We start from the raw sequence: 56,021 nt of genomic DNA, 5'->3' as shown, positions 1-56,021 counted from the left end.
AGGCAGCTCGAGGACGCACAAACGCTTCGGGATTGAATTGACTCGGAGTCTGCGCCAAATAAAGCTAAGGAATTCAGTGGTGAGTACGATGAAAACAGCCAAATTCGCGATCGGACAGGTGGTTCGCCATCGGCTGTTTCCGTTCCGGGGAATCATTTTCGACGTCGATCCGCAATTCGCCAATACGGACGAATGGTACGAGGCCATCCCCGTCGACGTGCGCCCGCGCAAGGACCAGCCGTTCTACCATCTGCTCGCCGAGAATTCGGAAACCGAATACATTGCCTATGTGTCCGAGCAGAATTTGCTTGAGGACCAGTCGGGAGAACCGGTCCGCCATCCACAGATCAACGAGATGTTCGACAAAAAGCCGGACGGGCGCTACGAGCCGAAACGGCAGTCCAGGCATTGATCAGCGAGGTCAGGTGCAGAAAAAAAGCGGGGCATGACCCCGCTTTTTCGTGGCTTTGAGAATGCCCGAACCGATCAGTTCGCGGTCTTCGCCTTGTCCTGCTCTTCCTTGAGCTTCTTGGCGAAGTCCTGGTTGTTCTTGGCGACGAAGTCCTGGAGCTTCTTCTGCCGGTCCTCGATGTCCGACTGCTGCAGCGGCGGGCCGTCATAGGCGCCGCTGAAGCCCTGCAGCGCGACCTTGATCGGATTGGGCTGGTTCTGGAAATTGATCGAGGTCAAGGTGATCGCCTGGCCCTTCTTGAACGAGGCGACGAGCTGGTCGGTCAGCGGTACTTCCGCAACGCAGCGGTCGGGGAAGCAGACCACATATTCAAGCTTCTGCGTCTTGCCGGTATCGATCTGGAGGCCGATGCCGGCACCGACCAGACGACCGGTCGGAACCGTCACCTGGAAGACCTTGCGGTTCACCTTGCCTTTCAGCTCGATCAGGCTCACGCCGGTGACCAACTGACCGTTGCCGGCGGTGGTGATATTCTGCACGTTGCAGATGTCGACGTCTTCCTGCTTTGTGCAAGCCTTGAACCAGCCCTGCGGGATCTGTTGTTGCTGCTGTGCGGAAGCAACGGGAATTGCCGTGCCCAGAAAGCCGATCACGCCAGCGGCCATGACCGACAGGCGGTACGCATTGCTGTTCAGGCTCGTCATGTCGTGCACTTCCTCTCAAATGATCCCGGGGACCGGCTTCTTCGCGCCATGTGGTCCAGCTACCTGTTGCCGAAATGAGGCAACAGAATGACTTCGGACGGCGTGTTACACTGCAAGCGGTGCCGAATCCAGCCTGCAATCTGCGATTCTTGGCAACGAACATTGGCGGTGCCTCATGCTAGTGTGCGCACCGAATCATCAAGCCGACCCGGTAAGGAGACGGTCATGGGCCGCGTTCTCGTTTGGCTGATCACCGCGACATCATTTTTCGTCCTTTCGTCCCTGCCGGCGGCGTCGCAACCCAGATATGCAATTGCCATGCAGGGTGAGCCGGCCCTACCGCCCGACTATGCGCATTTCGACTACGTCAATCCCGACGCGCCGAAGGGCGGCAGCATCACCTATTGCGTCGTCGGCAGTTTCGACAATCTCAACCCCTTCATCCTGAAGAGCCTGCGCACCACGGCGCGCGGCATGATGGACACGATCTTCGGCAATCTGGTCTTCGAGCCGCTGATGCAGCGCAATGCCGACGAGGCCTTCACGCTCTATGGCCTGCTTGCCGAGTCGGCCGACATGGATCCCGAGCGCAAGAGCATCGAATTCCATCTCAACCCGAATGCCAAATGGTCGGACGGCCAGCCGGTGACGCCGGAGGACGTGCTGTTCACCTATGATGCCTACACGCAGAAGGGCCGTCCGCCCTACAGCGACCGCATGGCCAGGATTGCCAAGCTTGAGAAGACCAGCGACCACAGCGTGCGCTTCACCTTCAACGACAAGGCCGATCGCGAGTTTCCGCTGATCATCGCGCTGACGCCGATCATTCCCAAGCACGCCTTCGACATGGAGACTTTCGACAGGACCACGCTGAAGCCACTGATCGGCAGCGGCCCCTACAGGATCGCACAGGTGACACCCGGCCAGCGCATCGTCTTCAAGCGCAATCCGGATTATTGGGGCAAGGATGTTCCGGCCAAGCGCGGCTTCGACAATTACGACCAGATCACCATCGAATATTTCCTCAACGCCAATGCCAAGCTCGAGGCGTTCAAGAAAGGGCTTTGCGCCATCGACGACGACAGCGATCCGGTTAAGCGCGAACGCGATCTGGATTTTCCCGCCTTCCATAGAGGTGAGGTGGTTGCCGAAACCTTCGACACCGGCATTCCGCCCGTCGTGACCGGTTTTCTGTTCAACACGAGGCTGCCGAAATTCTCGAATCCCGTGGTGCGTCGCGCGCTCGGCATGCTCTACGACTTCGAATGGGCCAACAAGAACCTGTTCGGCGGCAAATACGCGCGGACCATGAGCTACTGGCAGAATTCCGAGCTTTCCGCGCTCGGCCATCCGGCCGACGACAGGGAAAAGGCGTTGCTGGCGCCCTACCCCGGACGCGTGCCGGCGGACGTCATGGACGGAACCTGGCGGCCGCCGGTGACCGATGGCTCGGGCCAGGACCGCAAGGTGCTGAAAGCGGCCTTCGATCTCCTGAAAAGCATTGGCTACCACCTGCAGGGCGGCACGATGCTCGACCCCGAAGGCAAACCCTTCGGCTTCGAGATCCTGACGGCCTCGCAGGACGAGGAGCGTCTCGCCGGCATCTACCAGCGCACGCTGAAAAAGATCGGCATCGATGTCTCCATCCGCAGCCTCGACGGCGACCAGATCCAGTCGCGCAAGCAGCGTTTCGATTTCGAGGTGCTGATCGGCTCGAGCGGCTTCAACAATTCGCTGTCGCCCGGCATCGAGCAGATCGGTCGTTGGTCATCCTCCGCCGCCAAGGCTGAAGGTTCGTTCAACCTCGCCGGCGTCGCCGATCCCGCGGTGGACGCTGCGATCGAGGCCATGTTGCGCGCCCGCACGAAAGAGGATTATGTCGCCGCCGTGCGCGTACTCGACCGGCTGCTGATCTCCGGCAACTACATGGTGCCGATGCAGCACAACACGCAGCAATGGATCGCTTACTGGAATTATCTGGACCATCCGCGAAAGACGCCCATATTCGGTTACCAGTTGCCGACCTGGTGGCGCAAGCCGAACTGAGCATGGGCCCGAGGAGTGGAAGCCCGGTTCTCGCGGAAGTGCACGGCACCCAAGACGTTCAGGAGATCGAGATGAGCCAAGCGAATGCGATCACCGTCGACGTGGTATCCGACGTCGTCTGCCCATGGTGCTTCATCGGCCAGAAGCGGCTGGACAAGGCGGTCGCCGCCGCCGGCGAGGTGGATGTGCATATACGCTGGCGGCCGTTCCAGCTCGACCCGACCATTCCGCCGGAAGGCAAGGATCGCCGCGAGTACATGCTGGCCAAGTTCGGCAGCGACGAACACATTCGCCAGATTCACGCCCGTATCGAGCCGCTCGGTGAAGCCGAAGGCATTTCCTTCGCTTTTGGCGCCATCAAGGTCGCGCCCAACACGCTTGATGCCCATCGCGTCATTCGCTGGGCCGGTGCGGCCGGCGAAGACGTGCAGAACCGGCTGGTGCGCCGCCTGTTCCAGCTGAACTTCGAAGAAGGCGCCAACATCGGCGATCAGGCCGTGCTGGTCGAGGCGGCGCGCGAGACCGGAATGGACGCATCCGTTGTCGAGACGCTCTTGCCGACCGATGCCGATGTCGAGGCGGTTCGCACCGAAATCGCCACCGCCTCGCGCATGGGCATATCAGGCGTGCCATGCTTCCTGCTGGAGGGCAAATATGCGGTGATGGGCGCGCAGGACGTCGACACGCTGGCCGACGCCATCCGCCAGGTAGCCGCCGCCAAGGCGCGTGGCGAACTGGAAAAAGTCGACTGAGCCCGATCCTCAACGCAGGATTTTCAAAGCAGCCCTGCCCGGGCGTGAGGCAACGCCTGACCCCGTGGGATCCGCGCTTGCGTTGGCTTCCCGGCGTCGCGGTCTGCGCTGATGCCGCCGGTCCGGTCGATCGATGGCTTGCCAGCGTCCAGGTCATTTCCGGACCTCCGGCGTGGACATGCCGGCGAGGAATCAGGCGTCCGGGGCGACATGTTTTCCAGAATTTTTGATTAGCCTGCGATGAAAAGCCGGCTTACCGGGCAGGCCAAGCGGGTCACAAATTCGTGCAAACGCTTTACCTAGGGGAAGGTAGAAACGCGGCGCCACGATACCGCGTAATTACCTGATATCTCTAGCTTAAACCCGATTTTTATCGGCTTTGACGCGACGCTCGGAAAGTCAGCCCTGTTGCCCTGCAGCCACGGCCAGCGCTTCAATGTCGCCTGTCCCCTATAAAAATTAATGGAAAATGATCAATTGGTGTTACCATCCGTAACAAAACAAAAAAGGTTTGGGCGGGATTGTGATTCGGGTCGGCAGACCACCGCAACAGTCAGGAACGGATGGACTACACAGCGATGCCGCAAGGCGGCCGCTTCTGACCCCGGTTTCCTCGATGCGCAGCTTCTGGGGCCTGATGCGGGCCTACTGGGTCTCGGACCGGTGGAAGGAGGCCTGGACGCTGACGCTGGTGATCGCGCTGCTCACCGCTCTGTCCAGTAAGGCCGGCGTCTGGTTCGCAGAAGCGTCCGGGGAATTGGTCAACTCGATCGCCTTCTTCCACGACGCCGCCAACACCACCCCTCTCCAGACGCTTTTGGTCAATGCCGGTATCCTGGTGTTGCTGGTCGTGCTCAAGGACGCAGGCTTCACCGGCATCCGCAATCTCGTCTCGGCAACCTTGCACCGCAAATGGCGCGGTTGGCTCGACAGCCGTTTCAACGAGGCGCTGCTGGACGGCAACCACACCCATTTCCACGCCCAGCATGCCTCGACAGGCAATGGCGCGCCGGCCCCCGACAACATCGATCAGCGCGTCCAGGAATCGATCAAGGACATGACCGGGGGCGCCATCGGACTGGCCATGGGCGTGCTGGGTGTCGCTACTTCGCTGTATTTCGTCGGCCAGAAGCTGCTCGAAACCTCGGTCGAAGTGAAGGGGCTTGAATTCCTCGGCAGCTATGGCAGCGCCATCCTCGCCCTCCTTGCGGTCGCCATCTACGTGCCGCTCAACACCTGGATCGCGATGAAGCTCGGTGGCATGCTCGAGCGTCTCAATGTCAGGATGCAGCAGGCCGAAGGCAGTTACCGTGGTGAGCTGACGACATTCCTGCGCCGCAGTTTCCATGTCGCGGCCTCGCGCGGCGAAGGCGTGCAAAGAACCATGCATGGCCGCCTCTATGGCGATATTGACGGCACGTGGACGCGGCTCAATATCGTCAACACCGTCTACATGTCGTTCGAGCTGATCTACAATTTCATCGGCGCCCGCATTGTTGCCTACGGGCCGGGCCTTGTGCCGTTCATCCACAACGGCTTCGACCTCAAGGGTTACATAACCGGCTCCGAACTGGTCAATTCGCTGATAGGCCAATGTTCGTGGTTCATCCATGTCATGCCCGCCATCGCCACCCTGCGCGCCAACAGCCAGCGCGTCACCGAGCTGGCCAATGCGATCGAGAACGTTCAGCACCCCCAGGAATTCTACAGCCAGAGCGGCCGTTCCGACTTCCGCTACGCCAGTCAGAACCCGGTTTTCGGCTTGACCATCCAGAAGCTGGAACTCGCGCATCAGGGCGAGGACGCAACGCCTTTCCTCGTTGCGGCGAACCTGCGCTTCCGGCGCGGCGAATGGACTTTCCTGAAAGGCGAATCCGGTTGCGGCAAGACCTCGCTGATCAAGGCCATCAACGGCCTGTGGCCCTACGGCCGCGGCACCATCGTCTTCCCCGAAGGGGTGAAGAGTTTCTATGCCGCCCAGGAGGTCAAGCTGCAGCAGGTGACGCTGAAGCAGCTGGTCTGCCTGCCGGGCTCCGAGCACGACCATGGCGACGCGCAAGTCGCGTCCGCGCTGCACAGAGCGGGCCTGGGCGACTTCATCGAGCATATGGCCGACGAAAGCCGCGAAGGCAAAAGCTGGGATCAGGTCCTGTCCGGCGGCCAGAAACAGAAGCTGGTGGTGGCTCGCATCGTGCTCCAGCAACCCGGGCTACTGTTCCTCGACGAGGCGACCGGCGCACTCGATCCGGAGGGCAAGGTTGCCTTCCACCAGGCGATCAAGGACAACTGCCCCGATGTCACGGTAATCAGCGTCATGCATGAAGCAGTGGCGCCGCGATCGGTCACCGGTGCCGAGTTCTACCACTCGATCGTCGCGATCGCCGATGGCGTCGCCACCAAGAAGCCGCTGGTTCCGAGCCTGCCTCCCGAGCTCACCACCATTCTCGCACAGCCAGGGCCGGTCCCAAGGCCGGTCGACGATAAATGGCTGCGTTTCCCGCGCCGGCTGAAGCAGAAGTAGCCGGACTGGCCGCGGCATAGGCCGGCCAGTCATTTCGCCATTTCTACGCGACACGCCTTAGCGATCACAGTCTCGCGAGTGGGGCATGCTGGCCGCATTTTCCTCGATCACATCGATTGACAGGGCAAGGCGAGCTCCTATGTTGCGCCCGCTCGCAGACATCAAACTCGAACCCGCGAGCGGAAAGGTCACCGCGCCATGCCTGGCGACAGTCACAGTCGAACGCAACCGCCGTCCGCCCTGACGTGACCTCGATGGTTCACGTCTTGCCGGACGGCAAGGAGTGAACCATGAACGATTTTTCCCCGGTAGCGGACGACGAGGCCGTCGCCATCGCCCGCATCCTTGCAAACGACCATGTCGCCGACGTGGTCGAAGCACTCAACCGCGAGTCGCGCGAAACGGCGACGGACCTGCTTTGCGAAGTGCCGTTCGAGCGGCTGGTCGAGATTTTCGACCAGCCGGAGCTCGAGGGCGCGCCCGAGCTGGCGCAGTCCCTGCCTCGCGCCAAGGCGGGCAAGCTGCTTACCGCCATGTCGGTCGATCGCGCCGCCGACATCCTGCGCGATCTTGACGAACCCGCCCGCTCCGAGCTGCTCGGCGTGCTGGCGCCGCCGCTACGCGCAACCCTGCTTTCGATTCTCGGTTACCCCCAAGACAGTGCCGCGTCGATCATGACGACGGAGTTCGTCAGCGTCCCCTCGGACTGGACCGTCGGCCGCACGCTCGACTACATCCGCAAGGTCGAGCGGACGCGCGAAACCGTCTACGCCATCTACATCGTCGATCCTGAGACGCATCTGCTCATGCGCTCGACCGGCCTGCGCCGACTCATCACCGGCGAGCCTGACGATTCGATCCTGTCGGTGGCGCCGGACCGTGCGCCGGTGACCGTCACGCCTTTGACCGATCGCGAAACCCTGGCGCAGACGATTTCCAAATACGATCTGCTCGCCGTTCCGGTCGTCGACCACGGCAAGATCCTCGGCATCGTCACCATCGACGACATCATCGACACGATGATCGAGGAGACGACGGAGGACGTGCACCGCTTCGGCGGCATGGAGGCTCTCGACGAGCCCTACATGAAGATGAGCTTCCTCGCCATGATCCAGAAGCGCGCCGGCTGGTTGTGCGCGCTGTTCATCAGCGAGATGCTGACGGCCAACGCGATGCAAAGCTATGAGAGCGAGCTGGAAAAAGCGATCGTGCTGACGCTCTTCATTCCGCTGATCATGAGCTCCGGCGGCAATTCCGGCTCGCAGGCGACCTCGCTGGTCATCCGCGCGCTGGCGCTGCGCGAGATCGGGCTCCGCGACTGGTGGCGGGTGGCGCTGCGCGAATTGCCCACGGGCCTCCTGCTCGGGGCGATACTCGGCGTGGTTGGCATTTGTCGCATCGCGCTGTGGCAGTATTTCGGCTTCTACGACTACGGACCGCACTGGCCGTTGATCGCCGCGACGGTCGGAGCGGCATTGGTCGGCATCGTCACCTTCGGCTCGCTGTCGGGATCGATGTTACCGTTCGCCTTGAAACGCATCGGCTTCGACCCGGCCAGCGCGTCGGCGCCGTTTGTCGCCACGCTGGTCGATGTCACCGGGCTTGTCATCTATTTCTCGGTGGCGCAGGTGATCCTGCGCGGCACGTTGCTGTAGCGGCTCTCCCAACTGCGCCGCGGCAAGCACGTTGCCGCGGCGCGTTTGTCTGTCAGCCGATGCGCTCGCCATCCTTCACGCGGTAGGTCGGCTTGTACATCGTCACAAGCTCTTCCGCGGCTGTCGGATGCACGGCCATGGTGCGGTCGAAATCATCCTTGACCAGCCCGGCCTTCAGCGGAATGGCGAGAAGCTGCGCCATTTCGCCGGCGTCCGGCCCCAATATGTGCGCGCCGAGTACCTTCTTCGACGCGCCATCGACCACCAGCTTCATCAGCATCTTTTCGTCGCGCCCGGACAAGGTGTGCCGCATCGGCCGGAATGTCGCGCGATAGATCTCGATATCGGAGAAACGCTTGATGGCCTCGTCTTCCGACAGGCCGACCGTGCCGATCTCCGGTTGCGAGAACACGGCGGTCGCGATCGTGTCGTGGTCGGGCGCGGTCGGGTTGCCTTTGAAGGCGGTCTCGACGAAGCACATCGCCTCGTGGATCGCCACCGGCGTCAGTTGCACGCGGTTGGTGACGTCGCCGATCGCCCAGATGTTTTCGACGTTGGTGCGGGAGTACGCGTCGACCTGGATCGCGCCGGTCGCGGTCATCTCGATGCCGATGCCTTCCAGCCCCATATTCTCGGTGTTGGGGATGCGGCCGATGGCGAGCATCACCTGGTCGACCGTCAAGGTCTGGCCGCCGGTGAGCAACGCGTCGAGCCGGCCATCAGGCCGTTTGCGGATCCACTCCGACACGGCGTGGCAAAGAATTTTGATCCCCTTCTTCTCCATCGTTTCGTGCAGCATGCGCCGCAGGTCCATGTCGAAGCGGCTGAGGATCTCCTTGCCGCGATAGACCAGCGTGGTATCGACGCCCAGGCCATGGAAGATGTTGGCGAATTCGACCGCGATATAGCCGCCGCCTTCGATCATGATCGACTTGGGCAACTGCTCGAGGTCGAAGGCCTCGTTGGAGAAGATGCAGTATTCGTGGCCGGGCAATGCCGGGTGCGGCGCCGGACGGCCGCCGGTGGCGATCAGGATCTGGTCGGCGGTGACGGTACGGTCCCCGTCCAGAAGATGCACCACATGCGGATCGACGATCATGGCGCGCGTATGAAAGGCCTCGCCGCCGGCGCCCTCGACGTTCCTCTCGTAGATCGCCTCCAGACGGCTGATCTCGCGGTCCTTGTTGGCGACCAGCGTGGGCCAGTCGAAACTGGCTTCCGGCACCGTCCAGCCATAGCCGGCGGCATCGGCGAAATGCTCGGGAAATTGCGAGGCATAGACGTAGAGCTTCTTCGGCACGCAGCCTCTGATGACGCAGGTGCCGCCGAAGCGGTATTCCTCGGCGATGCCGACCCGCTTGCCGAGCGCGGCGGCGACGCGCGCCGCCCTCACCCCGCCCGAACCGCCGCCGATGACGAAAAGATCGTAGTCGTAACCGGCCATTGCGCGGCTCCTTGGGCTTCGGAAAATGTGAGTGACAGGTAGGCCGCAAACCATCAAAAGAAAAGCCCGGGCAAGCCGGGCTTCACAGATGGCCGCAAGGGCCTTTGGAATGCAGGATCAGTTCTGCGTGTCGTCGGCAGGCGCCGACCCGTCGGCGGGGGCGGCGCCATTCGCGGGCGCGGCCGCATCGGCAGGCGCTGCCGGCGCCTTGGCCTTGGCCGCCGCCGCCAGCGTTTCGCCGACTTGCTGGGCGAGGTCGCGAGCGAGGCCGTTCTGCCAGATATCGGCGGCCTTCACCAGGTCGCGCGTAACGGCAGGGCCGCTCTCGAGGAGCTTCTTGCCGGAGTCTGAACTGTAGAAGGTCGCGATGTCGTTGAGTTCCTTCTCGGAAAACACCTTCGCATAGGCAAGCGCTGCTTCCTTTTCCAGGTCGGCCCGGCGCGAGGCAAGCGCCAGCGCCTTCTCGCTGATCGTCTTGGCGATCAGTTCCTGCATGTCGGGGTTCTTCTGGATGAGCTGCGATTCGAGAGCGGCGGCGGCCTGCGGCAGGATGTTGTCGAACGGGTCGGTCGCATGGATCGCGGTGACCGCGGCGCGCGCCGCCTTCAGGTGCGCTTCCGTGACGTCCTGCGAGAACGCCGGCGAAGAGAAGGCGAAAACGGCCGATGCCGCCAGAAGGACGGAAAGGCGGCGAACCCGGTTATGCAACGTCATGGTCGATAGAACTCCCTGTTTTTCAGGCGGCATGGACGGTTTGGATGCCATCGCCCCCGGCGATGATGGCCGCTGACGCCAGCCCGATGAAAAGACCGTGCTCGACCACGCCGGGAATGGCGTGGAGAGCATTCGATAGCGCTCTTGTATCCGGAATGCGGCCAAAAGATGCATCGAGGATAAAGTGGCCGCCGTCTGTAACAAAAGCCTGGCCGCCCGTCATCCTCAATGTAACCGGACCGGAAAGGCCGAGCCTTGCAGCCGCCTTGCCGACCGCGATTTCGGTTGCGCGCAGGCCGAACGGGTTGACCTCGATGGGCAGAGGAAAACGGCCGAGTGTCTCGACCATCTTGGACCGGTCGGCAATGACGATCATGCGAGCGGAAGCCGCCGCGACGATCTTCTCGCGCAGCAATGCGCCGCCGCCGCCCTTGATCAAGGTCAGCGCCGGGTCGACTTCGTCGGCGCCGTCCACGGTGAGATCGAGCTCAGGCGTCTCCTCCAGTGTCGACAGCGGCACGCCGAGCTCGCGGCACAGCGAGGCGGTGCGCTCGGAAGTGGGCACGCCGATGATGGTCAGGCCGGTGGCCACCTTGTCGGCAAGCAGCCGCACGAACTCGTCGGCGGTAGTGCCGGTGCCGATGCCGAGCCGCATGCCGTCGGTGACATGGGTAAGGGCCGCCCGCGCGGCTTCGACCTTCAACTGTCTTGCATCCATGCCGCTTTTGCCGCCCCGGAACCTGGTGTTTGGGGCTCCTACCATTTTTGCCGATCCGGTCAAAGCTTTTGACCGTGGTCAAAGCTTTTGACCGTGGTCAAAGCCCTTGGCGGCGGCGTAGGTTGATGACGCCCGGTACCCCGCCAATGGTATGCCCGTGCGGTCGGCGAGCGATGCGCGGCAACGTTCGTAGGAATTTTTTCTTAGGGGCTATTGACTGGGTGAAGGCAGTTATGCTACATATTTGCCTATGGTGCAGATTTGCGCCGGGACCCGCCGCTCTGGCGGGTTTTTCATGCCTGGCGGCTCGTCGCGAATGCCCAGTCCGGGGAGCTTGCTTGCCTGAACGAGCTTGCCCGGCGCTTGCCTTGACGCGCCGCAGCCTTTATCGCCTGCCCATTGCATAAACTGCCCAGGATGGATCATGACCCGCCCGATCATCGTGTTCGACCTCGACGGTACGCTGATCGACACAGCGCCGGACCTGCTCGACAGCCTCAACCACAGCCTTGCCGCCAGCGCGCTCACGGCCGTCGACGAAGCTGGCTTCAAGCGTTTCGTCGGTCATGGCGGCCGCGTCATGATCGAACGGGCGCACGCCGCCCAGCAACGGTCGCTCGATGTCGCGGAACACGACCGGCTGCTGAAACTGTTTCTCGATCACTATACCGACAACATCCCCGGCAAGTCCCGTCCCTACCCCGGCGTCCTCGAGGCGATCGCCCGCTTCGAGAAGGCGGGCTATCTCCTGGCCGTCTGCACCAACAAATACGAGGCCAACTCGCTGGCGCTGATCGAGGCGCTCGGCCTGACCAGACATTTCGCGGCGATTGCCGGACAGGACACGTTCGCCTTCCGCAAACCCGATCCGCGCCACCTGACCGAGACCATCAAGCGGGCGGGCGGCGACCCGCACCGCGCTTTGATGGTCGGCGATTCGCAGACGGACATCGACACAGCCAAGGCCGCCGGTATTCCGGTGGTGGCGGTCGATTTCGGCTATACCGACCGCCACGTGCGAGAGTTCGAGCCTTCGGCGGTTATTTCTCACTTTGACGCGCTGACGCTGGACCTGGTGCAACGGCTAATGACCGCCGCCGCACACTGACGGACCACCCGGCACGGGTGCCGCAGGTCAAGAAATCCGATCCTTGCAAGAACGCCGGACACCGCCTTGACTTCCCGAGCCTGCCTCCCTTATATCGCGGCTCGCTTGGCCTTCGGGCAACGAGCGGGCGATTAGCTCAGCGGGAGAGCACACCCTTCACACGGGTGGGGTCGCAGGTTCAATCCCTGCATCGCCCACCATATTTCTTACGAAAAATCAAAGCGTTAAGCCGTATCGCGGCCAAACAGGGACGTTGTCGCGCCGTTGGGGTCGCCACGGGGTCGCCACTGCGAGCAAAGCTCGGCCCACGATCCGCGACAGCCTGCCGCACCCTGTCGCGAGTCGTTGCGGCGGTCTTGCTGATGGAAGGATGAGCTACGGTTTCGATGCCGGCCCCATCCGCCCGCCTCCCCTCCCCAATCGGTCCGCTTGACGGCTGATTGCCTTGGGCGCAACTTCGCAACTAACAGTTGGCATCAGGAGGAGGAACCATGCCGACGAGCAAGGCCTTGAACAAAGCCAAATTGAATCGCGGTTCGTTTTCGCGACTGGCGTTGCGACAAATGTCCCCGACAAGAGCCTTCCTTCTCGCTGCCAGCCTCTCGTCCCTAGCTACAGGGGCCTCGGGTGCAGAGTTGCAGAGAAGCTGCATAGAGCCGCCTGCAACAGTTATCGAGATTACCGGCGTTAACACCAAACATGCACGTGCCGTGGCCAAATTCACGGAGCCCGATATCACCAAGGCATGCTATGAAGGCTATGTAAACCAAGGCGGCTATGCATCGCCCGAAGAGTGCATTCGCGAGACAAAAGCGACCTTGCTGGGCGATGCTATTGGTGCGGAAGCAAATTGCGGCAAGGGCACCATCAAGTTGGGGCAAATGTCTTTCAAAATGCCCGTCGAAAATAACTGCGCCTCCGGCGGCATATTTGCCGCGCCAGCTTTCAGAATGCTCTGCCCTGGATATCGGGGCAAGGTTGTGAATGAATGAAGTCGGTGCCCGTCAACCCTACTTCGCCGGAACCATCACTTCACGCAGCAGCGTTTCCGCCTGCGCCAGCACCGTCTGCACGGCCTCCTGTTCGAGGTCTGGCGGGTATCCATATTTCTTCAGGATGCGCTTGACCAGCACGCGCATACGGGCCCGAGCTGTCGCCTTGTGCTGCCAGTCGACGGTCGCTGACCCTCGCATCTGCTCGACAAGTTCATGGGCGATCACGCGCAATTGCGCGCTGCCCATTGCCTCGACGGCACTCTCATTCTCGGCAAGGGCGTCATAGAAAGCCACCTCTTCCGGCGATAGGCCCTGCTCGTCGCCACGTGCGGCGGACGCCTTGATGTCCTTCGCCAACGCAATCAGCTCTTGGATCATTTCGACAGTCGAGATGGCGTTGGCATGGTAACGGGACACAGCTTCCTCCAGCCGCTGTGAAAATGACCTCGCCTCGACCACATTGGAGCGCGACCGGCTCTTGATTTCGCCGTTGAGAAGCTTCTTCAGCGCCTCCAGCGCGAGGTTCTTCTTCTCCAGCTTCTGGATGTCCGCCAAAAACTCGTCCGACAGGATCGAGATGTCTGGCGACTGGATGCCCGCCGCCTTCAGTATGTCCACTATTTCGGCATTGGCGACGGCTTGGTTGAGCAACTGCTCGACGGCGAAGCTCTTGGCTCGGTCCGACATTTTCCCAGTGGCCGTGGTCTTGACCAGCGCCGCCCGAACCGCCTGAAAGAAGCCGACTTCGTCACGGATGGCCCGTGCCTTGTCGCTGGCCGACGCCAGCGCATAGGCTTTGCTCAGTTCCAGCACGGCATCAGAAAAGCGGCGGTGAGCCTTCTTCTTGTCGTCCGCACTCGTGAGTTTGGCGGCTGCCTGCTGCTGCCATTTCAAAATCCAGTCGATGGCGTCGGCCAGCGCGACGAGCCGCTGCTGCGGCTGGCCGTTGATGCCAAGGCTGTAGTCGTGGCCATGGAACATGCCGCGCACGACCTCGAATTTTTCCATCAGGACGGCGACGGCTTCCTCTTCGTCGATGCCTGTCTTCTCCTGGTCGGACTTGGTGTATTGACCGAGGGCGTTCTTCAGGTTCTGGGCAATACCGATGTAATCCACGATCAGGCCGCCCGGCTTGTCCTTGAACACCCGGTTGACGCGGGCGATGGCCTGCATCAGGCCATGGCCGCGCATCGGCTTGTCGATGTACATGGTGTGCATGCAAGGCGCGTCGAAGCCGGTCAGCCACATATCGCGCACGATCACCAGCTTGAGCGGATCGTCAGGGTCGCGCGCCCGCTTGGCCAGGTCGTCGCGGCGCTTCTTGTTGCCGATATGCGGCTGCCAGTCGACCGGATCGGATGCCGAGCCGGTCATGACGATCTTCACCGCGCCCTTGTCGTCATCGTCGGAGTGCCACTCGGGCCGCAGCTTGATGATCTGCTTGTAGAGATCAACGCAGATTCGGCGGCTCATGCAGACCGCCATCGCCTTGCCGTTCATGCCGGCAAGGCGCGCTTCGAGGTGTGCGACCAGATCGGCGGCTATCTGCGACAGTCGTTTCTCGGACCCGACAAGCCGCTCGACGGTCGTCCATTTGGCCTTCTGCTTCTCCTGTTCCGACAACTCGTCGTCTTCCAGGATGGCCTCGATCTCAGCGTCGATGCGCGGCTTCTCGTCCTCGTCCAGCTCGATGCGCGTGAGACGGCTCTCATAGAAGATCGGAACGGTCGCCCCGTCCTCCACCGCCCGGCTGATGTCGTAGACATCGATGTACTCGCCGAAGATCGCCGGCGTGTTCACATCATCGGCCTCGATAGGCGTGCCGGTGAAGCCAATGAAGGAGGCGTTGGGCATCGCCTGTCGGATGTAGTGCGCATAGCCATAGCGGCGCTTGCCGGTTGCCTTGTCGAGCTTGGCGTCGAAACCATACTGGCTGCGATGCGCCTCATCCGCGATGACGATGACGTTGCGACGGTCAGTCAACAGCGGGAAGCTTTCCTCGCCGGCCTCGGGCGAGAACTTCTGCACCGTGGTGAAGATCACGCCGCCAGACGAGCGGTTCAAAAGGCGACGCAGTTCGTCCCGGCTGTCGGCCTGCTCCGGCTTCTGGCGGATCAGGTCGCGGCACAGGCTGAAGGTGGAGAACAACTGATCATCGAGGTCGTTGCGGTCGGTCAGCACCACCAATGTCGGGTTCTGCAACTCCTTCGACCGCACAATGAGGCCGCCGAAGAACGCCATCAGCAGGCTCTTGCCCGAGCCCTGCGTATGCCAGATCACGCCGATCTTGCGGTCGCCGCCAGGGCGGGCAGCTTCAATGGCGCTGGCGAGGGCCTTGCTTGCGCCGTGGAACTGATGATAGCCGGCGATGATCTTGAATGGGCCTTCGCCCCTATCCCCGAACACGATGAAATCGCGCAGCACGGAGAGGAAGCGCTTGCGGTAGAACACGCCGCGCAGCAGCGTCGCCATCTCGCGGGGGCCATGCGGCGTGAAATCGCCGTCCGCTCCCGTGACGGTGCGCCAAGGCATGAATCGCTCTTCGTCGGCGGTCAGCGAGCCGACGCGCGCCAGCATGCCGTCAGAGGCGATCAGGACGGCGTTCGTCCGGAACAGCGACGACACCTGCTGCTTGTAGGTCTGAAGCTGGTTGAAGGCCGCGCCGATGTCGGCGGTCTCCGATGCAGCGTTCTTCAACTCGATGATGGCGATCGGCAGGCCGTTGACGAACACGACGATGTCCGCGCGCCGCTTGTGGCGGCCGTCGACCACGGTGAACTGATTGGTCACCAGCCAGTCGTTGCTATCGACATTGTCGAAGTCGATCAGCCAGACCTTGTCGCCCTTGATCTCCCCATCGGCGACGACGAACTCGACATCGACGCCCTCAGTGAGCAGCCGATGGATGCGCCGGTTCTCTTCGACCAGCGACGGCGTCTCGGTCACAAAAAGCTGCTTGATCGCCGATGCGCGGGCCTCGGCCGGGATTGCCGGATTGAGCCGCGCGACGGCAGCCATCAGCCGCGATGTCAGGATCGTGTCGACGTAAGCCTCACGCTCTGGCGCGGAGCCGTCGGGCGCAATCTGGCTAGCAGGCGCATAGACGTAGCCCAGTTCCTCGAAAATGCCGATGGCAGCTTCCTCGACGATATCCTCGCGGAAGCCGGACCGCGAGTAGTCGGCTTCGACCTGCTTGTAGACAATCTCTCCCATCGCGCCCCCCCTTACGCGCGTCAGACGAACCGCTCTCTGATGTACAAGAGCGCCTGTTCCCCAGCCATTTCGCGGGACGAGTTGCCGTTTCTGACGTAGAAGCGATCCATTGCCGCACCGCCCTTGTCTGCAACTTTGATGTAGACTGGCTTGTTGGTCGGCGCGATTTCAACTCGACAAATCTCCTTATCGTCAATTTGCGGGAAGGAAACCTTGAGCTTGGTCGCCGAAAAGGCCTCCCCAAAGGTGTTGATGACCAGCGTCTTGAGGTGCAGCTCGAATTTGTCACGATCACCTCCATTCAGGCTCTTGTAGTCGTTATCAAGCCCGGAAACGCTACCGTCGTCAGCCACGCCGATCATCAGTGTGCCGCCCTGCAGATTGGCAAAGGCCGCGATGGTTTTCATGATGACGGCTTCGAGGTCCTTGTTGACAGTTCCCTGACGAACGTCCCAGCGCAGCGTTTCCTTGAACTCGACATCTTCATTCTCACCCTCGGCAATCATATCCTCAACGCTGATGCGTTCGGCCACAGCATGCATCTCGGCCAATCCGTCAAGCCAGGCGTTGATACTGTCAGCCAGCATCTTGCGGCGCGTTTTGAGAAAGAGCTCGTAGTTCTCAATTTGCCAGAGTTCACGGTCCTCTGGGATCAGTTGCAGAGAAAGCGCCGTCGGCTGGTTGTTCACCACCGAGGACAAGTACGCCTCGGCCTCCTTCTTGCCCTTCGACCGATTGGCAATTTGTGTAAGGAGCGCCCGGTTCGTCAGTTCTTGAGCCAGTTGATACTTCAGCCGGTTCTCTACGCCATACCCTTCGGCCTTGAGGTTGGCGAAGGCGAAGATATGGTCGTATTCCAGTTTGTATTTCTCACCCATCGGATGATGAATGGAAACGCCGGTGGTGAGGCACCTTGCTCCTCGGCTTTTGAGGTGCCACCGTACGAGGCCGAAAAGCGGATGCTGTATGGCGCTGCCCACAAACTCGTCCGGCGTTATCGCTATCGCTCCGCCGCGCTCTTCGCGGATTACGTCGAGCAGCCGGTCAAACGGCACGTCAGAGGTAGCGACGATTTTCAGGTCATGGTCGAGCTTCTGCGGAAGCTGGCTCACGTAGCGCCGACGAACCTGCGAATAGTAGAACCATTTGACCACTTTCTGGATTTGACCGTGGTTCAGCTTGCAGTCCATCCGGTGGCAATAGGCGACGATGGGGATAAGGGCGTAGATCGAATTGATTTCATCAGTGTGGTCGACGAACGCATGGTCTCGGAGCAGGTTCGAGATGTAGTCCAGCACCTTCGTATCGAGCGCATTCCAGGCCGCACGGATCGGATCGTTGTTGTCGGCGGAGTGCAGCTTGCGCATATCTGAGCCGCCCTGATGCAAAATTGCCAGCAGCGCGTAGACCACGAAATCCAACTTGAAGACGAAGCCATTCTTTTTCAGTGCTTCGAGCTTCGCCTTGAAAGCCTCGCGAGCTTGCGGCCAGTACCCCGAAATTTGCGCCAGGGCGAGTTCTGCGTCCGTTAGCGCCACGCCACCAGCGTTGACGATGTAGAATATATCAATCGCCTCTCGCAGCGATGCCCTCACAGGGATATTCTGCTCTGGGAAATCGCGATCAAGGATATTTTGCACAGCGGCAAAATTGTCGTCGATCCGATCTTCCTCCTCCTTCGTCAGCTCTCGCCCTTTCTCCAAGGCTCGCACCACGTCTTTGGTGCGAACGTTTCGCTTGAAGATATCGGTCACGTTCAGCCATCGCGGATCGGCATCCATCCGCTTCTGAAAATACTCAAGCTCCAACGTTTCCACGTTGACATGCAGTCCCCGTGTATCGTCGGTAATTTCGTCGAGCGTGTAGTAAGGCGGAAGCTCACCCCGGATCAGCATATAAAGCGTGGTGACGCGCTGCTGACCATCCAATAGGATTTTGATGGCCCCCTGCCTCGGATCATAGGCGTGATCGCCTTTCAGCTCCGGTGGATGATTGGTGTCCCAAGTCAGGATCGTCCCGGTCGGATAACCCTTGATCATCGAACTTACTAAGAGCTTAGCGTCCTTCTTCTTCCAAACATACTCGCGCTGAAACGCCGGAATAAACAGCTGATTTTCGTCGATCTTTTCGAGAATGCTGCTGATCTTCATTTGAGAATACTTTCACTTATGAATGTCGTAAACCTAACTAACGGCAGGTTTGGGTGGGCGTTGTCACTGCGCCGCTTCAAGCTGTTGTACGGCTTCGCGGAGGCCGATCTCGCCTGACATCAGTTTTGGCAACAGCAGGTCGCGAGTGGCGGCAAGGGTGTGGTTCTGGTCGCCGTTCGTCGACGATAGCTGTCGCAACGGCACAACGGCGCTCTCAAACGAGCGTTGTACCTCCCCCGAGGCGACCGCAAGAGCAAGGCCACCAAGAGATGACGGACTTAATTCTGTCTGCCCCGTCGATCCCTGTCCCATTCCTGCAATCTGGCCCTCGCTTGTCTCCAGAAACAGCGAGAGAATGAGAGGTGAGATTTTGGAGCTATCGGCACGGCAAATGGTAACGTGGCTGTCGACAGTGGCCGGGCCTGCCAATCGTCGTACAGTGGCAACTCGACCAAGCGTGCCGACCCCAGTAGAGTTTACTAATACGTCGCCCATTTGAAGCAGCCGCTCTTTAGGCGCTCGCCTCTCAACATCATGCTCGCGGGCGAAGCTGAAATCGATGCTCCTGCCTCGTATGCAGCGTTGATTGATGACTGGGATGCCTTCCTCTATGTATGCCGGTGTCAACCCGCGTTTCAACATTTTCGTCACCGACGATACGGTGGCCAATTTCCACCCATCAGGCAGGCCATCGTCGCTCATGCTGGCGGGGAAAAGCTTGGCCAGTCGCCGTGCGCGGTCGGGATCGGTGACAAGCCCGCCCATAGTCTCGATGGGATCGGTCGCGCCCTCAATCTTGCGGCGGGTCGGACCGAAATCGACAAACCAGTCGCGGAAGATCGCCTGCGCCATCGCGTCCAGTGTCTCGTTCATCTGCTGGTTCAGCTGGATTTTGTCGTCAAGAGCACCGAGCAGTTCAACTATCCAACGCTGCCACTCGATAGGCGGAACGACGATAGGCAATTTCTTTTGGCCTGTAATTCCGAGATATGCTCTTGTCGAGCCTGCGTCAGACCATTGATTGAGCAAGCTCAGAAAGCCTGCAGAATTGAAGTAATAATAAAGATATCGACTGCACAGAACCGATGGATTCTTTATCCGATAGTAAGTTACCTGCGGCGTCAACATAATGAAAGGACAGTTAAGGTCTTCGACTACAGCTCTGCGGCCAATAGTTGCCTTATGAGTTAAGAGAACGTCTCCTGCAATGCTGAAGCCCTTTCTAAGGCGATTAGCTTGTTCGAGCGATATGAACGAGCAATTCTTCGTATCCACCCTTCCGTTGCTTAGGTCGGATGCCATGATGAATGGGATGCCCGTTGGCACATAGTCCGAGGATTTTGGATGTATCTCCCCGTGATTGCCATCCATCGGAGGAAAGAGAACGCCGTCGGCACATAGCTCCTCAACAGTCTTCACGGCGAACTTATTCATGGCCTACTACACCCGCCAAAGTCCGCTCAATCTGCTCCTCTAGTAGTCGCCCCTCAATAAATTGCGCCTGCAATTGCTCCCGCAGCGCCTCAAATTGCTCCGCAAACGACACGCCATCATCCTCGATATCCGCCGCGCCAACATAGCGTCCAGGCGTCAGCATATGACCGTGTTCGCTAACCTCGGCCAGGGTGGCCGATTTGCAGAAGCCGGGCTCGTTGGCATAGGCAGTGCCTTGATCCTTGTTGCGCCAACGGTGATAGGCTTCGGAGATTTTTTCGATGTCTTCGGCGCTGAACTCGCGGCGTACGCGGTCGACCATGAAACCGAGCCTGCGGGCGTCGATGAACAGGATTTCTCCGCGCCGGTCACGATGGCCATTGGCGCTCTTGTCGCGTGCCAAAATCCACAGGCAGGCAGGAATCTGGGTAGAGAAGAACAACTGTCCCGGCAGGGCAACCATACAATCCACAACGTCGGCTTCAATCATCGCCTTGCGGATATCGCCTTCGCCGGATTGATTGGAGGACATTGAGCCGTTGGCCAGCACCACGCCCCCCGTGCCGCGCGGGGCGAGATGGTGCAGGATGTGCTGCAGCCAGGCGAAATTGGCGTTGCCCTTAGGCGGCGTGCCATGCTTCCAGCGCGCATCGTCCGCCAGCCGTTCACCACCCCAGTCCGAAATATTGAAGGGCGGATTGGCGAGGATGAAATCCGCTTTCAAATCGGGCAGTTCGTCCCGATGGAAGCTACCTTCGTTGTTCCAGCGGATATCGGCGTCGATCCCCTGCACCGCGAGGTTCATCTTAGCCAGCCGCCATGTCGTGTAGTTGATCTCCTGCCCATAGACGGCGATGTCATGTCGGCGACCGCCATGCTCCTCGATGAACTTTTCCGACTGCACGAACATTCCGCCCGAGCCGCAAAGGGGTCGTAGACCCGGCCTTTGTAGGGCTCCAGCATCTCGACCAGCGTGCGCACGACGGAACGCGGGGTGAAGAACTCGCCGCCGCGCTTGCCTTCTGAACTGGCGAAGCCCGACAGGAAATACTCGTAGACCCTGCCAAGCAGGTCCTTCGCCTTGTCGGTGCCGTCATGCATGCCGATGTTGGAGAATAGGTCGATCAGCTCGCCCAGCATGGTCTTGTTCAGCGTCGGGCGAGCATAGTTCTTCGGCAGAACGCCCTTCAGCCCCTCGTTTGAGGGGGCCTTTTCGATGGCCACCATCGCCTCGTCGATCAGTTTGCCAATTTCGGGCCGTTTGGCACTGCCTTGCAGGAACGACCAGCGGGCTTCCTTCGGCACCCAGAACACGCCTTCAGCCAGGTACTCCTCGGGGTCTTCGGGGTCCGCATACTGATCCGCTGACAGCTCCGCCCGCTGCGCCTCGAAAGCGTCGGAAATGTATTTGAGGAAGATCAGACCAAGCGCGACATGCTTGTATTCCGACGGCTCCAGGTTGCCGCGCAGCTTGTCAGCAGCCTTGAATAGCTCCGCCGTAAACGCCAGATCGCCGTTGCCGTTGCTTCCAGCCATCTAACCCCTCCCCGAAGCATTTATCCGCGATAACTACCGGCGGACCGACCCGCTGGCAATGAGTTCAAAGCATTTGCCCAGCAGCGTCGCCCGCTCGTGACCCGCGCTCGGTCTGGAAGGCCTTTGGTATTAGTCGGCACTGCCTACCGATTGGCCAAGCTCATGAGGGGCTTATTGTACGAAGCGATGAGGCTTTGCATTGGGTCTAAGCCTTTGAAGAAAGCAGCCGAATCGACCCCATCTCGTGCACTGAGATTTGTCGCTTCGCGAACCGTTTTCAGAGCAGACCTGCCGACCTCTGCCGTCCAGCGAGGGAAACCAATCTGGCACACCCGCGTCTCAAACTCCTCAAGCGCACCCAAGCCAAAAAAACGTCGTCGTTTTTCCAACCGAACCACGTTTATGTGGTTTCCGCTTGGGTGCCTTAAATCGAAGCCGTACCTATTAAGAATGACTTTTAGCTCTCTGAATGTTACGGAATATTGCGACTTGTCTACTTGCCTCGTATTCCTTCTGAGGTACCAGGATATAAAACGCACTTCAGGATCAGGGTCACCATTTTTAACTAAATCCTTGTATCGTGCATACTTTGATAAAAGATTATCCGATATTTCTACTGTAAAATCTTCAAATTCCGTCTCAGGTACAGACGGGCACCATCCAAAGCGGTACAAAAGAAACAAAACTGAAAGGAAGGCAGTCCTCTTATTTGCGTCATGAAAGGCATGGTTTTTAATGAGGCCAAAGAACAGCGTTGCGCAAATATCAAAGCGATCTGTCCATTTTGGAGTTCCGCCATATCCTACAAATTGACGATCCACTGCTGAAAGAAGCAACGGAATGCTCTTAGGGCCGATGCCTCCAAGGCCTTCACCTTCAAGATAAAAGTGGTTTGCTATCAGGAAATGAGCCCGAAGAACGTCTTTGGCTAAAAGACCTCCTCCAATCTCTCCCATGTGATCAGCAGGAATTTCGCTAAGTGCTTTGTCATAAGCCTTCCTGATCGGCTCTTCCAATTCGTCCATTTTCTACTTCGGATACCAAATGGCCAACTAATCTATGTGATGGCCATTCGTCCCACAGTTCAGCTAGACGAATCACCCAACACCCTGAAACCCCAGTACATCCTGTAGAACAAACGGCAACTTCACCAAAGCAGATTCGGCAATCCAGCTTGGCCCCAGCTCGTACCAGCTAGGATGCCTTGACCTCGCCGCGTTCGTGCATTCGACGCCGCAGCTTCAAATGGTTGAGTGCAGGATCGCCTGTATATGATCTGGCAAATCGAGTTCGCCCCGAGCCTCGACATCGAGCAAATAATTCGCCTTGGCGCGGCGATCATCTCGGTTGACGGCAGGAAAAGAGCAAACGGCCAACAGCGCCTCCTGCTCGACCTTGTCGACCCGCGACCGCCTGGATGAGGCCGGTACTCCACCTGCCAGCGCTTCGTGCCGTCCGGAGACACCTGGACTGCAAAGCCGGGCAGTTCGGTATCGAAGACGCGGTACCGCTTGTCGGCCGCCTTGAGGGCATCGACACTGATCTTGGTAAGCTTCAGTTTCACGGGGTGCCTTTCGTTTTCCGGGTCGCCACCGGGTCGCCACTAACGAGAAATCTTCGGGTACCTTCCTAATACCCGCGAGCGACACAAAACACAATGAAAAGCGACACTTAGACAGCGTCAAAGTTACTTCCAGAAATCCGCAGAAACGCACGATTCCAGCATTCACACGGGTGGGGTCGCAGGTTCAATCCCTGCATCGCCCACCATCTCCCCAAATCCGAGCCCGGATATTCCGCCTCCCACAACTACGCGAACGGCTTTGGACGACTTTCGACACGCCATGTGCTTTGATGCCTCCGCAATGACGCATCACGGCCGGAAAGCTCCGATCGACCAATGGCTTCCGTTCGGAACAAACGATCATCATCGGGAGTTTCTATCTGTCAAAGTGAGGGAAAATCATGTCCAGACTTCTTCTGGCGACCAGCATCGCCATTCTTCTCGTCGCCGGGCCGGCTTTCGCCGCGGACGATAAGCCTTTGCCGCCTCCCAATGCCAAGAAATTGTCCGACATCATCGCCAAGGTCGAACAGCGCGACGGCTTCCGCTATGTCAAAGAGGTCGACTGGGATGATGGCGCCTATACGGTCACCTATTACACCGCCGACAAGGCAAAGGTCGAAATCACCTACGATCCCGTGACCGCAGAGCCCAGATAGCTTCGTCAGGAGACACCTGTGAGGGGCGAGTACCGGTTTCCGCGATCGCTCCCCGCAGTGATCACCGGTTCCCTTTGAAAATGCCCGGCCTTGTGGCGTGATACGCGCGCGGCCCGCCACCATTGCGTCAATGCACCTTTGATGGCTGATTACATCGGAGCGTCACGGGGGTGGGCATGGCGAAGCATGTGTTGAAACGCATCCTGATGATGCTTACCGGCTATCTCGTCGCCGTGCTGATCGGCCTCATCGCCGTGGCGGCCATCTATGCCGTGCTCAGTTCCCTGCCCGACGCGCCGGGCTATTTCGACTTCATGGGTGTCACGCCGATCGCGGCACTGGCGGTGCCGCCGCTCGGCATGTTCATCTATTTCCTGACGATCGTGTTGACCGGGCTGCAGACCCTGGTCTTCGCGTTGATCGCCGAATTCTTCTCGTTGCGCAACGCCCTGCTGCACATGCTCTTCGGCGGGGCGGCGGCGGTCGGCGGCTTTGCCCTGATCTGGCCGAGCGCGCTGGAGGACATGGCTCCGGAGCGCTGGGCCGACATCGGCATCATCGCCGCCGCCGGCCTGGTCGCCGGGCTTGTCTACTGGCTGATCGCCGGGCGCGACGCCGGTTTCCGGCGGCCGCTCACGGCCCGCTGAATTCTCAGCTCGACGGCGAGCGCGCCGCTTCGGTAGCGTCCAAGGCCTGCTTCAGACGCGTGTCCCGGTCGTAGACGTCGTTGAAGTATTCGACCTTGCCCGACATGTCGGGCCATGCGGTGAAATAGGCGACATAGACCGGGATCGTGCGTGTCACATTCTCGGTCGAATGGCCGTGTTTCAGCTTCTCGGCGATATCGTCGACCGATGTGCCCAGCACCGCGGCCGCCATGCCGCGCGGATCCTGCAGGCGCACGCAGCCATGGCTGAGCGCGCGCATGTCACGCTGGAAGAACGATTTCTGCGGCGTGTCGTGCATGTAGATGGCGTGCTTGTTGGGGAACAGGATCTTCAATTCGCCCAGCGCATTGGCCTCGCTCGGCAGTTGGCGCACGCTGTAGGGGATGTTCGCGCCATAGCCGCCCCAGTTGACCGCCGATGACGGGATGCGCTTGCCGCGCGAATCGGTCACCTCATAGCCGGCCCGGTCGAGATAACCCGGATCGCTGCGCAATCTCGGCAGCATCTCGTTGACGATGATCGACTGCGGCACCCCCCAATAGGGATGGAAGTCGACCTGCTTGATCTGGTCGTAGAAGAAGGCGGTCTGGTTGGTGGTCCTGCCGATGACCGCGCGGGTTTTCAGCTTTTCCTCGCCATTGTCGATGTAGCTTGCCGTAAAGGCCGGCTGGTTGATGAAGACACGCGGACTGCCGAGGTCGGACGGCAGCCAGCGAAGTTCTTCCAGCGCCACCTGCACCTTGAGCAGCCGGTCGGCCTTGGACGTTCCGGCCAGCGACGCGACGGTGCGCGGTCCGATGACGCCGTCGCCCTTCATGCCCGCCTTTTGCTGCACCGCCTTGATGACCGGGACCAGCTCCGGCAGGTAGACCTCGCTGGTGACGAGCCGCGACAGCACTTCGCCATAGGCGCCGCCCATCTCGTCGTCGAGATTGCGCGCGATCAGGGTCAGCAGCTTGGGAAGCTCGGGACTGGTTTCGCCCGGCTTCAGCAACAGCTTGGGATCGACGACGATCTCGTTCTCGGCGCTCGCTTGCAGCGCCTCCAGTTCGACGCGCAGCGCCTGGTACTCCGCGTTCTGCGGATGCCGCGATTCGAGATAGGTGCGCACTTCCTGGGTGTGCGCCAGCGTCTTCAAGACGCCTTCCATGTCGAGCGGTTTGGCGGGGAAATCATAGTAGCCGGTCATGCGATTGGGTTCGACACGACCGCTTTGGGCGTCATGGACATAGCGGAGCACGCGCGCCGACAGCGCCATTTCGAAGCGCACGAACTCCTTCAGGCGTGCATCGGCATCGCCTGTCGACGCGGCGGCGGGCGGCACGTCGACCGTGTAGTCGGACGGTGTCAGGCCGTAGCTCGCCGCCTCGCCGAGCACCCGCACCGCATCCTGCGCGCGGCTGTTGGCGCCGGCTCCGGTCACCCAGATGAAATCCGGATTGGCTGAATAATAGGCGATCAGCGCCTTGGCGATAGCGGGCTCCGCATAGAGCTCGTAGTCGCTCAGTCCGGCGATTGCCTCGCGGAAGGCGTTGCCGGTGGCGGACGGCACGAAGGCGGCGTCCTGCGGCGTTGCCGGCTGCGGCGCTGCCATAAGCGCCGAGAAGTCGACGCGAACAAGCTTGTCGGCTTTGTAGGTGTAGTAGGAAGGGCTGCTGATCTTTACGCTGCCGCCGCCACCGCCGGCAGATACGTTGGGTTTCGGCTTGTACCTTGGCGGCGGAGGGGGAAACTCACCTCGCGGCTCGTGCCTCACGCCGCCCCCGAAAAGCATGTCGAAAAGCCCCTGCGCGCCTGCTTGCGGCGTGCCCAGGGCCAGCGTCGCCGCGAGCGCTGCAAGCGGCAACGCGGTAGCTCTGTTTCCCGGCAATTTCATGGATCACCCGCTCCGGCTGCAACCGGCTCCCGTTCAGCACGCTCGACCGTCTTGCCCACCGCATGGCGGATGTAAGACGCAACTATACCGATTCATACCGATTTCGTTAAGCTTTCATAAATTTTGGAGCGGCTGTTGCAGAACAGTTTCACAACAACGTGACGGCCGGAGCGAACACAATCCCTCTGGCCGTCACGGTCATCGGGCGAGGTCAGGCGTTGGCGCCGCCGTCGATGGTCAGCGCGGCGCCCGTTACAAAGCGCCCTTCGGGACCGGCGAGCCAGGCGACCATCCCGGCGACCTCATCGGCCTCGCCGAAACGCGGAGTGGCCATTTTTTGCCGTTGGTGATCCGCATGCGGACCGCCTGCCGGATTCATGTCGGTGTCCGTCGAGCCGGGATGAACGATGTTGGCGGTAATGCCGCGCGCGCCGAGGTCGCGCGCCAGGGCCTTTGTCAGCCCGACAAGCGCGGCCTTGCTCGCGGAATAGGCGCTGAGGCTGGTGTCGGTCACGCGCTCCGCCAAATTGCTGCCGATGGAGATGATCCTGCCGCCCTCGCCCATGTGTGCCACCGCGGCCTTGGAGGCTACGAACGGCGCTCTCAGATTGACCTCCATGGTTTCGTCGAAGTCGGCAAGCGACAGGGTGTCGACGGGCGCGGCGCGCCAGATGCCCGCGCTGTTGACCAGTATGTCGAGCCGTCCGAAGGCCGAGGCGGCATCGTCGACCGCCCTGGCAACTGCCGCAGCGTCGCGGTTATCGGCCTTGATGGCGATGGCGCGTCCCCCCTTGGCCTCGATTTCGCCGACCACCGCGCGGGCCTGTTCCTCGCCATTGACATAGGTCAGCGCCACGCTGGCGCCGTCTGCCGCCAGCCTGCGCGCGATCGCCGCGCCGATGCCGCGGCTGCCGCCGGTGACGAGCGCGGCCTTGCCGCTCAAACGGTTCGATGACATTGAGCTCTCCTTTATGTAACGAGCGATACATAAATAACTGTCAGGCTTGTCCGGCCCCGTCAACTGAATTATGTATCGATGAGCACAGAAAGAGCATCATGTCGGAACGAGGCCGCCCCCGCACCTTCGACAGAACCGCCGCCTTGCGGCGCGCGATGGAGGTGTTTTGGGCCAAGGGCTATGAAGGCACGTCGATTAGCGACTTGACTCGGGCCATGGGCATCAACTCGCCGAGCCTCTACGCCGCTTTCGGCAGCAAGGAGGCGCTCTTCCTCGAAGCGACCGAATTCTACACGCAGGCGGAAGGCACCGACATCTGGACCGCACTGGACGAGGCGCCGACGGCACGCAAGGCGATAGAGGATTTCCTGCGCCAGACCGCCAGGGCCTATTCGCAGACCGATCGCCCGCAAGGGTGCCTGATCACGCTCGGCGCGTTGCATCAGGACAGCTCGCGCGGCGCCATCTGCGACGACCTGCGCCGTCGTCGCGCCGAAAACCATGCAGCCTTGCAGAGGAGGCTGGAGCGTGGCGTGGCCGAAGGCGAATTGCCGGGGAGTTTCGACTGCGGGGCCGCCGCGACCTTCTTCGCGACCGTTCAGCACGGCATGTCGATCCAGGCGCGCGACGGTGCTTCGCTTGGCGCCCTGATGGCGACCGTGAACGGGGCGATGGCGGCCTGGAAGACGATGGCGGGTCCCGACGCGGGATGACAAACGCCGGGCGTTGTGCTCGAAATCCTAACGGACGGAGCGCCAGTCTAAACGGCCGGGAGGATCGGACTGTGAAAAAGGGTTATCGCGAACTGCTGGACGAGGCGAATGCCGAGATCGAAGTGCTTTCGCCCGAGGAAGCGGCAGCCCTGATCGAGGACGAAGGCACCATCTTTGTCGACCTGCGAGATCCTCGCGAGATTGAACGCGACGGCAGGATTCCCGGCGCCAAACATGTCACCCGTGGCATGCTGGAATTCTGGATCGATCCCGAGAGCCCTTACCACAAGCCGTTCTTCGCTTCGGGAAAGAGTTTCGTCTTCTTCTGCGCCGGCGGCTGGCGTTCGGCGCTCGCCACCAAGACCGCGCAGGACATGGGGCTGTCGCCGGTCAAGCATATCCTTGGCGGCTACACCGCCTGGAAGGCTGCTGGACTGCCGGTGGAACCCGGCGAGAAGAAGAAACAGCCCTGATTGCGGCTCAATGGAGCAGCGACGGCTCCCGGTGCGCGGCCACGAAGCTGACGGCGCGTTCCACCACGCCCTTGTCCGCCAGGATGCGGCGATGGCCGAGCCCTTCGGCCCAGTGGAGCAACACATGGTCACCGGCGCCGGCATAACGCCAGGCATGATCGGCCGAGACTTCGCGATCGTCGGGTGCGTGAATGACCAGCGTCGGCACCCGCGCCTGGGCAAGCTGGCGATCGCCGGTGAATTCGCTAAGCGGCCGGCCGGAAAGGTGTTCGACACGGTCCGCCATGGCGGCCTGCGAGCGCGGACCGACATTGAGCATGCGGCTGAAGTCGGCGAAGATGGCCGGCAATGAACTCGGCGCGGCGATCAGCACCAGGCGCCCGGCCGCTAGCGGCGCAATGTTCCTGATCGATCCCGCGATTGCATTGGCGGCGACGGCGCCGCCGAAGGAATGACCGACCACCGCCGCGAATGGGCCGAACCATTCGCCTGCCATTCGCACCGCATCCACGGCGTTGACCATGTTCAATCGCCGGCCATGCGATTGGCCGTGGCCGGGAAGGTCGAGCGAGACGACCCTGTAGCCGGCGGCGCGGTAGCCCTCGATCAGCATGCGCATATATTCGGTGCGCGAGCGCCAGCCATGGACGACGAGAACCGTTCCGGCGGACGCCCTGCCCGGCTCCGGACGGAATTCATGCGCCATGATGCAGCCGGATCCGGCCTTCAGCCGGTGATGCCGCGCTTCGGCCATGAAATCTGCCGCGCGGTCCACGGCGCGACGTTCTCCCTCGCTCAGCGCCCTGGCGTTCGGCGTGCGGCAGAACAGCTCGAATGCGGCGCGCCCCGTAAGGCGCGGGGCGACATGTTCGGCGGCCCCGAATACACCCCGGATGACCTTCAGTCCGAATGATGCCATAGTGGGAATCCATCCATACGTTCAAGCATGAACATAATAGTTCAAAGATGAACAATAAACAAGAGCTGCCCTGGGACAACCCGCGGTTTCGCAACTGGGTCGCCGTCGCGCGCGCCTGCCATGTGCTGGAGCGCACGCTTGCCGTGAAGCTCGCGCCGCTCGATCTGAAGCCCGCGCAACTCGATGTTTTGATGAATCTCTACCGCCATCCCGGCATGTCGCAGCACGATCTCGCCCGCAAGCTGCTCGTCGGCCGCTCCAACATCACCATGCTGTTGCCGCAGCTGGAGGCGCGCGGCCTCCTGCGTCGCGAAGGCGACGAGAAGGACAAGCGCATCCTGCGGCTGGCCCTCACCGAAGCCGGCGAGGCACTGCTGATGCAGGCGCTGAAGGTGCACATGGCGCTGATCGAGAAAGCGATGAGCCAGTCGACGCCGGAGCAGTGCGACATGATCGGCGAGCAGATGCGCAAGATCTACGAGGTGTTGAAGGACGCCTGACCGCCATTGCGGTCCGCCCGCTCACCACATCGTCTTTTTCGCCCGCTCCGGCCATTCCTTGTCATAGGCGGCGCCGTCGATGTTCCTGCGGCTCGTGATCTCCAGGATCTTTCCTGGCGTCGGCAGGGACTTCGGATCGACATGCCTTGCCGGGTTCCACAGCTCCGAGCGCACGATGGCGCGGGCGCATTGGAAATAGACCGTATCGACATCGATGACGGTCACCGAGCGTGCCGGCCTGCCGTCGACCGTGAACGACGCGCAAAGCGCGGCATCCGTGGTGATGTGCGCGCGGCCGTTGATGCGCAGCGTCGTGCCGGAGCCCGGCACCAGGAACAGCAGCCCGACGCGGGGATCGCGAATGATGTTCTTCAGCGAATCGGCGCGGTTGTTGCCGCGCCGGTCCGGCATCATCAGGGTTTTCGGATCGACGATGCGCACGAAGCCGGCGAGATCGCCGCGCGGCGAGCAATCCAGCCCTTCCGGCCCGCTGGTCGCCAGCGCGACGAAGGGCGAGGCCTCGATGAAGGCGGCGTATTCGGGAATGACGTGGTCGAGTTCCTTGACCACCGAGGCTTCGCCGGGCAGGCCATAGAGCGCTTCAAGCTGTTCGACGGTGGTTATGATGGACATTGTCTCGTCTCCCGATCCGCCGCCCCTACTCCGGCTCCATGACATCTTGACGACGCCCGCCGGCTAACGGTCGCGGCTGAGACCCTTTTGAGCGAGTTCGGCAAGGTAGGCATTCCAGCGCGCATCCTTCTCGTGGCCGAGCGTGTGCAGGTAATTCCAGGTGAAGATGCCGGTGTCATGGAAATCATCGAAGGTTATGCGCACTGCGTAGTTGCCGACCGGTTCAATTTTGAGGATGGCGACATCGCGCTTGCCGGGAACGGTCACCCGCTGGTCGGGCGAATGGCCCTGCACCTCGGCCGACGGCGAGGCGACGCGCAGCAACTCGGCCGGCAGCTCAAATGGCTGGTGGCCGGGAAAGGTCACGGAGAGCAGTTTGCGGTCTTTGGAGACCCGCAGTTCCTTCGGCGCCGTCATAGTGTTTTTTCCGTTTCGAACCGCCCTTCCCTACGCCGCTTCGCCGGATTGGAAAAGCCCGTACCAGGCAGCCGACATCCGGTGTCGGCCGGGGAATGTTACCAAAGATCGAGAGCGGCTATCTTGAACGACAGGCCGGATCGTATCACATAGCGATATATAACGCCGTCGTTCACAGCACGGGAAACCCTTCACGCATGGACATGATCGATCCTTTCGGCCGCACGATCAGCTACCTGCGCGTGTCGGTCACCGATCGCTGCGATTTTCGCTGCACCTATTGCATGGCCGAGGACATGGCTTTCCTGCCCAAGAAGGACCTGCTGTCGCTCGAGGAACTCGACCGGCTGTGCAGCGTCTTCATCGCAAAAGGCGTGCGCAAATTGCGCCTCACCGGCGGCGAACCGCTGGTGCGCAAGAACATCATGCACTTGGTCCGCCAGCTGTCGCGTCATCTCGAAAGCGGCGCGCTGGAAGAACTGACGCTGACCACCAACGGTTCGCAGCTTTCACGTTTTGCCGCCGAGCTCGCCGATTGCGGCGTCAAGCGCATCAATGTTTCGCTCGACACGCTCGATGCCGATAAGTTCCACGCCATCACCCGCTGGGGCCATCTCGGCAAGGTCATGGCCGGCATCGATGCGGCGCAGGCGGCGGGACTGAAGATAAAGCTCAATGCCGTGGCGCTGAAGGATTTCAACGACGCCGAATTGCCTGAGATGATGCGCTGGGCGCATGGCCGGGGGATGGACCTGACCGTCATCGAAACCATGCCGATGGGCGAGATCGATGCCGACCGCACCGACCAGTACCTGCCGCTGTCGCTGCTGCGCGCCTCGCTGGAGCGCCAGTTCACGTTGACAGACATCCCGTTCAAGACCGGCGGTCCGGCCCGCTATGTCCATGTCGCGGAAACCGGTGGCCGGCTCGGCTTCATCACGCCGATGACCCATAATTTCTGCGAGAGCTGCAACCGCGTCCGGCTTACCTGCACCGGCACGCTCTTTATGTGCCTGGGCCAGGAGGATGCCGCCGATCTCAGGGAACCGTTGCGCGCGTCCGAAGGCAACGAGCTGGTCGGTGCGGCGATCGACGAGGCGATCGGGCGCAAGCCGAAAGGGCATGATTTCATCATCGACCGCCGCACCAGCCGCCCCTCCGTGTCGCGACATATGAGCGTCACCGGCGGCTGATCTTCCCACTGGACGATCCTGGGCAAGGACGGCAACGAGGTGTCGGCGCCGCAGACGTACGGTCGACCATCCGCGGTTGAATTCCGGGCCGCGATCAAGGCCGTGGCCTAGCCCTTTGTCATTGCTGTTTCGTTCCCGGCTGCTACAGGCTTTTTTCAAAGCAGAACCGGTAGAGATCTTGCCCCTTTCTCCCAATCTTCGCGGTGCGTTGTTCATGGTGGTGGCGATGGCCGGCTTCACCCTCAATGACGCCATCACCAAATACTCGTCGCAGTCGATGAACATGGCGCAGGTCATGTTGATCAGAGGCGCATTTGCCTCGCTCTTCGTCGGCCTGCTCGCCTGGCAGCGCGGCGCGCTGGTCCGGCCGCGCTCGATGCTGCAGCCGCTGGTGGCACTGCGCGTCCTTGCCGAGGCCGGCGCGACGGTGACCTTCCTGGTCGCGCTTGCCCATTTGCCGATCGCCAGCGTCTCGGCCGTCCTGCAGGCACTGCCGCTGGCCGTGACAATGGGTGCGGCCCTTGTCTTCGGCGAGGCGGTCGGCTGGCGCCGCTGGCTGGCGATCGCTGTCGGATTTGCCGGCGTGCTGGTCGTGGTGCGCCCGGGCTTCGACGGGTTCAGCATGTTTTCCCTGGTGGCGCTGGCCAGCGTCGCCTGCTGCGCGGTGCGCGACCTCGCCACCAAGCGGATTCCGCAGGCTATCCCGACGCTGCTCGTCTCCACCGCAACGGCATTGGCCATGACCGTGGTCGGCGCGCTGCTGCTGTCGCCGATGGGCGGCTGGACACCGATGACGGGAAAAGCCACTGCGCTGCTGGCGCTCGCGGCAGTGCTGGTGCTCATCGGCTATCAATTCATCATCATGGCGATGCGCTCGGGCGAGATTTCCTTCATAGCGCCGTTCCGTTATACGGCGCTGCTCTGGTCCATTGTGCTCGGTCTGCTGGTCTTCGGCGATGTCCCCGATATGACGATGATCATCGGTGCCAGCACAATCGTGGGCTCCGGCCTTTACGCGCTTTATCGTGAGCGGGTCGTCGGCCGGCGCAGGATCGTCGCGGAAAGCATTGGTCCTGCCATGGCCCCGGACGGCATATGAGGGGCTCGCGGAGAACCCCGTGATTTTCCGCGACGGCGCAAGGGCTCGATGGTGAGAGACATTGCGGGATTTTGAATTTCCACTGCTGGAAACCGAGGGCCAGGCTATCGATCCTTTCTTCGACGTCAACATGCCCGACGATCTTGCCAAGGCGGCGCGGTTGCTGCAGAGCATCTGAGATGAACAAGCGCCTCTTCGGCATCACCGGCTGGAAGAACTCCGGCAAGACGACCCTGACTGAGAAACTGGTCGCGGAACTCGTTGGGCGCGGCTGGACGGTTTCGACCGTAAAGCACGCCCATCATGATTTCGACATCGACAAGCCGGGCGCGGACAGCTTTCGCCATCGGCAGGCAGGAGCCGTGGAAGTCGCCGTCGTCTCCGCCAATCGCTGGGCGTTGATGCACGAACTGCGCGGAGAGGATGAGCCGGCGCTGGAAGCGATCCTGTCGCGGCTTGCGCCGTCCGACATCGTGCTGGTCGAAGGCTACAAGCGCGAAGCCCATCTCAAGATCGAAACCCGGCGCCTGGAGGCGAAGGACCGGACGCCGCTTTCGGCGGGTGATCCCGGAATCGTCGCCATCGCGGCCGACTTCGTCATCGAGGACAACAGCCTGCCGGTGTTCGATCTCGACGACGTGAAATCGATAGCCGACTTCATCGAGCGCGCGACCGGCCTCGTTGCTTGAAGAAGTAACGTAACGGCAGAAGGACATTGCCGATTTTCGTGGTTTTGCAGTTGCTTTTTTCTTGGAAAGAGTGGGAGTATCGGGCCAGCGGGCGGTCAAAAGCACCGCCCCACAGAGCCGTTTCGGAACGACGGCCGGGACCATAAAGAGAGGACCATCATGCGTATTGCACTGCGTATCGCGCTCGCCGCCTCGGCCGCGCTGCTGACGCTCGGCGTAGCCCAGGCCCAGGAAAAAACCCTGAGGATCGGCACCGAAGGCGCCTACCCGCCCTTCAACAACCTGACCTCGGACGGCAAGCTCGTCGGCTTCGACATCGACATCGCACAGGCGCTCTGCGACGAGATGAAGGTCAAATGCACCTTCGTCGCCCAGGATTGGGACGGCATCATCCCGGCGCTGCAGGCGGGCAAGTTCGACGCCATCGTAGCCTCGATGTCGATCACGCCGGAGCGTGCCGAGAAGGTCGACTTCACTCACAAATACTACAACACGCCCTCGGCGCTGGCCGTGCCGAAGGATTCGACGCTGAAGGGCGTGACCAAGGAGGACCTCGCCGGCAAGAGTATCGGCGTGGCCACCACGACGACCCATTTCAACTATGCCTCGAAGACCTACACCGACAGCACGATCAAGGGTTATCCGAGCAGCCCCGAGGAACAGGCGGATCTGGCCAACGGCCGCCTCGACGCCATCGAGGATGATATCGTGGTGCTGCAGCAGTGGCTGGATTCGCCTGACGGTGCCTGCTGCAAGATCCTCGGCCAGCCCTCGCCGCAGCCGGTCGAGATTTTCGGACCTGGTGCCGGCATTGCCGTGCGTAAGGGCGAGACCGATCTGGTCAACAAGCTGAATTCCGCGATCGACGCCATCAGGGCCAACGGAAAATACAAGGAAATCAACGACAAGTACTTCAAGTTCGACGTCTACGGCGCCGAGTCCTGATAATCACTCCAAGGGCGGCAGGGTCCCCCTGCCGCCTTACCCGATCTGGGAGCTCTGGAGATAACACCACTCGATGCCAGCCCAAAGCATATGGACACTTCTCAGTTGGGGACCCAATGGCTGGCTTGACGATATCGCCTATGGCGCGGTGGTCACCATCGCGCTGGCGCTCGCCACGCTTCCGATCGGCCTGACGATCGGCTTTTTCATTGCCTGGGCAAAGCAATCCGAAGAGCCTTCGCTGCGGCTGGCCGCGAACATTTACACCACCATGTTTCGCGGCCTTCCGGAGCTGGTGACGCTCTTCCTGTTCTTCTTCGGCATGCCCATCCTGCTGCAATACATCATCCGCTTCTTCAGGCCCGAGGCGACGATCGATGTCGACAGCTTCATCGCCGGTATGATCGTTCTCTCGCTGATCTTCTCTTCCTATGCCAGCGAGGTGTTCCTTTCGGCCTTTCGCGCCATTCCGAAGGGCCAGTATGAGGGCGGCTATGCGATCGGTCTGTCGAAGTGGCTGACCATGCGCAAGGTGATCCTGCCTCAATTGCTGCGCATCGCCTTCCCCGGTCTTGAGAATTGCTGGCTCAGCCTGCTCAAGGACACAGCCCTGGTCTCGGTCGTCAACCTCGCCGAGACCTTGCGCAATGCGGGCGTCGCGGCGCGCGTCACCAAACATTCGTTCCTGTTCTACAGCGTCGCGGCGCTGGTCTTTCTCATCCTGGCCATCCTGTCTTCGATCGCCACCGGCTTCATCTTGCGGTCGCTCGGACAGAAGGAAGCGCGATGAGCGTCACCGACACCATTGCCGTCGATCGGCCGCCGCCGCCGGCGCGCGGGTGGCCGCGTGCCCGTATCGTGGGATACGCATTCGTCGGCCTCTGGATCCTCTTCGGCTTCGGTATACTGGCCTATCTGGTCTCCGCCTGGAACGGCGAGTTCTTCGCACGATATGCTCCGGCCTATCTGCAGGGACTTGGAACCACCCTGTCGCTGGTGGCGGTGTCGATGGTGGCCGGCGCCATCCTGTCGCTGCCCGTCACCTATGGCCGCATGTCGAACAACCGGTTGCTGTCGTGGCCTGCCTATTGCTACGTCTATTTCTTCCGCGGCACACCGCTGCTCGTCCAGGTCTACCTGGTCTATTACGGGGTCGGTTCTTTCCGCGTGCAGCTCGAATCGGTCGGGCTATGGTGGTTCTTCCGCGACGCGTTCAACTGCGGCGTGTTCGCCTTTGCGCTCAACACGGCCGCCTATCAGGCGGAAATCCTGCGCGGCGCCATCGAGAGCGTTCCAAGGGGCCAGTGGGAAGGCGCCGCTTCGCTCGGCCTGCACAAGCTGCAGACGCTGCGCAAGGTCATTCTGCCCCAGGCGATCATCGTGGCCTTGCGACCCTACGGCAATGAACTCGTTCTGATGATCAAGGCTTCCGCCATCGTCGCCATCATCACCGTCTACGACCTGATGGGCAATGCGAAACTCGCCTACGCCAAATCCTTCGACTTCCAGGCCTATGTCTGGGTGGCAATCGTCTATCTGGTGATGGTCGAGATCCTGCGCCACGGCGTCGAATGGATCGAGCGCCGGATCACCATTCACCTGAAACGGTAAGCCTACCCGATCTGTGCCAGTCGATGGTGCGGCACGCGCCTTGACGAATCCGCCGCATGGCCTAGACCTTCCGCAACTGCAATCTCTGCTCCCGTCGGAAGGAACAAGCCATGGCATCGGTGGCATTTCTCGGTCTTGGCGTCATGGGCTACCCCATGGCCGCGCATCTGAAGAATAAGGGCGGCCACGACGTCACCGTCTACAACCGCACCAGGGCAAAGGCCGAGCAATGGGTCGCCCAGCATGGCGGCGCTCTCGCCCTGACGCCGGCGCAGGCTGCCGAAGGCAAGGACTTTGTTTTCTCGTGCGTGGGCAATGACGACGATCTGCGTTCGGTGACGACGGCAAAGGACGGTGCCTTTCAGGCCATGAAAAAGGGCTCCGTGTATATCGACAACACCACGGCATCGGCCGAGGTCGCGCGCGAGTTGGCCGAGGCCGCACAGGAGCGCGGCTTCTCGTCCCTCGATGCGCCCGTCTCCGGCGGCCAGGCCGGCGCCGAAAACGGCGTTCTGACCGTCATGGTCGGCGGCGATCAGGCCGCCTTCGACAAAGCCAGGCCCGTCATCGACGCCTATGCCCGGATGGTCGGGCTTATGGGACCGGCGGGCGCCGGCCAGCTCACCAAGATGATCAACCAGATCTGCATCGCCGGGCTGGTGCAAGGACTGTCCGAAGGCATCCATTTCGGCAAGAAGGCCGGGCTCGACATCGAGAAGGTCATCGATGTGATCTCCAAGGGCGCGGCGGGCTCGTGGCAGATGGAGAACCGGCACAAGACGATGAATGCAGGCAAATACGACTTCGGCTTCGCGGTCGACTGGATGCGCAAGGATTTGGGCATCTGCCTTGATGAAGCCGACCGCAACGGCGCCACGCTGCCCGTGACGGCGCTCGTCGACCAGTTCTACAAGGACGTCCAGGCGATGGGCGGCAGGCGCTGGGACACGTCCTCGCTGCTGGCGCGGCTGGAAAAGTAGAACGCAGATGTCCCTGCCCGGCCCGAGCTGGAGCGCGGACGAGATCGTCGCTCACCTGCGCTCGATCGGCACGCAGGAAAACCGCGCCGGCATGGCCCGGTTCGGCATAAACATCGCGACGGCGCTTGGTGTAGGCAATTCGGATTTGCGGCCGCTGGCGCGCAAGCTGAAGCGCAATCACGAGCGGGCGCTTGCCCTGTGGGACAGCGGTGTTCGCGAGGCGCGGCTGATGGCGGCGTTCACCGGCGAGCCGAAAAGGATCACGGCCGAGCAGTGCCGCCGCTGGGCCAGCGATTTCGATTCCTGGGAGATCGTCGACAGCGTCTCGGATCTCTTTGCCGAAACGCCGTTCCGGCGTGAGTTGATCGAGGAGTTTGTTGCCGACGAACGCGAGTTCGTGCGCCGCGCCGGCTTTGCCATGGTGGCCTGGAGCGCAGTGCATCTGAAGCAGGAGCCGGACGCGACCTTTCTCGTCTATCTGCGGTTGATCGAGGCGCATGCCGGCGATCCGCGCAATTTCGTCAGGAAGGCGGTCAACTGGGCGCTTCGGCAGATTGGCAAACGCTCGGCGGCACTGCATGCTCCTGCCCTTGCGCTTGCGCAAAAGCTGGCCGGATCATCCGACAAGACAGCGCGCTGGATCGGCCGGGACGCCGTGAAGGAGTTAACGGGTCCAAAGACGCTGGACCGGCTTGCCGAGAGAGTGCCTGAGATCGTCCGTATGCGGGTTCTCGCCGACATGTGATGCGGGCCGAACGTTGACGTTGCTGATGGCAGCGGCTTAATTCGGGTGAAAGGGAGCGGCCCAATGAGCAACCATCTCAAAACCGCCGCGCTGGCAGTCGCGATGTTCGGGTCCATCGCCGTCGGCGCCTCGGCCGAGACCGCCCATATACTCTGGAAGGATCTGCGGCCCGCCAGCCAGGTCGCCGCCGAGGATGCCGGCTTGCCGATGATCGCGGCCAAGATTCCGGACCATGGCGAGACGTTGTCCTTGAATCTGCAGGACAAGACCATCGAGTTGGCCGGCTACGCCCTGCCTGTCGATCGCGACGGCGACCTTGTCTATCAGTTCCTGCTGGTGCCGTGGACCGGCGCCTGCAGCCACATGCCGACACCGCCACCCAACCAGATCGTCCTGGTCACACCGGCTCATCCCTACAGGATGTCGCAGGCCTACCAGCCGGTTTCCGTAACCGGCGCGCTGAAACCAGGCATGGAGAAGAGCCAGCTCTTCATCCTGGACGGCGTCTCGGTCATCCAGTCGGGCTACACCGTGCGCAGGGCAAGCGTGACCGGCGTCGACACCGTGCCGGACACAGTCATCCTACCGGTCAACTCGCCTTGGACTTTCCTCAACAAAAAGAAGAACTAAGCAAGGCGAGCTTTGCACGCATAAGCCACGCAAGCTCAGGCCGCGTTCGCACCAGATTCCTTGTCCAGCACCATGTAGTCGAGCGGGATCTCGGTCGTGTACTTGATCTGCTCCATAGCGAAGGAGGACGAGACGTCTCGAATCTCGATCTTAGCGATCAGCCGCTTATAGAAGGCATCATAGGCTGCAATGTCGGGCACCACGACACGCAGGAGATAGTCGACATCGCCGCTCATGCGGTAGAACTCGACCACCTCGGGGAATTCCTGGATGACTTCGGAAAAGCGCCGCAGCCATTCATGGCTGTGCGAATTGGTGCGGATCGAGACGAAGACGGTGACCCGCACATTGACCTTTTCATGATCGAGAATGGCGACACGCCGCTTGATGACGCCCTCTTCCTCGAGCTTCTGGATGCGCCGCCAGCAAGGGGTCGTCGACAGTCCCACTTTCTTGGCGACATCTGCGACCGCGAGCGTCGCGTCCTCCTGCAGGAGGCGGAGAATTTTTCGGTCAAGGCGGTCCATCGAATGCTCCTGAAGGAATGGATTGGCCATAATCGGCGTTATTATAGCCTTTCACAAGAAAAAAATTCTGCTGATTGGCGGAAAAGCCGGTGGTTTCTTGCTGAATGTCTAACCGAGGCGATAGCGGATTTCCGACCTGAGGAAAGGCAGCAAATCCATTTCAAACCAGGGATTTCGCTTCAGCCAGCCGGTGTTGCGCCAGGACGGATGCGGCAGCGGCAGCACCTTCTGGCCAGCGGATTTCTCCCAGATGGAGCGCCAGTCCCTCACCGTTTCCGTCAGGGACGGGCGCCGCGCGGCACCCATGTGCCAGGACTGCGCGTAGATGCCGATCGTCAGCACCAGGTCGATCTGTGACATGAGCCCCATCAACGGCGCGCGCCAAGCCGGCGCGCATTCCCGCCTTGGCGGCAAGTCGCTGCCCTTGGCGTCCTGGCCGGGGAAACAGAAGCCCATCGGCACGATGGCGAACTTCTCGGTGTCGTAGAACTCCTCGCTGGTGACGCCGAGCCAGTCTCTGAGCCGGTCGCCCGAAGCATCGGTGAACGGCATGCCCGACAGATGCACCTTGGTTCCCGGCGCCTGGCTGGCAATCAGGATGCGGGCTTTCGACGAGGGCCGCAGCACCGGGCGCGGTTCGTGCGGCAGTGGCCGGCCGATCGGATTGTCGACGCAGATGCGGCAGGAGCGAACCGTCGCGGCAAGGCTTTCGAGTTCTGCAGTCATCCTCAGGCCGCGGCACTCGGCCGGCTCGAAATCATCCGATACCAGCGCAACACATTGCTGCACTCGTCCGGCACCTTGATGCGAGCCGGTTTCATGAAATCGATGGCGATCATCCCGGTGATATCGGCGATCGAATAGGCGTCGCCGGCGGCGAATTCGCGGGTTCCCAGCTCGCCGTCGAGAAGTCTCAGGAATTCGATTGCCTTCGGCTTGTTGGCCTCGCCCCATTCGGGAATTTGCGGGATTTCCCATTCCTTCATGGCCGGATGGATATGGCGGAAGGCCTGCGCGACGCAGGTCAGCAGGTTGAATTCCATCCGCCTTTGCCACATTTCTACCTGCGCCTTGCCGAGCGCCCCGCGCCCGAACAGTGCGGGTTCGGGATTGAGTTCCTCGAAATAGCGGCAGATCGCGACGGACTCGGTGATGACGGTGCCATCGTCAAGCTCCAGCACCGGCAGTCGCCGCAGTGGATTGCGCGAGCTGACCGCCTGTTGCCTGTGTTCCAGCGCGCCCATGTCGACGGACACCAGCGGAACCGCGATTCCCTTCTCGGCCAGGAAAACGCGAACCCGTCTTGGGTTGGGCGCTTGGCCGCCGTCGAAGAGCTTCATTCGATCCTCCAGTTCTTGCCGGTGATGGCAGGGTTCAGCTTCCGCCGGCTTACCAGAAGCGGAAAATCTCTCGCACGGCATCGCCGATGGAGGCGAGCGTGCCATGTTTTCTCTCGACGGACTCGCCATGGTGGCTGTCGCGCCAATCTTGCGGCTGGTCGAACGTACCTGCCCAGATGCCGGCCTTTGCCGCGCGCGCGATCGCTTCCTCGCTCTCGTAATCGCCGAAAGCGACCGCCCAGCCTGCCTCCACCTGTGCGCGGTTGAGATCGGTGTCCCCGGCCTTGCAATCGCCGAGCAGCCGGCCGTACCGGTCGCGCTGCCAGCCGCTGCAGATGACGGGCCTGCCGGCGATCAGGCGCACCAGAGATTGGCGCGCAAGCGTGCCACAGGAATAGTCGGCGCCTTTCTTGCGGCAGATCTGGGTGTATTCCGGCGCGTCGATGCCGCGCATGCGGATGCGTTCGGCGCCGAGCGTGATCGAGTCGCCATCATTGATGATGGCGACGCCCTGTGTCTTTCGCGTCTCCACGCGATCGAGGCGCGCCGCAAGCACGATCAGCAGCCCCAGAACGATGACCGTCAGCCCATAGTCCAGCAACTTGCGCCATGGGCTTCGCGGGCGCGGCGCAGCGTACCGCCGGCGCGGTCCTTGCGACCAGGAACGGCTCATATGGCAAACGGTTGGTTAATCATTCGAACGTAGCTTAACACCTTGAAATGCCGCCCGCATAATTGAAGTCTTCATGCCTTTGCAACGCTCGAACACAGCGGACAAATTCATTGTGGACCGCAGGAAACGCCATCGCAACAGCGATGTCGCGCGCGCGGTGCGCAAGACGCGCGACCGTCTTTCGCAACAGGCCGGCAATCCGGATTTCGATCGCGAATTGCTGAAACTCCATGCGCGCGCGATGACCAGCGGAGCCATTGCCATTCCGCTGCTCGTCCTGGCGATCGCCGCGCTTGGCCGGCTGGCCGGCATCGGCAATGAGATCATTCTCTGGGCGCTGTTCACCCTGACCTGCTACACGATCGTGGCTTTCATGGCGCGCCGCGTCGAACGCGCGGAAGCGTCCGAGCTTAACCCGTTGCAAACACAAAGGGAATTCCTGTTCGGACATTTCCTGTGCGGCCTCGGCTGGGGCTGGTTCGTGTGGCTCGGCTGCGACGTGTGCCAGGTCGACCAGTTCCAGGTGGTCAAGGCGGTGGTGCTGCTGTTCGCGATGGCGGCGACCGCCGTCATGGCGTCGTCGCTGAGCGGCGCCCTTTTGGCGACCTTCGCCATTCCGGTGGCGATTTACGCCTATACCGGAATCCGCCTGTGGATGCCGGTCGAGGCGGTCATGGCCGGGCTGCTTGTCGTGTCGATACCCTTCTTCGTTTATGTGGCGCGACACCTCAACCGCTCGTCGCTGATGCTCCTGTCGTTCCGGTCCGAAACCGACGCGTTGGTCGCGGAGGTTGAGACGGCGAAGGCGATGTCGGATGAGGCGCGGCGGCGCGCGGAAGATGCCAATCTGGCGAAATCGCGCTTTCTTGCCTCGATGAGCCATGAATTGCGCACGCCGCTCAATGCCATTCTCGGTTTTTCCGAAGTGATGTCGAACGAAGTGCTGGGGCCGATGAGCAACCCCACCTATCGCGACTATGCCCATGACGTGCACGAATCCGGCCAGCATCTTCTCGACCTCATCAACGAGATCCTCGACCTGTCGCGCATCGAGGCTGGCCGCTACCAGCTCAATGAAGAGCCGGTGATGCTGCTCGGCATTGTCGAGGATTGCTGCCACATGATGGAGTTGAAGGCGCGCAACAAGGATATCCGCGTCATTCAGGATTTCGAACATGCCTTGCCGCGCCTGTTCGCCGACGAGCGCGCGGTGCGCCAGATCACCCTCAACCTGCTGTCCAACGCGATCAAGTTCACCGCTACCGGCGGCGAAATCCGCGTGCGCGTCGGCTGGACGGCCGGTGGCGGACAATACATCTCGGTCAAGGACAATGGCCCCGGCATACCGGAAGACGAGATCCCGGTAGTGCTTTCGGCCTTCGGCCAGGGTTCGATCGCCATCAAGAGCGCCGAACAGGGCACGGGGCTTGGGCTGCCGATCGTGCAGGGCCTGCTCGCCATGCATGGCGGCGAATTCCAACTTCATTCCAAGCTGCGCGAAGGCACAGAGGCCATCGCCATCTTCCCGCTGAGCCGGGTGATGGAGGAACTGCCGGCCCTGCCGACCGCTGCGGTCGCGGCGCGTCGGCGATAGACCCTGCCCGACATGTCAGGAACAGGTGACGGCAATGGCGGTGGATGACTGGGACGCCAGCAATGTCGAGATCAGATCACAGCGCCTCCGCCTGAAGCTGTTTACGGCCGAGGATGCCGAAGAAGTCTTCGCAGCCATCACGCCTGCGATCACTCGCTTCATGCAATGGGAATCGCCGCAATCACCGACGGCCTTTGCCGAGGTATGGCGATCCTGGTTGGAGCCGATCCTTAACGGATCGGACTTGCATTTCGTTGTGCGCGCGTTGGCGGACAATCGTTGTCTGGGGCTAGTCGGTCTTCATGCGGCGAAGACGATCTGTCCCGAGATCGGAATTTGGATAAGGGAGGACGTACATGGAAACGGCACTGGTCTGGAAGCCGTTGCGGCCGTCGCGGCGTGGGCGTCCGAGGAACTCAATCCGGATTGTTTCGCGTATCCTGTCGCAGAAGAGAATGTGGCAAGCAGAAGAATTGCGGAACGCCTCGGCGGCTTGATAGTGGAGACGCGCTCCAATTCGAAATATGCTTCGGTCGTCTATCGTATCCCCAATCTCAGGCGGTGATATGCCAAGGGTCGGAAGGCTCTAGCCGCGAATGGCCGCCGCCATACCGGAACTGGTCAGCGCCGCGGCCTTGACCAGACCTGCGCCAAGCGCGGCCCCTACCCCTTCACCATGGCTCATGCCCCAATCGAGCAGCGGGCGCAGAGCGAGTAGTTCTGCGGCCTGCGCATGCGCGGGCTCCGGCGACAGGCCGGCGAGCAGGCAATGATCCAGCGCCGCAGGGTTTGCGGCATGCAGCACTGCCGCCGCGGCCGTTGCCGCAACTCCGTCGAGCAGCACAGGGATCCTCTGCGTCCTTGCCGCAAGGATGGCGCCGGCTATCGCCGCGAACTCGCGGCCGCCGAGCCGGCGCAGCACCTCCAACGGCTCATCGAGATGGCCGGCGTGGAAAGCCAGCGCCGCATCGACCACCTCCGCCTTGCGCGCCTGCATCGCCGCATCGGCGCCGGAGCCCGCGCCGACCCAATCGGCTCCCTTGCCGCCCAAGAGGGCCGCGAACAGGGCCGCGGCGACGGTGGAATTGCCGACGCCCAGATCGCCGAGGCAAAGCAGGTCGGCACCGCCGGCGATCGCCTCCATGCCGAAGGCCATGGTCGCGGCACAGCCCCGCTCGTCGAGTGCGGCATCCTGCGTGATGTCGGCTGTCGGAATATGCAAGGCCAGATCGAAGACCTTCAACCCGAGGTCGTTGGCGACGCAGACCTGGTTGATCGCCGCACCGCCGGCCGCACACAGTTCGACGGCGTTGGCGGTCGCCGCCACGGCTCTCGGCGAGACGCCGTGCCTGACAACACCATGGTTGCCGGCAAAGACGGCGACCAGAGGCCGCGTCACCGCCGGCGGCGCACGGCCGCTCCATGCCGCCAGCCAGGCAGCGATATCCTCGATGCGACCAAGCGAGTTCCTTGGCTTGTCCGCCTTGGCGAACAGCGTTCGCACACGGGCCTCCGCTGCCGTGTCGGCCGCCGGCAGATTGGCCAGCAGATCACGGAAATCATCGAAAGGCTGTGCTCTGGTCATGTCGTGGAAATCGTCCTTGCAGATCGCAGCGGCATAGCCGCCCTCGTGCGCCGGCACAACCTCCCACTCTTGATGTAAAAGCGGCCGCGGGCGACGCATTCCCGAGGGCTTGCAAAGGCCATGTCGTTGCACCATGTGGAAGTCAGCCAAGGAAACATCCATGACGGCCATCGAATCCCCATGCATTCTGGTCTGTTCGATCGATATGAAGACCGGTTTCTGTTTTGGGTGCGGCCGCACCCGGGACGAGATCGGCGCCTGGATCGACATGACGGCGCAGGCGCGCCGCGACGTCATGGCCCAACTGCCGGCGAGGCTGGAGACGATCGAGCGCCGGCCGCGCCGCGAAACCCGCCGCACCCGCATGGCGCGCGAACGCGACGCGCTCTCGTGAACGGATCGCCGACATGAACCGCCTGTTCTGGATCCTGATGCTCCTCATCGGCGTCGGCGCGGTGCTGCTGATGTTCAACGATTCCACCGGCAATACGCTCGGCGTCGAAAACGATGATTTCGGCCGGTTGATCTGGCTGGGCGCCTTCGGCGCGCTCATCGGCGCCGGCCTTCTAAGATCGGGCCGCCCGCTCAGCGCCATGGCGCGCAATCTCGGCGCATGGGCGGCCATCGCGCTCGCGCTGATCGCCGGCTATCAATATCGCTACGAATTGCAGGACTTCGCCAGCCGGGTAACCGCCGGGCTCGTTCCCGGCAGCCCGCTGGCGCTGGGCTTTGAGAACGGCCATGCCACCGTGACGCTCGACAAGGCCGACAATGGCCATTTCGAGGCGCGCATCCTGATCAACGGCGCGCCGGTGCGCACGGTTGTCGATACCGGGGCGACCAGCACCGTGTTGACCTCGCAGGACGCCCAGGCAGCCGGTATCAATCCCGCCGCTCTCGATTTCACCATACCGGTCTCGACCGCCAACGGCACGGCGCGCGCCGCCGCGGTGAAAACCAACGAACTGGCGATCGGCGGCATCGTGCGCAAGAACATGCCGGTGATGGTCGCGGCGCCCGGTATGCTTGGCCAGAGCCTGCTCGGCATGAACTTTATCAGTTCGCTGTCCGGCTTCGACGTGCGCGGCGACCGGATGACCCTCCGGGATTGACGTTCGGCAAAAGCGGTTCAGGCGGCCTTGTCGACCGCCGCGCTGAGGTCGACCGCAGCGAACGCCGTCTTCAGCACCTGCGGCCCAGCGCCGGGGCGCGTTGCATCCGTGGAGAGGATCTGGCGGTAGCGGCGCGCACCGGGCAATCCATGGAACAACCCGACCATATGGCGGGTAACGTGGCCGAGCCGCCCGCCCTGTTCGATATGGCGTGCGGCGTAGCCGGCCATGACATCGATCAGCGCGGCGAAATCGAAGGGACCGGTCCGCTCTCCATAAAACATCGAATCGATGCCGGTCAGAATACCTGGAGTATGATAAGCGGCGCGGCCGAGCATGGCGCCGTCGAGGTAATGGAGATGCGTCCGCGCCTCTTCAAGCGATTGAACACCGCCGTTGATGCCGATGAATTCGCTCGATTTTCTCGCCTTCAGCCGATAGACGCGGCCATAGTCGAGCGGCGGGATGTCGCGGTTTTCCTTGGGGCTCAGCCCTTCCAGCCATGCCTTGCGCGCATGCACCCAAAGGGCGTCGGCGCCGGCCGCAAAAACGCCGTCTGCTAGCGCATCCAGCGCCGGCTCGGGATCCTGCTCGTCGACGCCGATGCGGCATTTGACGGTTACGGGAATGGCCACGGCCGCCTTCATCGCCGCGACGCAGTCCGCGACGAGGTCAGGCGCCTTCATCAGGCAGGCGCCGAACGTACCGGACTGGACGCGGTCCGACGGGCAGCCGACATTGAGGTTGATCTCGTCATAGCCGAAAGCCTCGCCAATGCGCGCCGCCTCGGCCAGCTTCCCCGGATCGGAGCCGCCGAGCTGCAGCGCGACGGGATGTTCCGCATCATCAAAACCAAGCAGGCGTTCGCGCGCGCCCTGGATGACCGCGTCCGCCACCACCATCTCGGTGTAGAGCAACGCACGGCGCGTCAGCTGGCGATGGAAGAACCGGCAATGGCGGTCCGTCCAGTCCATCATGGGTGCCACGGCCACTCTATGATCTTGATTTTTCAGCATATTTTCTTTAACATCAAATTCTTAGCTCCCAGCGAGCCAATCCGAATTTACGCCAGAATACGACCCTTTTCGCCACGTTTCGATCTCTCACTGCACGGAGCGCCCACGAAAATGGCCACCTACACGAAGCTCTCATCCGGTTCCTGGCGCGTCCAAGTCCGTCGCAAAGGTCGCTACGTCAGCGCGAGACCTTCCTGCGTCGAGACGACGCACGACGCTGGGCAACCGACGCCGAGCGCCAGGTCGATCGAGGTGAGACGCCGATCAAGTCCCGCATAGCGCCTGAAAAGCTTCGGCGAACTCATCGACCTCCATATCGACGACATGTGCGATGTAGGCAAGTCCCCTCGCCGCTCCAAGGCGGCTGCCCTCGATATGCTCCAACGGCATCTGGGGAATTGCAACCTAGCAGCGCTCGATCGCGAACGGCTCATTCGTTTTGGTCGTGACCGCGCCGCGCAAGGTGCCGGACCGATGACCCTCGGCATCGATATCGGCTTTATAAAACTTGTTCTGACTCACGCCGCTGCGGTCCACGGCCTGCCCGTCAAGGTCGAAGCGGTTGATCTCGCGCGTATCGCCCTAAAAAGGCTTGGCCTTGGTCTGGAGGACAACCCGCTGAATGAAATCGGCCTCTATTTCGAAGGCCAGGATCTGGCGACGTCTTGCTCGGAAATTTGAAGCTGAAAGCCAATAGCGCGATTGGCGGCTGTCGGTCACGTCAGCGTGAACGTGTGATCGCAATCTGGATACTGGTTACATCCGAAGAACGGCGCTATTGCTACGAGCTTACCGCTAGATCACGCAGCAGGATGGCAAGTGCCGAGTGGGGCTTCATGCGACGTCCTCGTGATAGGCAGTGCTCTTGTGCAGCACGTCCAGTACCTCGTCGCGGGTCACCAAGCCCACCTCTACAGCCAGATCGATAAACGGCCGCTGCTCCATCACCGACGCGTGCACAAGCTTCGAAGCCGTTGTGTAGCCGAGCTTCGGAACGAAAACGGTCGCAATGGCCGCCGAGCACATCAGGTTCTTCAGTGATTGGTCGCGGTCGACTTCGATACGGGCGATACAGCGATCCGCGAAGATACGGGTCGATTTCGCGAGAAGTTCGATGGAGTCGAATAGGCGCGAAGCAATGACAGGCTCAAAATGATTGATCTCGAGTTGCCCCTGGAGCGACGCCAGCGACACCGCCGCGTCGTTGCCCACCACGGCGAACGCGACCTGCTGCATCATCATGGGAAGGACCGGATTGATCTTGCCGGGCATGATGGAGGAGCCGGGCTGCACTGAAGGCAGCCGCAACTCCGCCACGCCGCTGTTAAGGCCGGACGACAGGATGATTAGATCCGAGGCGATTTTCCCGATGACCTCGGCGCAGATCCTCATCTCCGATGAGACGCGCGCGAAGCCGTCGGCGTTCTGCATGGCGTCGAACATGTTCTCGCCCGGGCGCACGTCGGCCCCGACGAGTTCGCGCAAGTGGCGGTAGACCGCTCTGCGGTAGCCGGGCGCCGAGCCGAGGCCGGTGCCGATCGCTGTTCCGCCGAGCGGCAGGGTCAGCATCTCGTCCCGCGCCGCCGTGATTTTGGCCATGAGCCTTCGGATCGCAGCCGCGTAGCCACCGAACGCCTGGCCCAGGCGCATGGGTTGGGCCGGCTGCATGCAAGTCCTGCCGAGTCTCAGCACGTCCTCAAAAGCTCTGGCGCGATCCTCCAGCGCCTCTGCAAGACGCGTCAAGGCGTCTATCAGCGTCTGGGACTTTTCATAAACTGCGAGCTTCACGGCCGCCGGCACAACGTCATTGGTCGATTGACCGATGTTGACGTGATCGTTCGGATGCACTCGGTCGTATTGGCCGGGTTGATCGCCCAACAGTTGCAGCGCCCGGTTTGCGATCACTTCGTTGACGTTCATGTTAATGGATGTGCCGCCCGATCCCTCAAGCAAGTCGACGATGAATTGATCGGCGTGCTGGCCGCTCTCGACTTCGATCGACGCTGCGATGATCGCATCAGCGACATCAGGCCGCAGCACGCCGATGTCGCGGTTGGCAGCCGCCGCGGCGTGCTTGATGCGTGCGAGCGCGTTTAGCAACTCGGGGGCGTCGCCGAGCTTACGGAAGGAGATGTCGAAATTGTCCTGCGCGCGCAGGGTGGCCACGCCGTAAAGCGCCCCGGCAGGCAGCTGTCGGGGACCAAGGCTATCGGTGTCGATGCGGGTGGCAGGCATTCTGCGTCCAGTTGAACAATGCAAGCTCTCCGCCGGTTTGACGGAAGTCCGAGGATCAAAGGGTTTCACTAATTTGCCTATTCCGGTCTGCTGTCATGCTTGCTCGTTGCAAGCCGTTGGTCGAGCTTGTCCTCAAGGATTTCCGATCTCTTCAAAGATCCGTACCCAGCTGCGAATTCCTTTGAGAAGACGTCGCGTATCGTAGCGTTCGTCCGGCGCATGGATTGCATCGCCCGGTAAGATGAAACCGATGACGACGCATTCGGCGCCAAGGACCTCGCTGAGTTGTTGCACGAGCGGTATCGCGCCGCCTGTTCCTCTCAGAATGGTAGGGCTTTCCCACTCCTGTTCCAGTCCGCGCGCGGCAGCCGCGAGAAACGGACTGTCCTGCGAAAGCACCACCGCCGAGCTGCCGCCGGCGCCGACGAATTCCACCGTGCATCCCTTCGGAAGTTTTGATTTGACATAAGCCCTGAATCCAGCGCGGACCTTGTCCGGCTCTTGTCCTCGGACAAGCCGGAAAGAAAGACGGGCCGTAGCGCTCCCTGGCAAAACTGACCGTTCGCCCGGCCCCTGATTTCCACCTGTGATCCCATTGATATCGACGGTCGGGCGCCCCCACATCGCTTCCAGCGCGGAATATCCTTCCTCTGTTACGCCACCGCTCAGGTTGACCTCTTCGAAGTGAGCTGTGTCCCGCTCCAACTCCCGCCATCGCAGGCGCAGCCTATTCGGGATCTCGGACACGTCGTCATAGAAACCGTCGATGTTCACTCGCCCGGCTTCGTCATGAATGCCTGCCAGAATGTCGCTCAGTATGCGGATGGGATTTGCGGCTACCGCACCGTAGTGCCCTGAATGGAGATCGGGATTGGGAGCAAAGATCGTCACTCGTTCATGGACAAGCCCCTTGAGTTGGGTCGTGATTGCCGGCTGTGTTGGTGACCACATCTCGGCATCGCAAATGAACGCAACGTCGCATCGAAGGTCATTTCGATGGGCGTCGATGAATTCGGGCAGGCTCGGCGAGCCTGACTCCTCCTCTCCTTCCAGCATCACGACGATATCAGCTGGAAAATCGCCTTTGGCAGTCTTCCATGCGCGCAGCGCCTCTATAAAGGTCCAAAGCTGGCTTTTGCTGTCGGACGCACCACGACCGTAGAAGCGATGGACACCGCTCTCCTCGATCACGCGCGGCTCGAAGGGAGGATGCTTCCACTGATTTACGTCGCCAGTCGGCTGCACGTCGTAGTGTCCATAGAACAGCAGCCGCGGACGCTTGAAGTGCGAGGTCTGGGGAGATTGGGCGAGAACGACTGGGTGCCCCTTCGTTTCGATGATCTCCGCAGACAGCCCGACGGACGACAGCTCCGCCTGGAGCCACTCGGCCGCCCGGGCAATGCCCGGTCCCCCCGAAGCTTCGCCTGAAATCGATGGGATGGCGACCAATTCCAGAAGCTTGCGCACCGAAAAGTCGAAATTGTCGTCGATGGCACGGAGCGCGCTATCCAAATTCGGCATTCTGGTCCTCTTGATGATTGGTTGGCAGGGGCTGTCCTAAACCGTCAGCCACTGCGAGCGGTCTTGAAGGGTGCCTCGGACCTTTTGTTTTCCTGGGCCTCGATGCTTGTCAGAAGACGCTCGATATCGGCCCATAGTTCGTGCTCGTCCTCGAGCCCGATGCTCAGACGGAGAATGACATCCGGACCCGGCCAGCGGGTCGCAGTTCGAAAGGCATCGATGGACATGGGCGCGGCAAGGCTCCGGGTTCCGCCCCAGGATGCGCCGATGGCGAAGATCTTCAGGGTGTCGAGCGCGGCGGCCAGATGCTGCGACGCGCTGTTCTTGAAGAGGATACTGAAGACCCCGCTCGAACCGAGGAAGTCGCGTTTCCAGATCGCGTGCCCGGAAAAGGTTTCGAGCGCCGGATGCAACACGCGCTCCACAAGCGGATGGTCCGCAAGCTTGCGGGCGAAGTCGAGAGCAACCCTTTCGGAGTGACGCAAACGCACACCGAGGGTTTCGAAGCCGCGCAGCACAAGCGAGGCATCATCCGGCGAGACGCCGATGCCCATCCGCCCGATCAGGGAGCGGATAGGTTTGATGAGTGCGCCATCCCCGACCGTGATGGAGCCCATCAGCACATCGGAATGGCCCGAAACGAATTTGGTGAGTGCCTCCGTGACAATATCCGCGCCGTGTTCGAGCGGCTTGAAGTTAAGCGGCGTCGCCCATGTGTTGTCGAAGCCGACCAGCGCTTCCCCTTGGTGAGCGATCGCCGCCAGCTTCGGCAGGTCGAGGATTTCCATCGTCGTAGAGCCAGGGCTTTCACACCAGACGATCCGCGTCATGGTCCGCATCTTCGATGCAACGTCCTCCGGTGAAAGCGGATCGAAGAATTCCACATCCACGCCCAAACGGCGCAGGTCGGATTCCGCGAGATCCCGCATCGGCGGATAGGCCGTGTCGGCGATCAGGATATGGTCACCCGCGTCCAGGAAAGGCATGACGGCAAGCGCATTCGCCGCCTGTCCGGACGGGGTGAGAAAGGTCCACACGCCGGATTCGAGGCTGGTTATCTTGGCTTCCAGAGTGCGTGTCGTCGGGGTGCCGTAAAGGCCGTAGGAATAGCCTTCGTGACCGCGTTCGCCGCGCGAGGCATAAGCAGCGGCATCCTTGAACACGATCGTCGAAGCCCTGTGAACGCCAACACCGAGAGGTGCAAATCCCTCGGTCGGTACTTCAGGCGTGAGAACGCATTGGGTGAGATCATTCATCACACGGCCTTTCCAAGCAACAGCGACCGCCTTGGCGATTTCAATCGAAAAACATGTACTATTGCGGTATTTCTATTCCGCAAAGTTATTGATTTTGAGGGAGAGCCGGCATGAACCTTCGGCAGGTCGAAGTTTTCCGGATCGTTATGACCAACGGCACCACGGCGCGCGCGGCTGAGGTTTTGCATGTATCCCAGCCCGCGGTCAGCAAAATGATACAGGAACTTGAACGCTCGCTTGGTTTCGCTCTTTTTCAGCGGATCAAAGGCAGACTCCACCCTACGCCCGAGGGACAGCTTTTCTTCCGCGAAGTCGAACAGGCCTTTATCGGCTTGAGCCATCTCAGGGGGGCGGCTGCCCGCATTCGAGATTATGGTTCTGGTGAACTGAGGATCGCCTGTCTTTCGGCCCTGTCGACCAATGTCCTCCCCCGCGCCCTTCATGCGTTTATGGCTCGCAATCCGAATATCGCTGTGACTTTTCAGGCGCGCATGTCGTCCAACGTGCGCGATCTGGTAGCTTCCGGTCAGTTCGATCTCGGGATCGTCGCCGACGAGATCGATCGTACGGGCGTTGAGACGAATGAGTTTGCGCAGTTTCGCGTCACTGTGGCGGTGCCCCAAGGACATCCGCTCGAGGCCTTGGATGTCATTCGCCCAATGGATCTTGCGGGGTATCCCTTTATTGCTCTCGCTCGGGAAGATACGACGCGACGCGACGCCGAGCACGTTTTCAATGAAGCTGGCGTCGCGATCCGAACGGTAATGGAAACGCCTTATTCGACAACGATCTGCGCGATGGTGGCCGCCGGCATCGGGGTTGGCCTTGTCGATCCTTTGACGGCCGAACCTTACGAGGGGCGCGGGCTGACGTTGCGGCCGTTCGAGCCTCCACTTTACTTCCGGACCCTCCTGATCAGGCCGCCAAATCGCCTTCCCTCTCGAATCCTTGCGGAGTTCCTCGACGATCTGCGGGCGGCGATCTGAGATAGCCGAATGCACCTGTGTATCAGGTTGCTTCCGGATCAGTTGAGAAGCGGCATGAAGCCCCATCTCGTCAGCATTTCTGGTTTCAGTGATAGCTACGCCCATCTCATAGCACCTTCGACAGGAAGGCGATCGTCCGCGGGTTTTTCGGATTGGCGAGCAACGTCTTTGGGTGACCTTCCTCGACGATCTGTCCCTGGTCCATGAAGACCAGGTGATTGCCAACCTCGCGTGCAAATCCGATCTCGTGCGTCACCACGACCATGGTGATGCCGCTTCGCGCCAGATCCTTTATGACGTCGAGGACCTCGCCGACGAGCTCGGGATCGAGCGCCGAGGTTGGCTCATCGAAGAGCATCACCTCCGGCTCCATTGCCAAAGCGCGCGCTATCGCGACCCGCTGCTGCTGCCCGCCGGACAGGTGGGCGGGATATCGGCTTCCGAGCCCATCCAGCCCGACCCGTTTTAGGAGTTCAATCGCCTTGGCTTTCGCGCGCGCTCGCGCCCAACCTTTTACGTGAAGAGGTCCCTCCATCACGTTTCCCAGAGCGGTCATGTGCGGAAACAGGTTGAAGCGTTGGAACACCATGCCGGTCGAGCGCCGCTGTGCAGCGACCCGGCCCGGCGACAAGGGGTGGAAGTGGCCTTCCCGCTCCACGAATCCCTGTAACTCACCCTTCACGAACACGCGTCCCGTTGAGATGCCCTCCAATTGGTTGATGCAGCGGAGAAGCGTCGATTTGCCGGAACCTGAGGGGCCGATGGCAACGCAGACCTCGCCGCGCCTCACCTGCAGATCGACGCCTTTGAGGGCGTGGACGGCGCCGTAGAATTTGTGGATGTTCCGCATTTCCACGCAGAAATCGGAGATGCTTGCCTCCATGGTTCACTCCACTCGCGCCGGGTGGGCCGATACGCCCTTACCGAAGTGCCGTTCGAGGAAATACTGGCCGACCATCAGCAGGCTTGTGATAACGAGGTACCAGGTGCCGGCGACCATCAGCAGCGGAATCGGCAGATAAAGCCGGTTGGCGATCGCGTTGGTCGCAAACGTAAGGTCCAGCGTAAACGGTACCGCGAGAACCAGGGACGTCATCTTCAGCATGCCGATCGTTTCATTGCCGGTCGGAGGAATGATCACTCGCATTGCCTGCGGCATGAGTATCCGCCACCAAATCTTTGCTGGCCGCATGCCAAGCGCCTGCGCTGCCTCGGCTTGCCCGCGGTCGATCGAGTTGAAACCGGCTCGGAATATCTCTGTCAGGTAAGCGGATTCATTGAATCCGAGCCCGCATATCGCAGCGAGAGCGGGCGTCACGATATATTTCGTCTCCACGCTCACGATCTCGGGACCGAAAGGGAGCGCGATGCTTAGGCTGGGAAACAATACGGCGAAAAGGCCCCAGAAAAGCAACTGCGTGTAGACGGGCGTTCCGCGGAAGAACCATATCCACGCATAGGCCAGTCCGCGGAGGATTGGATTGTCGCCGTCACGCATGATCACGAGAAGCGCCGCGATGACGATCGCCGTCGCCATCGCGACCACAGTGAGGAGCAGGGTCCAGCCGACGCCCCTCACCACCTGCGGATGAAGCAGATAGGTCAGATAGATATCCCAGTGAAAATTGGTGTTTCCTGCGACTGCGATCGCAATCTGAACAGAGATTATCGAGATGATCGCAACCGCGACCCAGCGCCCTGGATGCCGACGCGGAACCACGAGGTTTCGCGCGATCTCCGATGGATTTTGTATGGGAGCCGGCCGCGGGCCGGCTCTGATATCTGGTTCGAAATCCATGATTTCAGTCGTTAACCTGGGGATTTACCACGGCTTTGTCGATAATAGCGGAACCGATACCCCAAGTATCCAGAATAGCCTTGTACGTACCATCGTTGATGAGAGAATTGATGGTATCCGCGATGAGCTCCGTCAATTTCTCATCGGATTTGGCTACTGCGATGCCGTTGTTCCCGATCTGAGCCATTGCGGGGGTTGCTTCCATAGTCTCCAACTGGCCGTTGGAGTTCTTCGCCGCATAGCCAATTGTAGCCGGTCCGGAAAACGTTGCATCCGCACCACCGGCCGCAACACGGGTCAACGCCTCGGTCTGGACCTTGAAAGGAACGAGTTCTATCTCTTTCTTTCCAGACGAAGTGCACTTCTGACTTTCTTCCACGACCTCTTTTTCGTGGGACGTGCCGGACATGATCGCAATCTTGGTCCCACATAGATTGGCCGGATCAAAGTTCGTGGGATTACCTGCCTTTACGGCCCATAGATTGCCCGATTGAGTGTAGCTGACGAAGTTAACCGCCTTCATGCGCTCCTTGGTGATAGAGAGTGCGGAAATGCCGAGGTCGAACTTCGTTCCGAGCGCGGGCAGGATGGCGTCGAAAGCCGAGGTCTGGAAATCGATCTTGACCCCGAGTTTCTTACCGATCGCATCGGCGATGTCGACGTCGATGCCGACTGGCGTCTGGCCATCAGTCTCGCTCAAAAATTCCCATGGCGCATAGGCCGTGTCGGACCCGATCGTCAGCACGCCTGCTGACTTGATCTTTGCCGGGAGGCGATCCGCAAGAGCTTGATCGACCTTGACGCCCGAGGTGTCGAAGCTCTGCGCGTATGCTGAGCAGGTTACCATTGTTGCGATGGAGGCTGCGGCGGCTAGCATCCGCAGCTTGGTGCTCATATCAGACATGATGTTCCCCATTTTGTATTTGCTGTTGACAGATCGCGTAAGCTTGAAAGGGTTCTGGCAACTCGTCCGTCGAATGCATCATGGGAACGTCACACAAGTACGTCCAATAGTAAGATTGAGGCGTTCTATTCGCTGCGGTTATCGACTGCCGTTTCAAACGGTCCAAGAATGTGCGCCCCTATCGCAACCCAACCGCGAACTCCAGGAAACCGCGAGCGGGTTGAGAAAGCGTAGCCTCGCCGAGATGGGCGACTACAACCTCCTGCATGGGCTCGGTGCTCGATAGTGGCAGCCACATCAACGGTGCGCCGTCGCAAGTCACATTTGGCTTAGTCTGGTGCCGCGAGCCGTCCGGAAGCCGGAAGTCCACATGGTAAGGTGTCAGCACCTTCGCGGCGATCTGCGCCTGGCCAAAGGCCACCGTGTTCTTTGAATCGGCGAAGTAGGCCTGGCAGAAGGCCATCGCCGATTGTGCGGTCGCAGTCGGACCACCGGCCTCGTCGAACAGTCGCTCCTCGTCGCGCTAGTTCGCGGCCGATGGGACGAAGCGATCCGATGCGCGATCGATGCCGACATCTCGGTGCCGATGAAGGGATCGCGGCGCACATAGGCCGGGATGTAGGTGTTCTCGCGCCACGAGCCATCGCGCTCGATGAACAGATTGAGCTCCCGCTTTATCGCGACGAGTGCGATCGGCGAGGCGTTGTCGTCGACGGCGAAGACGATCGGGTAGTGCCGCATGGCATGGCGAATTCGCCGATGCAGAGCGGAATGGCGACCGCCTCGCGCGCAAACCCGAA

The 56,021-nt window shown here is 61.2% G+C and carries 53 protein-coding genes, 1 tRNA gene and 2 pseudogenes; 29 read left to right on the top strand and 27 right to left on the bottom strand.

The genetic code is table 11. The annotated features are described in order from the left end of the window. The first annotated feature begins 88 nt into the window (after window positions 1-88). Window positions 89-412 carry a heat shock protein HspQ gene (hspQ, locus tag FJ964_RS01325; protein WP_181169261.1) on the top strand — a complete coding sequence of 108 codons (324 nt, stop codon included), beginning with the start codon at window positions 89-91 and terminating at the stop codon, window positions 410-412. Between the two features lie 74 nt (window positions 413-486). On the opposite strand, the gene FJ964_RS01320 is transcribed toward hspQ, so the two are convergent. Then, entirely contained in the window at window positions 487-1,116 is a 630-nt protein-coding gene (locus FJ964_RS01320; protein ID WP_140548510.1) for an invasion associated locus B family protein, read from the bottom strand. Window positions 1,117-1,341: 225 nt separating this feature from the next. Between FJ964_RS01320 and FJ964_RS01315 the strand changes: the two genes are divergently transcribed. The 4 genes from FJ964_RS01315 to mgtE all read left to right on the top strand — a co-directional run bounded on the left by FJ964_RS01315 (window position 1,342) and on the right by mgtE (window position 8,090). Continuing rightward, window positions 1,342-3,162 carry an extracellular solute-binding protein gene (locus FJ964_RS01315; RefSeq protein ID WP_140548508.1) on the top strand — a complete coding sequence of 607 codons (1,821 nt, stop codon included), beginning with the start codon at window positions 1,342-1,344 and terminating at the stop codon, window positions 3,160-3,162. A 71-nt stretch (window positions 3,163-3,233) separates the two neighbouring features. Next, the gene (locus tag FJ964_RS01310) at window positions 3,234-3,914 is read left to right on the top strand and encodes a DsbA family protein (RefSeq protein WP_140548506.1); all 681 of its coding nucleotides are present in this window, start codon (window positions 3,234-3,236) and stop codon (window positions 3,912-3,914) included. A 616-nt stretch (window positions 3,915-4,530) separates the two neighbouring features. Beyond that, window positions 4,531-6,435 carry an ABC transporter ATP-binding protein/permease gene (locus FJ964_RS01305; RefSeq protein ID WP_181172328.1) on the top strand — a complete coding sequence of 635 codons (1,905 nt, stop codon included), beginning with the start codon at window positions 4,531-4,533 and terminating at the stop codon, window positions 6,433-6,435. Window positions 6,436-6,725: 290 nt separating this feature from the next. Continuing rightward, window positions 6,726-8,090, top strand: coding sequence for a magnesium transporter (gene mgtE / locus FJ964_RS01300; protein ID WP_140548502.1), 1,365 nt, complete (start codon window positions 6,726-6,728; stop codon window positions 8,088-8,090). A 52-nt stretch (window positions 8,091-8,142) separates the two neighbouring features. On the opposite strand, the gene gor is transcribed toward mgtE, so the two are convergent. The 3 genes from gor to rpiA all read right to left on the bottom strand — a co-directional run bounded on the left by gor (window position 8,143) and on the right by rpiA (window position 10,966). Continuing rightward, window positions 8,143-9,534: a glutathione-disulfide reductase gene (gor, locus tag FJ964_RS01295; RefSeq protein WP_140548500.1), complete on the bottom strand. Its 1,392-nt coding sequence runs from the start codon at window positions 9,532-9,534 to the stop codon at window positions 8,143-8,145. A gap of 117 nt (window positions 9,535-9,651) precedes the next feature. Next, window positions 9,652-10,248 (bottom strand): DUF2059 domain-containing protein, encoded by a 597-nt coding sequence (locus FJ964_RS01290; RefSeq protein WP_140548498.1) that lies wholly within the window; start codon window positions 10,246-10,248, stop codon window positions 9,652-9,654. Window positions 10,249-10,270: 22 nt separating this feature from the next. Further along, on the bottom strand, window positions 10,271-10,966 hold the full coding sequence (gene rpiA, locus FJ964_RS01285; protein WP_140548496.1) for a ribose-5-phosphate isomerase RpiA: 696 nt from the start codon (window positions 10,964-10,966) through the stop codon (window positions 10,271-10,273). A 424-nt stretch (window positions 10,967-11,390) separates the two neighbouring features. On the opposite strand from rpiA, the gene FJ964_RS01280 reads away from it, so the two are divergent. The 3 genes from FJ964_RS01280 (at window position 11,391) to FJ964_RS01270 (ending at window position 13,066) form a co-directional block, all read left to right on the top strand. Beyond that, window positions 11,391-12,074 (top strand): phosphoglycolate phosphatase, encoded by a 684-nt coding sequence (locus FJ964_RS01280; protein WP_140548494.1) that lies wholly within the window; start codon window positions 11,391-11,393, stop codon window positions 12,072-12,074. Between the two features lie 125 nt (window positions 12,075-12,199). Then, window positions 12,200-12,274 (top strand) — tRNA-Val (locus FJ964_RS01275). A gap of 291 nt (window positions 12,275-12,565) precedes the next feature. Then, on the top strand, window positions 12,566-13,066 hold the full coding sequence (locus tag FJ964_RS01270) for a hypothetical protein (protein ID WP_140548492.1): 501 nt from the start codon (window positions 12,566-12,568) through the stop codon (window positions 13,064-13,066). An 18-nt stretch (window positions 13,067-13,084) separates the two neighbouring features. Here the strand turns inward: FJ964_RS01270 and FJ964_RS01265 are convergent, their stop codons facing one another. The 5 genes and pseudogenes from FJ964_RS01265 to FJ964_RS01245 all read right to left on the bottom strand — a co-directional run bounded on the left by FJ964_RS01265 (window position 13,085) and on the right by FJ964_RS01245 (window position 22,427). Continuing rightward, window positions 13,085-16,282, bottom strand: a complete 3,198-nt coding sequence (locus FJ964_RS01265; protein ID WP_140548490.1) for a type I restriction endonuclease subunit R — start codon at window positions 16,280-16,282, stop codon at window positions 13,085-13,087. A gap of 20 nt (window positions 16,283-16,302) precedes the next feature. Continuing rightward, window positions 16,303-18,432, bottom strand: a complete 2,130-nt coding sequence (locus tag FJ964_RS01260; protein WP_140548488.1) for a DUF262 domain-containing protein — start codon at window positions 18,430-18,432, stop codon at window positions 16,303-16,305. Window positions 18,433-18,495: 63 nt separating this feature from the next. Further along, entirely contained in the window at window positions 18,496-19,866 is a 1,371-nt protein-coding gene (locus tag FJ964_RS01255; protein WP_140548486.1) for a restriction endonuclease subunit S, read from the bottom strand. Next, a pseudogene (locus FJ964_RS01250) lies at window positions 19,859-21,402 on the bottom strand (class I SAM-dependent DNA methyltransferase). Before FJ964_RS01250 ends, FJ964_RS01255 begins: the two are co-directional and overlap by 8 nt. 143 nt (window positions 21,403-21,545) lie before the next feature. After that, window positions 21,546-22,427 carry a type II toxin-antitoxin system death-on-curing family toxin gene (locus tag FJ964_RS01245; protein ID WP_140548484.1) on the bottom strand — a complete coding sequence of 294 codons (882 nt, stop codon included), beginning with the start codon at window positions 22,425-22,427 and terminating at the stop codon, window positions 21,546-21,548. 940 nt (window positions 22,428-23,367) lie between these two features. Between FJ964_RS01245 and FJ964_RS01235 the strand changes: the two genes are divergently transcribed. Then, window positions 23,368-23,625, top strand: coding sequence for a PepSY domain-containing protein (locus FJ964_RS01235; RefSeq protein ID WP_140548480.1), 258 nt, complete (start codon window positions 23,368-23,370; stop codon window positions 23,623-23,625). Between the two features lie 176 nt (window positions 23,626-23,801). Then, window positions 23,802-24,272 (top strand): hypothetical protein, encoded by a 471-nt coding sequence (locus FJ964_RS01230; protein WP_181172327.1) that lies wholly within the window; start codon window positions 23,802-23,804, stop codon window positions 24,270-24,272. Window positions 24,273-24,276: 4 nt separating this feature from the next. Here FJ964_RS01230 and FJ964_RS01225 read toward each other — a convergent pair whose 3' ends face one another. Together FJ964_RS01225 and FJ964_RS01220 are read right to left on the bottom strand one after the other, a co-directional pair. Then, window positions 24,277-26,169, bottom strand: coding sequence for a murein L,D-transpeptidase (locus FJ964_RS01225; RefSeq protein WP_140548476.1), 1,893 nt, complete (start codon window positions 26,167-26,169; stop codon window positions 24,277-24,279). Window positions 26,170-26,380: 211 nt separating this feature from the next. Next, window positions 26,381-27,127: an SDR family oxidoreductase gene (locus FJ964_RS01220; protein WP_140548474.1), complete on the bottom strand. Its 747-nt coding sequence runs from the start codon at window positions 27,125-27,127 to the stop codon at window positions 26,381-26,383. Between the two features lie 98 nt (window positions 27,128-27,225). Here FJ964_RS01220 and FJ964_RS01215 point away from each other — a divergent pair, with 98 nt between their 5' ends. Next, a complete protein-coding gene (locus FJ964_RS01215; protein ID WP_140548472.1) occupies window positions 27,226-27,840 on the top strand; it encodes a TetR/AcrR family transcriptional regulator in 615 nt (204 codons plus the stop codon). A 71-nt stretch (window positions 27,841-27,911) separates the two neighbouring features. Further along, the gene (locus FJ964_RS01210; protein ID WP_140548470.1) at window positions 27,912-28,313 is read left to right on the top strand and encodes a rhodanese-like domain-containing protein; all 402 of its coding nucleotides are present in this window, start codon (window positions 27,912-27,914) and stop codon (window positions 28,311-28,313) included. A 7-nt stretch (window positions 28,314-28,320) separates the two neighbouring features. Here the strand turns inward: FJ964_RS01210 and FJ964_RS01205 are convergent, their stop codons facing one another. Continuing rightward, entirely contained in the window at window positions 28,321-29,232 is a 912-nt protein-coding gene (locus FJ964_RS01205) for an alpha/beta fold hydrolase (protein WP_140548468.1), read from the bottom strand. Between the two features lie 47 nt (window positions 29,233-29,279). Here FJ964_RS01205 and FJ964_RS01200 point away from each other — a divergent pair, with 47 nt between their 5' ends. Continuing rightward, entirely contained in the window at window positions 29,280-29,732 is a 453-nt protein-coding gene (locus tag FJ964_RS01200) for a MarR family transcriptional regulator (RefSeq protein WP_140548466.1), read from the top strand. A 21-nt stretch (window positions 29,733-29,753) separates the two neighbouring features. Here FJ964_RS01200 and FJ964_RS01195 read toward each other — a convergent pair whose 3' ends face one another. Then, window positions 29,754-30,365: a pyridoxamine 5'-phosphate oxidase family protein gene (locus FJ964_RS01195; RefSeq protein WP_140548464.1), complete on the bottom strand. Its 612-nt coding sequence runs from the start codon at window positions 30,363-30,365 to the stop codon at window positions 29,754-29,756. 63 nt (window positions 30,366-30,428) lie between these two features. Further along, on the bottom strand, window positions 30,429-30,782 hold the full coding sequence (locus tag FJ964_RS01190; RefSeq protein WP_140498625.1) for a DUF971 domain-containing protein: 354 nt from the start codon (window positions 30,780-30,782) through the stop codon (window positions 30,429-30,431). Between the two features lie 197 nt (window positions 30,783-30,979). On the opposite strand from FJ964_RS01190, the gene moaA reads away from it, so the two are divergent. The 10 genes and pseudogenes from moaA (at window position 30,980) to FJ964_RS01145 (ending at window position 38,674) form a co-directional block, all read left to right on the top strand. Then, window positions 30,980-31,975 carry a GTP 3',8-cyclase MoaA gene (gene moaA, locus FJ964_RS01185; RefSeq protein WP_140548462.1) on the top strand — a complete coding sequence of 332 codons (996 nt, stop codon included), beginning with the start codon at window positions 30,980-30,982 and terminating at the stop codon, window positions 31,973-31,975. Window positions 31,976-32,153: 178 nt separating this feature from the next. Beyond that, window positions 32,154-33,074 (top strand): DMT family transporter, encoded by a 921-nt coding sequence (locus tag FJ964_RS01180; RefSeq protein ID WP_140548460.1) that lies wholly within the window; start codon window positions 32,154-32,156, stop codon window positions 33,072-33,074. Between the two features lie 73 nt (window positions 33,075-33,147). Continuing rightward, window positions 33,148-33,252, top strand: a pseudogene (locus tag FJ964_RS31750) (molybdenum cofactor guanylyltransferase MobA); the annotation flags it as partial. Between the two features lies 1 nt (window position 33,253). Beyond that, complete coding sequence (mobB, locus tag FJ964_RS01175) at window positions 33,254-33,763, top strand: molybdopterin-guanine dinucleotide biosynthesis protein B (RefSeq protein ID WP_140548458.1); 510 nt, start codon at window positions 33,254-33,256, stop codon at window positions 33,761-33,763. 159 nt (window positions 33,764-33,922) lie between these two features. Then, complete coding sequence (locus tag FJ964_RS01170) at window positions 33,923-34,708, top strand: ABC transporter substrate-binding protein (protein WP_140498631.1); 786 nt, start codon at window positions 33,923-33,925, stop codon at window positions 34,706-34,708. Between the two features lie 73 nt (window positions 34,709-34,781). Next, on the top strand, window positions 34,782-35,498 hold the full coding sequence (locus FJ964_RS01165) for an ABC transporter permease (RefSeq protein WP_140498632.1): 717 nt from the start codon (window positions 34,782-34,784) through the stop codon (window positions 35,496-35,498). Then, the gene (locus FJ964_RS01160) at window positions 35,495-36,319 is read left to right on the top strand and encodes an ABC transporter permease (protein ID WP_140548456.1); all 825 of its coding nucleotides are present in this window, start codon (window positions 35,495-35,497) and stop codon (window positions 36,317-36,319) included. Before FJ964_RS01165 ends, FJ964_RS01160 begins: the two co-directional genes overlap by 4 nt. A 110-nt stretch (window positions 36,320-36,429) precedes the next feature. After that, window positions 36,430-37,299, top strand: a complete 870-nt coding sequence (locus FJ964_RS01155; RefSeq protein WP_140548454.1) for an NAD(P)-dependent oxidoreductase — start codon at window positions 36,430-36,432, stop codon at window positions 37,297-37,299. A 7-nt stretch (window positions 37,300-37,306) separates the two neighbouring features. Next, window positions 37,307-38,044: a DNA alkylation repair protein gene (locus FJ964_RS01150; protein ID WP_140548452.1), complete on the top strand. Its 738-nt coding sequence runs from the start codon at window positions 37,307-37,309 to the stop codon at window positions 38,042-38,044. Window positions 38,045-38,107: 63 nt separating this feature from the next. Next, window positions 38,108-38,674 (top strand): DUF3299 domain-containing protein, encoded by a 567-nt coding sequence (locus FJ964_RS01145; protein ID WP_140548450.1) that lies wholly within the window; start codon window positions 38,108-38,110, stop codon window positions 38,672-38,674. A gap of 35 nt (window positions 38,675-38,709) precedes the next feature. Here FJ964_RS01145 and FJ964_RS01140 read toward each other — a convergent pair whose 3' ends face one another. The 4 genes from FJ964_RS01140 to FJ964_RS01125 form a co-directional block, all read right to left on the bottom strand. Next, the gene (locus tag FJ964_RS01140) at window positions 38,710-39,201 is read right to left on the bottom strand and encodes an Lrp/AsnC family transcriptional regulator (RefSeq protein WP_006205209.1); all 492 of its coding nucleotides are present in this window, start codon (window positions 39,199-39,201) and stop codon (window positions 38,710-38,712) included. 108 nt (window positions 39,202-39,309) lie between these two features. Continuing rightward, window positions 39,310-39,990 carry a uracil-DNA glycosylase family protein gene (locus tag FJ964_RS01135; RefSeq protein ID WP_140548448.1) on the bottom strand — a complete coding sequence of 227 codons (681 nt, stop codon included), beginning with the start codon at window positions 39,988-39,990 and terminating at the stop codon, window positions 39,310-39,312. Continuing rightward, window positions 39,930-40,541, bottom strand: coding sequence for a glutathione S-transferase (locus tag FJ964_RS01130; RefSeq protein ID WP_140548446.1), 612 nt, complete (start codon window positions 40,539-40,541; stop codon window positions 39,930-39,932). Before FJ964_RS01130 ends, FJ964_RS01135 begins: the two co-directional genes overlap by 61 nt. A gap of 49 nt (window positions 40,542-40,590) precedes the next feature. Then, window positions 40,591-41,214, bottom strand: coding sequence for a thermonuclease family protein (locus tag FJ964_RS01125; protein ID WP_140548444.1), 624 nt, complete (start codon window positions 41,212-41,214; stop codon window positions 40,591-40,593). 73 nt (window positions 41,215-41,287) lie between these two features. Between FJ964_RS01125 and FJ964_RS01120 the strand changes: the two genes are divergently transcribed. After that, window positions 41,288-42,808 (top strand): HAMP domain-containing sensor histidine kinase, encoded by a 1,521-nt coding sequence (locus FJ964_RS01120; protein ID WP_140548442.1) that lies wholly within the window; start codon window positions 41,288-41,290, stop codon window positions 42,806-42,808. 34 nt (window positions 42,809-42,842) lie between these two features. Further along, window positions 42,843-43,373: a GNAT family N-acetyltransferase gene (locus FJ964_RS01115; RefSeq protein WP_140548440.1), complete on the top strand. Its 531-nt coding sequence runs from the start codon at window positions 42,843-42,845 to the stop codon at window positions 43,371-43,373. A 21-nt stretch (window positions 43,374-43,394) separates the two neighbouring features. Here the strand turns inward: FJ964_RS01115 and FJ964_RS01110 are convergent, their stop codons facing one another. Continuing rightward, window positions 43,395-44,393 carry a nicotinate-nucleotide--dimethylbenzimidazole phosphoribosyltransferase gene (locus FJ964_RS01110; RefSeq protein ID WP_140549362.1) on the bottom strand — a complete coding sequence of 333 codons (999 nt, stop codon included), beginning with the start codon at window positions 44,391-44,393 and terminating at the stop codon, window positions 43,395-43,397. A gap of 160 nt (window positions 44,394-44,553) precedes the next feature. Between FJ964_RS01110 and FJ964_RS01105 the strand changes: the two genes are divergently transcribed. Together FJ964_RS01105 and FJ964_RS01100 are read left to right on the top strand one after the other, a co-directional pair. Then, the gene (locus FJ964_RS01105; RefSeq protein WP_140548438.1) at window positions 44,554-44,787 is read left to right on the top strand and encodes a DUF1289 domain-containing protein; all 234 of its coding nucleotides are present in this window, start codon (window positions 44,554-44,556) and stop codon (window positions 44,785-44,787) included. Between the two features lie 13 nt (window positions 44,788-44,800). Then, on the top strand, window positions 44,801-45,505 hold the full coding sequence (locus tag FJ964_RS01100) for a TIGR02281 family clan AA aspartic protease (protein ID WP_140548436.1): 705 nt from the start codon (window positions 44,801-44,803) through the stop codon (window positions 45,503-45,505). 17 nt (window positions 45,506-45,522) lie between these two features. On the opposite strand, the gene dusA is transcribed toward FJ964_RS01100, so the two are convergent. Then, window positions 45,523-46,521 carry a tRNA dihydrouridine(20/20a) synthase DusA gene (dusA, locus tag FJ964_RS01095; RefSeq protein ID WP_140548434.1) on the bottom strand — a complete coding sequence of 333 codons (999 nt, stop codon included), beginning with the start codon at window positions 46,519-46,521 and terminating at the stop codon, window positions 45,523-45,525. A 173-nt stretch (window positions 46,522-46,694) separates the two neighbouring features. After that, window positions 46,695-46,826: a hypothetical protein gene (locus FJ964_RS31645; RefSeq protein ID WP_263493390.1), complete on the bottom strand. Its 132-nt coding sequence runs from the start codon at window positions 46,824-46,826 to the stop codon at window positions 46,695-46,697. Between the two features lie 70 nt (window positions 46,827-46,896). Here FJ964_RS31645 and FJ964_RS31185 point away from each other — a divergent pair, with 70 nt between their 5' ends. Beyond that, on the top strand, window positions 46,897-47,202 hold the full coding sequence (locus FJ964_RS31185) for a hypothetical protein (RefSeq protein ID WP_210243354.1): 306 nt from the start codon (window positions 46,897-46,899) through the stop codon (window positions 47,200-47,202). A 153-nt stretch (window positions 47,203-47,355) separates the two neighbouring features. Here the strand turns inward: FJ964_RS31185 and FJ964_RS01085 are convergent, their stop codons facing one another. From FJ964_RS01085 to FJ964_RS01075, 3 genes are all read right to left on the bottom strand, one after another. Beyond that, on the bottom strand, window positions 47,356-48,756 hold the full coding sequence (locus tag FJ964_RS01085; protein WP_140548432.1) for an aspartate ammonia-lyase: 1,401 nt from the start codon (window positions 48,754-48,756) through the stop codon (window positions 47,356-47,358). Window positions 48,757-48,888: 132 nt separating this feature from the next. Beyond that, window positions 48,889-50,277, bottom strand: a complete 1,389-nt coding sequence (locus tag FJ964_RS01080; protein ID WP_140548430.1) for a M20/M25/M40 family metallo-hydrolase — start codon at window positions 50,275-50,277, stop codon at window positions 48,889-48,891. A 44-nt stretch (window positions 50,278-50,321) separates the two neighbouring features. Then, entirely contained in the window at window positions 50,322-51,533 is a 1,212-nt protein-coding gene (locus FJ964_RS01075; RefSeq protein ID WP_140548428.1) for a PLP-dependent transferase, read from the bottom strand. Between the two features lie 110 nt (window positions 51,534-51,643). Here FJ964_RS01075 and FJ964_RS01070 point away from each other — a divergent pair, with 110 nt between their 5' ends. Continuing rightward, the gene (locus FJ964_RS01070) at window positions 51,644-52,519 is read left to right on the top strand and encodes a LysR substrate-binding domain-containing protein (protein WP_140548426.1); all 876 of its coding nucleotides are present in this window, start codon (window positions 51,644-51,646) and stop codon (window positions 52,517-52,519) included. A gap of 106 nt (window positions 52,520-52,625) precedes the next feature. Here the strand turns inward: FJ964_RS01070 and FJ964_RS01065 are convergent, their stop codons facing one another. The 3 genes from FJ964_RS01065 to FJ964_RS01055 are packed head-to-tail and all read right to left on the bottom strand — an operon-like array spanning window position 52,626 to window position 55,221. Further along, the gene (locus FJ964_RS01065) at window positions 52,626-53,402 is read right to left on the bottom strand and encodes an amino acid ABC transporter ATP-binding protein (protein WP_140548424.1); all 777 of its coding nucleotides are present in this window, start codon (window positions 53,400-53,402) and stop codon (window positions 52,626-52,628) included. 3 nt (window positions 53,403-53,405) lie between these two features. Beyond that, window positions 53,406-54,317, bottom strand: coding sequence for an amino acid ABC transporter permease (locus FJ964_RS01060; protein ID WP_140548422.1), 912 nt, complete (start codon window positions 54,315-54,317; stop codon window positions 53,406-53,408). A 4-nt stretch (window positions 54,318-54,321) separates the two neighbouring features. Further along, a complete protein-coding gene (locus FJ964_RS01055) occupies window positions 54,322-55,221 on the bottom strand; it encodes an ABC transporter substrate-binding protein (protein WP_181172326.1) in 900 nt (299 codons plus the stop codon). Window positions 55,222-56,021 lie beyond the last annotated feature (800 nt).

The organism is Mesorhizobium sp. B2-3-2 (assembly GCF_006442295.1).
In the GTDB taxonomy this organism is placed as follows: domain Bacteria; phylum Pseudomonadota; class Alphaproteobacteria; order Rhizobiales; family Rhizobiaceae; genus Mesorhizobium.
Note: the sequence above shows the minus strand (reverse complement) of the source record. Positions and strands in the feature narration are given on the sequence as shown.

Bases quoted from the DNA above. Each gene is read 5' to 3' on its own strand.
- hspQ (WP_181169261.1), top strand. From the start codon at position 89: ATGAAAACAGCCAAATTCGCGATCGGACAGGTGGTTCGCCATCGGCTG.
- FJ964_RS01320 (WP_140548510.1), bottom strand. From the start codon at position 1,116: ATGACGAGCCTGAACAGCAATGCGTACCGCCTGTCGGTCATGGCCGCT.
- FJ964_RS01315 (WP_140548508.1), top strand. From the start codon at position 1,342: ATGGGCCGCGTTCTCGTTTGGCTGATCACCGCGACATCATTTTTCGTC.
- FJ964_RS01310 (WP_140548506.1), top strand. From the start codon at position 3,234: ATGAGCCAAGCGAATGCGATCACCGTCGACGTGGTATCCGACGTCGTC.
- FJ964_RS01305 (WP_181172328.1), top strand. From the start codon at position 4,531: ATGCGCAGCTTCTGGGGCCTGATGCGGGCCTACTGGGTCTCGGACCGG.
- mgtE (WP_140548502.1), top strand. From the start codon at position 6,726: ATGAACGATTTTTCCCCGGTAGCGGACGACGAGGCCGTCGCCATCGCC.
- gor (WP_140548500.1), bottom strand. From the start codon at position 9,534: ATGGCCGGTTACGACTACGATCTTTTCGTCATCGGCGGCGGTTCGGGC.
- FJ964_RS01290 (WP_140548498.1), bottom strand. From the start codon at position 10,248: ATGACGTTGCATAACCGGGTTCGCCGCCTTTCCGTCCTTCTGGCGGCA.
- rpiA (WP_140548496.1), bottom strand. From the start codon at position 10,966: ATGGATGCAAGACAGTTGAAGGTCGAAGCCGCGCGGGCGGCCCTTACC.
- FJ964_RS01280 (WP_140548494.1), top strand. From the start codon at position 11,391: ATGACCCGCCCGATCATCGTGTTCGACCTCGACGGTACGCTGATCGAC.
- FJ964_RS01270 (WP_140548492.1), top strand. From the start codon at position 12,566: ATGCCGACGAGCAAGGCCTTGAACAAAGCCAAATTGAATCGCGGTTCG.
- FJ964_RS01265 (WP_140548490.1), bottom strand. From the start codon at position 16,282: ATGGGAGAGATTGTCTACAAGCAGGTCGAAGCCGACTACTCGCGGTCC.
- FJ964_RS01260 (WP_140548488.1), bottom strand. From the start codon at position 18,432: ATGAAGATCAGCAGCATTCTCGAAAAGATCGACGAAAATCAGCTGTTT.
- FJ964_RS01255 (WP_140548486.1), bottom strand. From the start codon at position 19,866: ATGAATAAGTTCGCCGTGAAGACTGTTGAGGAGCTATGTGCCGACGGC.
- FJ964_RS01245 (WP_140548484.1), bottom strand. From the start codon at position 22,427: ATGGACGAATTGGAAGAGCCGATCAGGAAGGCTTATGACAAAGCACTT.
- FJ964_RS01235 (WP_140548480.1), top strand. From the start codon at position 23,368: ATGTCCAGACTTCTTCTGGCGACCAGCATCGCCATTCTTCTCGTCGCC.
- FJ964_RS01230 (WP_181172327.1), top strand. From the start codon at position 23,802: ATGGCGAAGCATGTGTTGAAACGCATCCTGATGATGCTTACCGGCTAT.
- FJ964_RS01225 (WP_140548476.1), bottom strand. From the start codon at position 26,169: ATGAAATTGCCGGGAAACAGAGCTACCGCGTTGCCGCTTGCAGCGCTC.
- FJ964_RS01220 (WP_140548474.1), bottom strand. From the start codon at position 27,127: ATGTCATCGAACCGTTTGAGCGGCAAGGCCGCGCTCGTCACCGGCGGC.
- FJ964_RS01215 (WP_140548472.1), top strand. From the start codon at position 27,226: ATGTCGGAACGAGGCCGCCCCCGCACCTTCGACAGAACCGCCGCCTTG.
- FJ964_RS01205 (WP_140548468.1), bottom strand. From the start codon at position 29,232: ATGGCATCATTCGGACTGAAGGTCATCCGGGGTGTATTCGGGGCCGCC.
- FJ964_RS01200 (WP_140548466.1), top strand. From the start codon at position 29,280: ATGAACAATAAACAAGAGCTGCCCTGGGACAACCCGCGGTTTCGCAAC.
- FJ964_RS01195 (WP_140548464.1), bottom strand. From the start codon at position 30,365: ATGTCCATCATAACCACCGTCGAACAGCTTGAAGCGCTCTATGGCCTG.
- FJ964_RS01190 (WP_140498625.1), bottom strand. From the start codon at position 30,782: ATGACGGCGCCGAAGGAACTGCGGGTCTCCAAAGACCGCAAACTGCTC.
- moaA (WP_140548462.1), top strand. From the start codon at position 30,980: ATGGACATGATCGATCCTTTCGGCCGCACGATCAGCTACCTGCGCGTG.
- mobB (WP_140548458.1), top strand. From the start codon at position 33,254: ATGAACAAGCGCCTCTTCGGCATCACCGGCTGGAAGAACTCCGGCAAG.
- FJ964_RS01170 (WP_140498631.1), top strand. From the start codon at position 33,923: ATGCGTATTGCACTGCGTATCGCGCTCGCCGCCTCGGCCGCGCTGCTG.
- FJ964_RS01165 (WP_140498632.1), top strand. From the start codon at position 34,782: ATGCCAGCCCAAAGCATATGGACACTTCTCAGTTGGGGACCCAATGGC.
- FJ964_RS01160 (WP_140548456.1), top strand. From the start codon at position 35,495: ATGAGCGTCACCGACACCATTGCCGTCGATCGGCCGCCGCCGCCGGCG.
- FJ964_RS01155 (WP_140548454.1), top strand. From the start codon at position 36,430: ATGGCATCGGTGGCATTTCTCGGTCTTGGCGTCATGGGCTACCCCATG.
- FJ964_RS01150 (WP_140548452.1), top strand. From the start codon at position 37,307: ATGTCCCTGCCCGGCCCGAGCTGGAGCGCGGACGAGATCGTCGCTCAC.
- FJ964_RS01145 (WP_140548450.1), top strand. From the start codon at position 38,108: ATGAGCAACCATCTCAAAACCGCCGCGCTGGCAGTCGCGATGTTCGGG.
- FJ964_RS01140 (WP_006205209.1), bottom strand. From the start codon at position 39,201: ATGGACCGCCTTGACCGAAAAATTCTCCGCCTCCTGCAGGAGGACGCG.
- FJ964_RS01130 (WP_140548446.1), bottom strand. From the start codon at position 40,541: ATGAAGCTCTTCGACGGCGGCCAAGCGCCCAACCCAAGACGGGTTCGC.
- FJ964_RS01125 (WP_140548444.1), bottom strand. From the start codon at position 41,214: ATGAGCCGTTCCTGGTCGCAAGGACCGCGCCGGCGGTACGCTGCGCCG.
- FJ964_RS01120 (WP_140548442.1), top strand. From the start codon at position 41,288: ATGCCTTTGCAACGCTCGAACACAGCGGACAAATTCATTGTGGACCGC.
- FJ964_RS01115 (WP_140548440.1), top strand. From the start codon at position 42,843: ATGGCGGTGGATGACTGGGACGCCAGCAATGTCGAGATCAGATCACAG.
- FJ964_RS01110 (WP_140549362.1), bottom strand. From the start codon at position 44,393: ATGACCAGAGCACAGCCTTTCGATGATTTCCGTGATCTGCTGGCCAAT.
- FJ964_RS01105 (WP_140548438.1), top strand. From the start codon at position 44,554: ATGACGGCCATCGAATCCCCATGCATTCTGGTCTGTTCGATCGATATG.
- FJ964_RS01100 (WP_140548436.1), top strand. From the start codon at position 44,801: ATGAACCGCCTGTTCTGGATCCTGATGCTCCTCATCGGCGTCGGCGCG.
- dusA (WP_140548434.1), bottom strand. From the start codon at position 46,521: ATGCTGAAAAATCAAGATCATAGAGTGGCCGTGGCACCCATGATGGAC.
- FJ964_RS31645 (WP_263493390.1), bottom strand. From the start codon at position 46,826: ATGAGTTCGCCGAAGCTTTTCAGGCGCTATGCGGGACTTGATCGGCGT.
- FJ964_RS31185 (WP_210243354.1), top strand. From the start codon at position 46,897: ATGCTCCAACGGCATCTGGGGAATTGCAACCTAGCAGCGCTCGATCGC.
- FJ964_RS01085 (WP_140548432.1), bottom strand. From the start codon at position 48,756: ATGCCTGCCACCCGCATCGACACCGATAGCCTTGGTCCCCGACAGCTG.
- FJ964_RS01080 (WP_140548430.1), bottom strand. From the start codon at position 50,277: ATGCCGAATTTGGATAGCGCGCTCCGTGCCATCGACGACAATTTCGAC.
- FJ964_RS01075 (WP_140548428.1), bottom strand. From the start codon at position 51,533: ATGAATGATCTCACCCAATGCGTTCTCACGCCTGAAGTACCGACCGAG.
- FJ964_RS01070 (WP_140548426.1), top strand. From the start codon at position 51,644: ATGAACCTTCGGCAGGTCGAAGTTTTCCGGATCGTTATGACCAACGGC.
- FJ964_RS01065 (WP_140548424.1), bottom strand. From the start codon at position 53,402: ATGGAGGCAAGCATCTCCGATTTCTGCGTGGAAATGCGGAACATCCAC.
- FJ964_RS01060 (WP_140548422.1), bottom strand. From the start codon at position 54,317: ATGGATTTCGAACCAGATATCAGAGCCGGCCCGCGGCCGGCTCCCATA.
- FJ964_RS01055 (WP_181172326.1), bottom strand. From the start codon at position 55,221: ATGTCTGATATGAGCACCAAGCTGCGGATGCTAGCCGCCGCAGCCTCC.